Source organism: Bradyrhizobium macuxiense (assembly GCF_007993935.1).
Taxonomy (GTDB): domain Bacteria; phylum Pseudomonadota; class Alphaproteobacteria; order Rhizobiales; family Xanthobacteraceae; genus Bradyrhizobium; species Bradyrhizobium macuxiense_A.
In genome coordinates, this window is sequence record NZ_VITY01000003.1 from 112320 (window position 1) to 167879 (window position 55560).

A 55560-nucleotide genomic window follows, 5' to 3' on the forward strand; every position below is an offset into this window, starting at 1 on the left:
ACCGAGGCGCCAGAACAGGCGGTCGCGCTCCTTCTCGGGCCACGCGCTGCGCGCGCAGACCGCGAGCTTCCTGAGCAATTCCGTGTCGCGTCCGTTGGCATCGACTCCGGCATCCGAAGCGGTCAGCGGCGGTGCATCGCCGTCGATGCGGCGATACCCGTCGTTGATCTTGGACACCACGACGCTATCGAACAGCTTTTCGGCATTCGCGTGGGTGACCGGCGATGGGGTCTTGGTTCCATCCCTGAGCGACGTGCCGCGACGGCCATATCTGAAATTGACCAGGTAGCGTGCGTCGTTGTCGGCGCGTTCCAGATCGACCAGATCGACTTCATAGAGCTTGTCGGATCTGCCTTCCTTCATCCAGAGGCGAACGGAGCGAACGACGTGCATTGACCACCCTGGGATGTCCGGGGTGGATTACATCGCAAGCCGTGCGCGCCGCGTCAATGGGGCGACTGGTGCGGCGGAATATAACGATGCGCCGGCCGTACCGGCTCGCGCCGGTTTGTGACGTGGGCTCACGGTCAATGCGGTCCTGTAACACCTGTCGGGTAGAGTAGCGGATGCATGGCCTTGCTGGTATGGCGCTGCCGACCGGAGGCGGCCACGTCTCCGATCGCGCCGCCGCGAGCCTGCCCACCCGGAGCATCCGATGATCCTTGCTAGCTACGTCTACCGTGCCGTCTCCAACTTCGTGTTCCTGGGGCTGGTCTATTTCACGCTGAACCTGCTGGAGAAATACGAGCAGCGCGCGACGGTCGCGATCCTGGTCCTGGTCTATGCGGTGATGCATGCACTGTCCGGCCTGCGCTCGTTCTATTTCTTCCAGCGCATCGAGCGTCTCGAAGGTGAAACACGGCGGCTCGCCGCAGCGGCCGGCGAGGGGCCGAATGCGAGCGCCTCGCGTAAGCAGATCGTCGCCGATGTCACCGAGCTCAGGCATGCCGGCGAGATCAAATCCTATATCGACATCTTCTTCCTGGCGCTGGTGATCCTGCTCTGCGTCGCCAAGATCGTGGCCAGCTAGAGCGCGCGCTAGTCCGGCACGCGCTTGCCGGCGGCCGAGGCCTCGGCGCGCGGGGTTCGCTTGGCGACGTGGACTGCGGCGTTGCTTGCAGCCGGCGGCGCGACATGCAGGGGTGCGCCGCGGCCTCTGCCATGCGCCGCAGCGGGGATCTGATGTGCGGCCTGCTTCGGATGCCTGGCCTGGCGCGCCGATATCGCCTGCGCGCGCGGTGCGCCGGCGGCCGGACCAGCCGCGCGCTGTGCGAGGCGGCGACTCGCCGCGAGCAGGGTCAGGTCCAGCGCTTCGGGAACGCGAAAGACGTCGGCTGCCGGTATCGGCAAGGTCGAGACCGGCGCGAGCTGCGCGACCTGCGGCTGCGGCCACAGCGTGCGGACGGGCACACCGACGCGTGCGCGCTGCGCGTGGTCGAGAACGTCCGCATCACGCCAATCCAGATCGGCAAACACGGGTGCCGGCAAGGTCCGCGTCGCGGTGAAGACGAAGTTCGGAATTCTCGGCCAGCGCGTGGTCGCCACGGTCTCGGTCGGCGGATGCATGAACCATTGCTGCGGCTGGGTCGGTGTGGCCGGACGGTCGGCGGTCGCGGGCACGACGTGGACGATGCGGTAGCCGCGCTCCCTGAGCGTGTTGAGGATGCGCGGCAGCGCCGCGACTGTGCGCGGCTGGATGTCGTGCAGCAGCAGGATGCCCTTGTGCTTGGCCTCGATGCGCTGGATCGCGAGGTCGTAGACCCGCTGCGGCGAGATGTGGCGCCAGTCGTCGGCCGGGAAGTCGGCGCTCCAGACCTGGATGCCCTGCGACGCCAGATAGGCTTCGGGGATCTCGGCACGCATCAGGCCGGGAATCCGGAAGAACGGCGCGAGCTTGCTCTTGTCGCCATTGAGCGCCGCGAGCGTCGAGGCGATGCCGTCGTCGACCTCCTGCCGCACCTTCTCGAGCGGCATCTTGTTCATCGTGAGCGGATGGTTCTGGCTGTGCGTGCCGACGGTATGCCCGGCGGCGATCAGCTTGCGCACGCCCTCCGGATTGAACCGGGCCTGGGAGCCGATGGTAAAGAAGGTCGCCTTGACGCACTGGCTGGCGAGAATGGCCAGCACCTGGTTGCTGTATTTCGGCAGCGGTCCGTCGTCGAAGGTCAGCACCACCTCGTGGTCGGCGAGCGGCAGCGTTTCCGGATATTGCATGGTGCCGATCCGCGGGTGCTCCCTGGGATCGACGACGAGGGTCCGCGAGGTGCCGAGCGCGTTGGGATTACCCGGGCAATCCGCGGCAAGGGCGGCCTGCGGCGTCATGAAGCAACAGCCCAGAAGTGCCGCGCCGATCACGGTCCGCGACCGCTTCCGGATCATCACCAGGACGTTTGCAATCATCGAATCTCGGCCGCATTCCAAACGCACTGACGAATCCTTAAGGGCGGCCCCATGAATGCCGCCTTAACGGTCTGTAATCCACCTTGGGTGCCGGGTTCAATGTGTCCGGTCAGACACGGTCTTCATCGCCGCCGGGACGATGTGGACGATGCGATAATTGTGCTCCTGCAGGTACCTTAGAAAGGCGGGCAGCATCTCGGCTGTACGCATTTGCGGGTCATGTAGCAGGATAATTCCCTTGCGATGGCCTTCGAGCCGCCCGGTGAGCAGCTTGAGTTCCTCATCGGGGGTCATCTTGTTCCAATCGCTGGCCCAGAAATCGGCTCCGAACACCGCGATACCGCGCTTTTCCAGTCGCTCGAGTAGAGCTGGCGTCGACTCGAAATAGGGGAACCGGAAGAACGGTGTACTCGGGACCGTGCTCGCGGTTCCGCGCAAGGCCATCTGGACCGCTTCGATCCCTCGGTTGATGTTCGCTTCGGCCTGATCCAGCGGCATCTTGTTGAGATGCGGATGGTCCCAGCTGTGGTAGCCGACGGTGTGGCCGAGGCGCGCGATCTTGCGCACCATGTCGGGGTGATCGGCCGCATTGCGGCCGACTATGAAGAAGGTGGCCTGCACGCATTCGGCGGCCAGCGCCGTCAGCACCTTGTCGGTGACCCCGGGTGTCGGCCCGTCGTCGAAGGTCAGCACGACCTCGCCATCCCTGAGCGGCAGGGTCTGCGGAAAGCTCTTCAGCCCGACGCGCGGATAGGTCGCAGGATCGACCTCGAGCACACGTGAGGTGCCGAGCGCATCCTTGCGTGTGCACTCGGCGGCCTTCGCCGCGTTGGTCAGCGCGCAAGGTGCGAGCGCGATCAGCGCCGCGACAACGTTCAGGATCGGTCGCGGTGCGCTCGACATCTTTCTCATTGCACAGGGCCCCACCGATTAGGTAATCCGTTCCGCACTCATCCAATCAGTTTTTCCCCTCCTGTCAAACCGGCGAAACACGGCATGGCCGAGAATTTCGACGTTGCCGAACCCGCCGAGGCCGACCCGCTGGCCCAGATGCCGATGCGGGACGAGGAGGGCCAGCTGCGCCCCGAATTCGTCGCTGGCATCACCCGGGCGATCCATGCCGCCGACCGGCCGCTGCTGTGCGAGGTGGTGGCGGAACTGCACGAGGCCGATCTCGGCGACCTGATCGCGGCGCTGGAGCCGGACGACCGCGTGACCCTGGTCGAGATCACCGGCACGGACTTCGACTTCTCGGCGCTCAATGAGGTCGATGAGACGGTCCGCGAAGAGATCCTCGAGGAACTCGCGCCGGAGACGGTGGCCGAGGGCGTCCGCGAGCTCGAATCCGACGACGCCGTCGAGCTGCTGCAAAGCCTCGACGAGGAGGACCAGGAACAGATCCTGGAGAAACTGCCGGCGGCCGAGCGTGCCGAGATCGAGCGCAGCCTGCTGTATCCGGAGAATTCCGCCGGCCGGCGGATGCAGACCGCGTTCATTGCGGTGCCGCTGGATTGGAACGTCGGGCAGGTGATCGATTACATGCGCGACACGCCCGATCTGCCGGATCGATTCTACGAGATCTATGTGGTCGACGCCGAAAGGCACTGGCTGGGCGCAGTTTCGCTGGACGTGCTGCTGCGCGCGCGCCGCCCGGTTCCAATCAAGGACCTGATCGACGAGGACCGCCGCCGGGTCTCCGCTCTGGAGGACCAGGAAGAGGTCGCGCGGATGTTCGGCAAGTACAATCTTGTCGCCGCTCCCGTGGTCGATACCATCGACCGGCTGGTCGGCGTCATCACCATCGACGACGTCGTCGACATGATCGAGGAGGAGGCCGACGAGGACTTGAAGGCGCTCGGCGGCGTGACCCATCCCGAAGAGCTGTCCGACACGGTCTGGACCATTGCCCGCGGCCGCTTCAACTGGCTCTTGGTCAATCTCGCGACCGCGTTCCTGGCCTCATCGGTGCTCGGCCTGTTCGAGGGACAGCTCGAGAAGATGGTGGCGCTCGCGGTGCTGGCGCCTATCGTGGCGAGCCAGGGCGGCAACGCCGCGACGCAGACCATGACGGTCGCGGTGCGCGCGCTCGCCACCCGCGAGCTTGGTGCTTTCAACGCGATGCGCGTGGTGCTGCGCGAGACCATGGTCGGGCTCGTCAACGGCATCGCCTTTGCCGTCATCACCGGCATCGCCGCGGTGGCCTGGTTCAAGATCCCGGGCCTTGGCATCGTGATCGGGCTTGCAATCATCTGCAACCTGGTCGCCGGCGCGCTCGGCGGCATTCTGATTCCGATGGTGCTGGAACGGGTGCGCGCCGACCCCGCGGTCGCCTCCGGCACCTTCGTCACGACCGTGACCGACGTGGTCGGCTTCTTCTCGTTCCTCGGCATCGCCACGCTGTGGTTCGGGCTGAAATAGAGCATGATCCGAAAAAGTGCGAAGCGGTTTTTCGAAAAAGATCATGCTGCGAGGCGCGTCGGCGGGACCGTTTATCGTTAATCGCGCCTTAACGGGGTTGGCGGATGATGCTCCTATCTCCAAGGGGCCATCACGGGGGCCATCATGCAGCGGTTGCGGCTCAAGGCGGACGGACGGATCGTCGAATTGCGCGACGGGCAGGAAATCCCGCTCGTGCCGGCACACCCGGCCGAGGCGGCGATGCACCCTGTAGCCGCGCGACCCGCGGTGCGCGATCTGCGCCGCCGCGCCCAGCTGACCCAGCTCGAATTCGCCGCCAAGCTCGGCGTGCCGGTCGAGACCATTCGCAACTGGGAGCAGGGCAAGCGTGCCCCGCGCGGACCTGCCCGCGCGCTGCTCGCCGTGATCGCGCATTCACCGGAAACGGTGTTCGCCGCGCTGTCGAGCGAGCCGACCGCGGCTTGAGCGGGTCGGGCGTTCTTCGCCATCATTGTTAGCCAATAGATCGCGCCAACGCGCCACATTCACCGCCGTCGTCCTGGCGAAAGCCAGGATCCATAACCACCGCACGGCGATGCAGGGGACAGCGGCCCCAGCGTCGCGCAACAATCCGCAGTTGGGGTAATGGGTCCTGGCTTTCGCCAGGACGACAATGGGGATTGTTGGCGTCAAGCGGGCGGTGTCATCACCCGCGAAAGCGATTTCCGGGTGAGCTAGCGCTCCCGGCACAGCATCACGGGGCTTGCCAGGAAAGCCGTTTGGCCGCTTTAATCGAGGGATTGCAGCACGTTATTTTTTGAACCGTGGATTTCCAATGAACGCCATCGAGCAGATCATTGCCGGCTACGTGTCATTGAAGAATCGTCAAGCGCTGGAAGAGCTCAGGGACCATCGCCAACGGCTGTTGGACGGTGTTCGAGCACACAGCGTCCCGGGCTTCAGGCCGACGGTCGTGAATGACACGCTCCGCGAGGAGATCGAACTCATCGAGGCGGCATTGGCTCGCTTCGACGAGGACGCTTAGCCCACGACGGGGACGCCGTCACCTGCTGCGGTCGCCGACCTTCATCCGTCGAACCGTATCGATGAAGGCCACCGTTGAGCGCGGTCGCTGGAGCCGCAGCGCCGGGCCTAGTCACTGAAAAAATCCCGGCGCGGGCAGGCGAGCTGGCGCCCAATTCCTTGCCATGACCTGATCAATATCGAAGCAGAATAATATATAATATATAGAGATATCAATATGATGTAATAAATTGTATGCAGAATGCAAAATGTGCTTGTCGCGCCGGCCTCCTTGAAGCAGACTTTGCGCGGGGCAGGAGGCCAACGACCTTCGATGACGAGGGCGCGCGAGGGGCAAGAACAATCTGCCGGCAGAGGAGCGTGCAATGAGCGAGCAGGTGTCCACCATCGCAATGGCAGATGCGGCAAAGCCCAGCGGCGTGCGCTGGAAGATCTTCCTGCTGATGCTGTTCCTGATCTCGATCAACTATATCGATCGTGCGTCGCTGTCGGTCGCGATGCCCGTCATCGCCAAGGAGTTCGACATCGATCCGGCGATGCAGGGCCTGATCCTGAGCTCGTTCTTCTGGACCTACGCGCTGATGCAGGTGCCGGGCGGCATGCTCGCCGACCGCTTCAAGCCGCGCATCGTGATCGCGCTTGCGACATTGTTCTGGGGCTTCTTCCAGGCGCTCGCGGCGCTGTCCACCAGCTGGATGCTGCTGCTGATGACCCGGCTCGGGCTCGGCGCGTCGGAAGCGCCGATCTATCCGGCCGGCGGCAAGCTCAACGCGATCTGGATGACGCAGACCGAGCGCGGCCGCGGCGCGACGCTGCTCGACGGCGGTGCGCCGCTTGGCGCTGCGCTCGGCTCGATCGTGATCGCCTGGCTGATGGCGGCGTTCAGCTCCTGGCGCGTCGCCTTCGTCGTCGCCGGCATCGGCACCATGCTGTGCGGGCTGTGGGCCTGGTACTACATCCGCAACGTGCCGCGCGAGCATCCGTCGGTGAATGAAGCCGAGGCGCGCTATCTCGAGGAGGCGCATGCGATCGAGGATGCGGCGACGCCGCCCTCGTCAGGCGCAAGCGGGATCGCCTATTTCCGCTTCCGCTCGGTGTGGTGCATGTGCCTCGGCTGGATGTTCTTCAACACCACGTTCTACGGGCTCTTGACCTGGATGCCGACCTATCTGTTCAAGGTGCACGGCTTCGACATCAAGGCGCTTGGCGGCGCCTCGTTCATCATCTTCTTCGCGGGCTTCGTCGGCGAACTGGTCGGCGGCTGGATCGGCGATGGCTGGCGCGCGCGGGGTGGGGCGCCCAACACCGTGTTCCGCACGCTGTTCGGCATCGCCGCGATCATGGCGACCGTGTCGATCTTCCTCGTCGCCTACGTCACCAATGCGGTTGCGGTCGTGGTGCTGCTGTCGACGACGCTGTTCTTCCTGCGCTGGTGCGGCATGTACTGGGCGATCCCCTCGGCGCTGGCGGGTCGCGGCAAGTCCGGCTTCCTCGGCGGCTGCATGAATCTCGGCGGCAACATCGCCGGCATCACGACGCCGTTGATCGTCGGCTTCATCGTGCAGGCCACCGGCTCCTACTTCCTGGCCCTGATGTATTTCGCCGCCGCGGGCATTGCGCTGTTGATCTGCTCGACTCTGATCGACTACAGCCGCAAGCTTCCGGTCTAGAATCGAAGTGCGGCCGAGCCCGTGAAGGGTTCGGCCGGTTGATGAGGCCTCGCGAATGACACGTTCCGTCCGGCTCGGCATGCTGACGCCGTCGTCGAATACCGCACTCGAGCCGATCACCTGCGCGATGCTGGCAGGGGTCGACGGGGTCACGGCGCATTTCTCGCGCTTCAAGGTGACGGAGATCGCGCTGTCCGAGCAGGCGCTGCGCCAGTTCGACGCCAGCGAGATTCTTCGTGCGGCGGAGTTGCTGGCCCATGCCAAGGTCGACGTGATCGCCTGGAACGGCACCTCGGCAAGCTGGCTCGGCTTCGATCGCGACGAGAGCCTGTGCGAGCAGATCACGGCGGCGACAGGGATCAAGGCCTGCACTACGGTGCTGGCCTATCGCGACCTGCTGCGGCGGATCGGCGCCAGGCGCATCGGGCTGGTGACGCCGTATCGCCGGGATGTGCAGGACAAGATCATCGCCAACTGGAATTCGGAAGGGCTGCACTGCTTCGCCGAGCGGCATCTGTCGTTGCAGGATAATTTCTCCTTTGCCGGGGTTAGCGAGGCCGAGATTGCAGGGATGATTGAGGAAGTGGCGCGCGAGGGCTGCGATGCCACCGTCGTGCTCTGCACCAACATGCGCGGCGCGGGCGCGGCCGAACGGCTGGAGCGCGGATTTGGCGTGCCGGTGCTCGATTCGATCGCGGTGACGCTGTGGGCGTGCCTTACAGCGGTCGGCTGTGATCCGTCGCGCGTGCATGGCTGGGGCGGCCTGTTCACGAATCCCGATCTGCGCGCAGCGAGCGCGATCTCCGATCAAGACAATAAAGGCGTGCAGTGACTGAGTCCAAGAGCGAAACCAAGCCGACCAGACGTCGCAAGGAGCCCAAGCGAGCGATGACGGCGCTGCAGCGGCGCCGTCTGCGCGTGCCGCGGGTCGGGCTGCACGAGCAGGCGGCTACGCGGCTGCGCACCATGATCGTGCGCGGCGAGCTGGCGCCGGGGCAATCGCTGGGCGAGGCTGATTTGTCCGATGCGCTCGGCATTTCGCGCACCCCGTTGCGCGAGGCGCTGAAGCAATTGGCGAACGAGGGCCTGGTCGAGCTCAGGCTCAACCACAGCGCCGTGATCACGCCGTTCCGCCGCGCCGAGCTCGCCGAATTGTTCGAGGCCGTCAGCGGCATCGAGCGCTGCGCTGCCGAGCTCGCCGCGCTCCGCATGGAGGACGCCGATTTCGAACGGCTCGAGGCGCTGCAGGACAAGATCGAATGGCATCACGGCCGCGGCGAGCTGCGCGACTATTTCCAGGCCAATCAGCAGATCCATTCGGCGATCGTCGGCTTCGCCCGCAACGCGGTGCTGAAGGCGACCCATGAGGCGCTGTTGGCGCGGGCCGAGCGCGCGCGCTTCTTCGCACTCTCGGTGCTCGGGCGCTGGGATGAATCGGTGCGCGAGCATCAGGATATCCTGGCCGCACTCAGACGCCGCGATGCGGCGCTCGCCGGGCAGATCCTGGCCCACCACGTGCGCCGCACCGGCGAGATCGTCGCCGAGACGCTGGATGGCAAGGCAGATGAGGCTGGAGTGCCGGACGCGCCCGCCAAGCCGCGCGGCCGCAAGGCGAGGACGATTGCGTCATGAAGATCCTGCTGCTCAATCCCAACACGACGGCGGATGTGACGGATCTGCTCCACGCCGCCGGCAGCAAGGTCGCCTCGGCCGGTACCGAACTCGTGCCGGTCACTGCCACGCGCGGCGTGCCGTATATCGCGACCCGCGCCGAGGCGCAGATCGGCGGCGCGATTGCGCTGGAGATGCTGGCCGAGGCCGGTCCCATCGATGCCGCCATCATCGCCGCGTTCGGCGATCCCGGCCTGTTCGGCGCGCGCGAGCTGTTCGCGTTTCCGGTCGTCGGATTGGCCGAGGCCGCCATGCTCACCGCCTGCATGCTCGGCCGGCGGTTTGCGATTGTGACCTTCGCCGGCGCGCTGGCGCCCTGGTACGAGGAATGTGTCGCCATGCATGGGCTGAGCGGACGCTGCGCCGGCATCCGCACGCTCGACGGCAGCTTCCAGTCGATCTCCGACGTCCAGGCTGAGAAGGAGGACCTCCTGGTCGCGCTCGCCAACCAGGCGGTCGCGCAGGACGCTGCCGACGTCGTTATTCTGTCCGGCGCGCCGCTCGCCGGGCTCGCGGCAAAGGTGCGCGACCGTATTCCGGTGCCCGTGGTCGATCCGGTCGCCGCGGCCATGCGCCAGGCGGAGACGCTTGCCGTGCTCAAGCCGCGCAAGGCGATCGCCGGTACCTTCCGCCGTCCCGATCCGAAGCCGACGATCGGGCTGGCCGAGCCGCTTGCCGCCATCATCGAACATCGCTCACCGAAAGAGGGGACAAACTGATGTCCTTCGACACCATCATCCGCGGCGGCACCGTGGTCACGGCTGCCGACACCTTTGCCTGTGACGTCGGAATCCGCGACGGCAAGATCGCGGCGCTCGGTCGCGATCTCGGCACGGCAACCACCATCATCGACGCCACCGACCGGCTGGTGCTGCCCGGCGGCATCGACAGCCATGTCCATTTCGCCCAGCCGTCGGGCGACGGCATCGTGATGGCCGATGGCTTTGCCTCAGGCACCCGTTCGGCGGCGTTCGGCGGCAACACCACCGTGCTGCCGTTCTGTCTGCAGGAGAAGGGCCAGACGCTGCGCGAGGCGCTCAAGCATTACCATTCGCTGGCCGAAGGCGAATGCCATGTCGACGTCGCCTTCCATCTCATCGTCACCGATCCGACCGAGCATGTGCTGGGCCAGGAGCTGCCGGCGCTGGTCGAGGACGGCTACACCTCGCTCAAGGTCTTCATGACCTATGAGGGGCTGGCGCTGTCGGATCGCGAGCTGCTCGAGACCATGTCGGTCGCGCGCGAGACCGGCGCGATGTTGATGGTGCATGCGGAAAACTTCGACGCCATCCGCTTCCTGACCGATCGGCTGGAACGTGCCGGCAACACCGCGCCGCGCTTCCACGCCACCTCGCGGCCGATCCCGGTCGAGCGCGAGGCTACGCATCGCGCGATCTCGCTGTCGGAGCTCGTCGATGTGCCGATCATGATCGTGCACGTCTCGAACCGCGAGGCGATGGACGAAATCCGGCGCGCGCAGCAGCGCGGCCTGCGGGTGATGGGCGAGACCTGTCCGCAGTATCTGATGCTGACCGAGAAGGATCTCGACCAGCTCAATATGGAGGGCGCAAAGTATGTCTGCTCGCCGCCGCCGCGCGACCTCGCCAGCCAGCAGGCCTGCTGGGAGGGCCTGCAGCAGAAAGTATTTTCGGTGTTCTCGTCGGACCATTGCCCATTCCGCTACGACGACCCACAAGGCAAGCTCGCGCCGAAGGGGCGCACCAGCTTCCGCTGGGTGCCGAACGGGATTCCCGGCGTCGCGACCCGGCTGCCGATCCTGTTCTCCGAGGGCGTGGTGAAGGGGCGTATCGACCTCAACAGCTTCGTCGCCTTCAGCGCCACCAACCACGCCAAGATCTACGGCCTCTATCCGCGCAAGGGCACGATCGCGGTCGGCTCGGATGCCGACATCGCGCTGTGGGACCCCAAGCGCAAGGTGACGATCCGCCACGAGCTGATCCACGACGGCTCCGACTACACGCCCTATGAAGGGCTTGAAGTGACCGGCTGGCCGGTGCTGACCATGGTGCGCGGCAAGGTGGTCGTCGACGACGGCACCCTTGTCGGCAGCAAGGAGCACGGCACATATTTGCCGCGCTCGAAACCGCCGGGAGCCGCGACCATCCCGTAACACCCAAAGCAAGAAGGCAGGAGACCACCATGCCCTACGCGACATCAGACGACGGCGTGCGGCTCTATTTCGAAGAGACCGGATCCGGTCATCCGGTGATCCTGGTCCATGAATTCGCCGGCGACCTGCGCAGCTACGAGCCGCAGATGCGGCATTTCGGCAAGCGCTTCCGCACCATCGCCTACAATGCCCGTGGCTTTCCGCCATCTGATGTGCCGGAGCAAGTCTCGTCCTATTCGCAGGCGCGCGCTGCCGACGACATCCTGGCCGTGCTCGATCACATCGGCGCGCCGAAGGCGCATATCATCGGCCTCTCGATGGGCGGGTTTGCGACCTTGCATTTCGGGTTGCGCCACCCGGCGCGGGCGCTGTCGCTGTGCATCGGCGGCTGCGGCTATGGCGCCGAGCTCGACAAGCGCGAGACGTTTCGCGCCGAGGCCGATGTGATCGCGGGCATGATCCGTAAGGAGGGCATGCCGGCCTTCGCCGAGCGCTATGCCTATGGGCCGACGCGCGTGCAGTACGAGAACAAGGACCCGCGCGGCCATGCCGAATTCAAGCGCATGCTGGCCGAGCATTCGGCGGTGGGATCGGCCAACACCCAGCAGGGCGTGCAGAAGGAGCGTCCGTCGCTCTACACGCTGGTCGACGAGATGAAGCGGATCAATGTGCCGACGCTGATCATCACCGGCGACGAGGATTGGCCGTGCCTTCTGCCGGGCATCCTGATGAAGCAGAGCATCCCGTCGGCTGCACTCGCGGTGATGCCGAACTGCGGCCACGCCATCAACATCGAGGAGCCTGACGAATACAACCGCATCGTCGGCGATTTCCTGTCCCAGGTCGAAAGCGGCCGCTGGCCGCAGCGTGATCCTCGCGCGGTGAGTGCCTCGATCACCGGGATGAAGGACTAGCGCGCGTACTCATCGTCAGCGGCTTGCGTGAGAAGGCGAGGGGCTCCATTGCCCCTTGCCCAAATGCTCGTGCGCGATCGGCCAACCGGATTGTTGCTTGCGGCACTCTGGTGCTTCATCCATTTCCGCCAATTTCTTCGCGCACTCCGCCATGTCGGATCGTCGCCACGCAATACGCGCGAGAGCGGATCGATTCGTGACGCGCGTGCGTCATAGCGATCAATCCAATATCGCAGGCAAGCGCTGCAACCGACGCGTGAATCGAAGCGCGCGATGATGAATCAACGCGCGATGATGAATCGTTGTGACGATGTGTTGCTCGCACAAAACTTACACGGCGCTGTCATCGGCGATGGATAACTTGTCGCAGGTCGACGTCACAAATCTGTAAAATCAAGGGGCACTACGGTGAAAGCCAAATTTCTTTCGACGGTCGGAGTCTGTCTGGTTGCTGCCGCTGCAATTGCATGCAGCGCCGCCGCTCAGGACGACAGGGATCACGATCATCGTCATCCGCACGACATCCACACCGCAACGCCGATCAAGCATCTCGTCGTCATCTTCAACGAGAACCGCTCGTTCGATCATTATTTCGCGACCTATCCGAATGCAGCCAACCCGACCGGCTCGATTCCGTTCACTGCGAAGCCGCATACGCCGAAGGTCAACAACCTCGCTAACGCCAATCTGCTGACCAACAACCCGAACCTCAATCCGGCCAACGGTACCGGCGCGACGAATCCGTTCCGCCTCGATCGCACCCAGGCGAACACGCGCTCGCAGAACCACGCCTACACGCCCGAGCAGCAGGCGGTCGACAACGGCAACGAAGACCTGTTTCCGAAGTTCACGGGTCGCGGCACCGCCGGCGGCGTCGGCGCCTTCGGCACCAACGGCCAGGTGATGGGCTATTTCGACGGTAACACCGTCACCGCGTTCTGGAATTACGCCCAGAACTTCGCGATGAGCGACAACAACTGGACCGACACTTTCGGTCCGTCGACGCCCGGCGCGCTCGAGGTGGTCTCCGGCCAGACCAACGGTGCGCAGAACATCGTCGGCACGTCGTCGTCGATCGCCGACGGCCAGGGCGGCCTGACGCTGATCGGTGACACCGATCCTGCATATGACTCCTGCTCGAGCACGACCAGCCAGGTCCTGATGACCAGCAAGAACATCGGCGACCTGCTCAACGCCGAGCAGATCAGCTGGGGCAGCTTCATGGGCGGGTTCGATCTGACGCTCAAGAACAGCAACGGCACCACCAATTGTGGCCGCAGCACCTTCTCGAGCAACGTCAACGGCACCATCGTGGACTACATCCCGCACCACGCCTGGTTCCAGTACTACAAGTCGACGGCCAACCCGACCCATGCGCGGCCGAGCTCGGTCAACGCGATCGGCCACACCTACGTTCCCGGCAGCAAGACGGTCGATCCGGCCAATCATGCCTACGATCTCGAGGATTTCTACGCCTCGGTGAAGGCCGGCAACTTCCCGGCCGTCTCCTACATCAAGATGCCGGCCTATCAGGACGGTCATCCCGGCAACTCCGATCCGCTCGACGAGCAGGCGGGCAATGTCGAGCTGATCAACTTCCTGGAGACGCAGAAGGAGTGGCGCGAGACCGCGGTCATCATCACCTATGACGACTCCGACGGCTGGTACGACCACCAGTACATCGCGCCGACCAGCGCCTCGTATGATCCGACCGCCGACCAGGTCAACGGTCCCGGCCAGTGCGGCCGCGGTGTCGGCAAGCAGACCCAGCCGAACGGCCTCAACGGCCAGCCGGTGAACGGCCGCTGCGGTCCCGGCACGCGCACGCCGTTCATCGTGATCTCGCCCTTCGCCAAGAAGAACTTCGTCAGCCACACCCGCATCTCGCAGGCGTCGGTCGTGCGCTTCATCGAAGACAACTGGCTGCACGGCCAGCGTCTCGGCGGCGGCTCGTTCGACGACGGCGTCGAACCGATCACGGACCTGTTCGATTTCGATCACGGTCACGATCGTGACGATGACGACCGGCAGAACAAGCTGTTCCTCGATCCGACGGCGGGCACGGTGGTCGTCAGCGCTGACGATCATCACCATCACTAACGCGCTGGGATAACTGGACGTCATATGAACGGCCGCATGTTGTGGCTTCTCGGCGCCGGCCTGCTCTGCATGGCCGGCGCCGTTGCGGCAGTCGAGACGCAAGGGCTTCCGGGCACAAATCCGAATCCGGTGCAGCTCAGGCGTCCGCCTGTGGCTCCGCTGTCCGGAATGGCGCAGCTCGGCCAGAAGATCTTCTTCGACGCGTCGCTGTCGTCCTCGGGCGCGTTGTCGTGCGCATCCTGTCACAGTCCGGACCACGCCTACGGTCCGCCCAATGATGCGGCGGTCATGCTCGGCGGGCCCGCGCAGTCCCGGCAAGGGACACGCGCCGTGCCGGGCCTGACCTATCTGGAGCGGCAACCGAATTTCAGCATCGGGCCCGAGAAGGACGAGGACGACAACGTCGTCGACTTCGCGCAACTGGCGGCGGCGGGCCAACGGGCCGCACGCGCCAAGAAGGTTGCGACCGGGACCGCCGCGTCGGCGGTCAACATCGTGCCGCAGGGCGGACTGTTCTGGGACGGCCGCGCCGATACGCTGCAGGACCAGGCGATCTTCCCGCTGCTCGATCCCAACGAGATGGACGGCGGCAGCATCGAGGTGGTGGCGCAGAAGCTGCGCCAGGCGAGCTACGCGCCGCGTTTCGCCGAATTATTCGGCGCCGGTGTCTTCGACAATACGCGGCTGCTGGTCGCGGAGGCGATGTTCGCGGTCGCGCGCTATCAGGTCGAGGAGCCGAGCTTCCATCCCTACACCAGCAAGTTCGACTACTGGCTGGAAGGCAAGACGCGGCTCAGCGAGAGCGAGATGCGCGGCCTGCAATTGTTCAACGATCCGGACAAGGCCAATTGCGCCGGCTGCCACACCTCGGCGCCGACCCGCGACGGCCTGCCGCCGCTGTTCACCGACCATCAGTATGAGGCGCTCGGCGCGCCACGCAACGCCGCGCTCGGCAGCAATCGCGATCCCAACTATTTCGATCTCGGGGTCTGCGGCCCGTATCGCACCGACATTGCCGAGCAGACGCAATATTGCGGAATGTTTCTGACGCCGACCTTGCGCAACACGGCAAAGCGCCGGGTATTCTTCCACAACGGCGTCTTCACCAGCCTCGAGCAGGTGCTCGATTTCTATAATTTCCGCGATACCAATCCGGACAAGGTGTATCCCCGCGCAGCCGACGGAAGGTTAAGGAAGTACGACGACCTGCCGGAAAAATATCACGGCAATGTCGACTTCAGCGATCCGCCGTTCGAGCGCCATTTGGGCGATACGCCTGCGATGACGGCGCAGGATGAAGCCGACATCATCGCCTTCCTGAAGACGTTGACCGACGGCTACCAGCCGGAGCGGTGAGCGGTCGCCACCGTCCCTCGTGGAACCGATACGTGAGTTGGCAGCTCTTCGTCAGGCGCGCATAATGGGCGGATGCATGTCGTCGAAGGCAACGGCGCAAGAATCCCCGTCATCGGGCTCGGCACATGGGAGCTGCGCGGGCGAACCTGCGCCCGCATCGTCGAGCAGGCACTGCGCCTGGGTTACCGGCACATCGACACCGCGCAGATCTATGACAATGAGCGCGAGGTCGGCGAGGGGCTGCGCGCCTCCGGCATCAAGCGCAACGATGTGTTCGTGACCACCAAGGTCTGGACCACGCATTTCATGGCGAAGGATCTCGAACGTTCCGCCAAGGAGAGCCTGGCGCGGCTGCGTTTGACCGAGGTCGATCTGTTGCTGCTGCACTGGCCCAATCCGCACGTGCCGCTTGCTGAGACGCTCGGCGCGCTGGCGCGGGTCAAGCAGGCCGGACTGGCGCGGCATATCGGGCTCTCGAACTTCGACGTGGCGCAGATCGAGGAGGCGGTTGCGGCGTGTTCCGAACCGCTCGCCTGCGATCAGGTCGAGTACCATCCCTATCTCGGCCAGGCCGATGTGATCGAGGCCTGTGCACGCCATGGCATGGCGTTCGTCGCCTACAGCCCGATCGCGAAGGGGCGCGTCAAGGGCGACCGCGCGCTGGCGCGGATCGGCGACCGCTATCGCAAGACGGCTGCCCAGATCTGCCTGCGCTGGCTGGTGCAACAGAATGTCTCGGCGATCCCGCGCACCTCAAAGCTCGAGCGGCTCCAGGAAAATATCGACATCTTCGATTTCGAGCTGTCGGATGAGGATATGCGCGAGATTACGGCGATGGGGAGCGCGGCCGCGCGCTGATGGCCCATCGGATCCTGGCCTGAGCATGGCGTCGCGGAAAATGGCTGGGCAGCGGTCCGGATCGTGCTATTGCCCGCTGGCTGATCGCGGTTTTGGATCGCGAATGGGGGATTGAGGCAGGTGGGTTCCAGCCGGTATTGTAGCCGGCGGGGAGACGACACCGATGTGATCGAGCGGGATGAAGTTTCGGCCAAACGCGGATATGATGGCGTCGGTGTTCGTGCACCTGATGCTGCTCGCGCTGATTTTCCTTTATTCGGAGGTTCATCAGTTCGATCCCGTCGCCGCTGATACGGTGCCGGTCGAGATCGTGACGCCGCAGGAGGTCGCCAAGGCGGAGATCGAGCCTGATCCGGTGCCGAGCCCGTCGCCGACGCCCGAGTTGCAGTTGCCGTCACTCGACAAGCCGGTGGACTCAGCCAAGCCCGAACCAACTGCTCAAGCACAAGCGCCGCAGAAGCAGCAGTCCGCGCCGCAGCCGGCGCAGAAGCAGGCGACACCGGCGCCCAAGCCCAGCCCGGCGCCGCAACATGCCGCGGCCGAGCAGCAGCCCGCGCCGCCTGCACCCCAGACGCCGCCGATGCCCCAGCCGATGCCGCAGCAACAGGCGGCGGCGTCACCGCCTGCCTATACGCAGCCGGAGCCGGACCTGTCCGTCAAATACAATGTCATGCTTGGACTGCCGCCGGACATCTCCGTGAAGCCGCCGGCCGAGGCGCCGTCCGGCCCAGGTCCCGGCAAGGATAATTTCGACGCCGCGGCCACCGAGCAGGCCGACGTCGGCTCCAGCGTCGTCGCCGAATTCCGCCGCCATCTGAAGACCTGCATGAAGCTTCCGGCGACACTGAGCACGAGCGATGACGTCAAGATCAAGCTTCGGGTGTTCATGAAGCCCGACGGCAAGCTCGCCGCATCGCCTTTGCTGATCGAAGCCACCGCATCGGAAAAGGGGCCGCTGCTGCTCAAGAGCGCGACCGATGCGCTGCAAACCTGCCAGCCCTATGCGATGCTGCCGCGGGATCGCTACGGCGAATGGAAGGTGCTCGACCTCGACTTCACGCCGCGCGATTTTGCGTCGTAGGGCGGGCGTCCTTGCGAGCGAAGCGAAGCAATCCATGCTTCCGCGAAACGGATAGATGGATTGCTTCGTCGCTTCGCTCCTCGCAATGACGGGCGGCTTGTTCAGCTTCCCATCGCCTGCCAGGCGTTGGAGGCGAACTGCCGGCGCCAGATCACGATCACGACCGCGGCGGTGGTGATGAACAGCACCCACGGACTGACGAACCAGCCGAGATAGCCGAGCGCGAAGAAGAACGCGCGCTGACCGCGGTTGAAGTGCCGGCCTGCGGTCTCGAACAGTCGCGTGGTGCGGATGACGTGCGCCTCCGCCTCGGGCGTATCGCGCTCGCCGGCCGGCGGCATCGCGCCGAACAGGATCGCGACATAGTTGAATAGGCGATAGGCCCACGCGAATTTGAAGAAGGTGTAGATGAAGATCAGGATCAGCCCGATGCACTTGACCTCCCACAGAGCCGGCGAGGGCGTCAGGTTGACCGGCAGCGCGCCGAGCACCGCGAGCGCGTCGTTGGTGGCGCGCAACAGCGCCAGCGCGCCGCCGATCGCGATCAGGCTGGTGGAGGCGAAGAACGCGGTGCCGTTCTGCAGGCTGGCCATGATCTGCATGTCGACCATCCGCGCGTCGCGGTGGAGCAGGTTCCGCACCCAGATCTCGCGATAGACATGCATCCGCGCCGACAGGCTGTCGCGCCCATAGGCGGTGTGCTCCAGCGTGATGGCATAGACCAGCCATTCCAGCGCAAAGAAGCTGACCGCTAGGATGTCGACCCAATAGCCGGTCATGGTGCCTTCCTTCGTGAACGCGCGGCTGCCAATCCGCGCCGCCTTGCATCCCGCGTCATGTACAGGTTGAACGCGTGCAATGCACTATGGCAAACTGCGCGGGCAACAGGATTCCTCGGACATGCTCAAGCTCGTCATCGGCAACAAGAACTATTCGTCATGGTCGATGCGGCCCTGGCTGGCGCTGCGCGCCAACAACATCCCGTTCGAAGAGGTCTTCATTCCGCTCTACACGGACCAGGCCGACAAGGACCGCATCCTCTCGTTCAGCAAGGCCGGCAAGGTGCCGACACTGATCGATGGTGACGTCACGGTGTGGGATTCGCTGGCGATCATCGAATATCTCGCCGAGAAATTCCCCGACGCGAAGCTGTGGCCTGCGGATCGCGCCGTGCGCGCCCATGCCCGCGCGATCTCGGCCGAGATGCATTCCGGCTTCGTGCCGCTGCGCAGCGAATGCGGCATGAACCTGCACCGGCCGATCCGCGCCGTCGCGCTGTCGGACGATGCGAGGGCCAATGTGACGCGGATCGAGGAGATCTGGGCCGATTGCCACGCGCGCTATGGCAAGCAGGGGCCGTTCCTGTTCGGGGCATTCTCGGCGGCGGATGCGATGTACGCGCCCGTGGTGCATCGCTTCCGCACCTACGCGATCCCGGTGAAGCCCGAGGCGAAGCACTATGTCGACGCCATGATGCAGTTGCCGGCATTCCAGGAATGGACCCGGGACGGCCTGGCCGAGACGCTGCGGATCGCGCGATTCGAGGACGTCTGACGGTCGCAGCACTGCCGAATTGTGACAGCCGCCGCAAAGATCGCGGCTTGACGCCGCGCGGCCGAGGGCGTCGAATCCGACAGGCTGGTTTCGCAAGTCGTGAAAGGACTTAGACCATGGGCATTCTCGATTCCCTGGAGAATTCGCCGGAGCTGAAGGGCATGCTTGGCCAGCTCGGCGCGGCCGTGATCCCCGTCGTGCTCGGCGAGGTGATGGGCAATGGCGGGCAGGGCGGCTTGTCCGCGATCGTGGCCAAGCTCGAGCAGGCCGGCCTCGGCGAGCAGGTCAAATCCTGGATCGGCACCGGCCAGAACCTGCCGATCACGGCCGAGCAGCTCCAGCAGGTGCTGGGCAGCGACACGGTCAAGCAGCTCGCCGCCAGGTTCAACATCCCCGTCGACCAGCTGTCCCAGGTGCTGGCCCAGCAGCTTCCGGGCGCGGTCGATAGCGCGAGCCCGAACGGCAAGCTGCCGCATACCGCCTGAGCCGGTGGAACCGGGTTCCCGCCGAGGCCCGGCGGGGAATTTCCGGCTGGCACGTAAATTGCTGTCTATCACCCTGAAAAACCTGCAAAAATAGCGCGTTCGCCATGCCCCAATCTTGCTGGATTTGGGGCAGGGCGATGTGCTAGCTTGCCGCAGGGTTCTCAAAATGCCGGCCAGAGCTATCGGGACTGTCAGCTCGGCCAGCAATCTCTAAAAAAATGGAGAGGGCGTTGAAGCATAAGTACTCGATTGGCGAGATCGTCTATTTCACGGCCAGCAACGTGGCGCGCCCCGCTGCGAGCGGCACCTATGAGGTGATCCGCCTGCTGCCGACCGAGGGGGACGACTGCCAGTACCGCATCAAGAGCTCGACTGAAGCTTTCGAACGGGTGGCCAAGGAGAGCCAGCTCGCGCTGTCCTGAACGAGTTGTGCGCAAGCCGGCGGCTGGAGCGGGTTTCCCGCCGCCGCCGTCAAAAGGCCCTGTTCGCGGATCCATTGTGCTGAAGGTTGGACGTCGAGGTGGCGACGTTGGCCGTCGCCGATTGTGCTTACGCTGCGTTGAGGGACATCGCGCATGAATTGGGCTTCCTCGCTGGACCAGATCTGGCGCTTACCGACCTTCCCGATGTGGCTGACGCTGGCCGCCGCGGGGTTCTTTGGGATCGTTGTTCTGGTCACGCTGCTGCGCGCGGAAAAATCCGTCGCCAACGGCGCACTGACCGTCATCACGCTGCTGTCGATCGCGGTCGCGGTCGCCGCGACGATCCGCGGCTTCGGGCCTGGCGGGCAGGCGGCGGCGTCAAGCGAGACACGCACCGCGCAATTGACCAGCCAGACGGTGCCGGCGCTGGCCTGCGTCGACGACCTCGCCGGAGACGCCGTTCTCAATGCCTGCGAAAAGGTGCTGTTCGGGTCGTCCGATACGGCCGCGGCGGCGGTCAGCTACGCGGCGGCGCAGATCTCGCGCCTGACCGCGCTCGGCGACCTCGCAACCGCGGAGCGCAATTCGACCACCGAGTTGCAGGCGCTGCGCCGCGCCATCGAGCACGACCGGTATGGCTTGGTGGCTTATGCGCTGATGGCGCGCGACCACTGCACGCCGACGGCGTGCCCCGCATTCCGTTCGCTCGGCGACAACCATCAGATCGTCGCCAACATGAACGACCGGACCTACGAGAACCTCATCACGCGCTACGCCGCGTCCTGGAACGCGCCGGCTGGCGCCGCGCCGTCTGCCGCCGGGCTGGTCGCGGCGCTGCCGCCGTCGATGCCCACCGGCAAGCCGACCAATGCGGAGTTTCCGAGCTCGGCGGACACTCCACCGATTAGCATCATGACGCCCGTGCCGGCGAAGCCCGCAGCGGCACCGCCGCCGGCCGCGCGCGCTGCCGCCGCGTCGCCCGCTGCCCCGAAGCGGCCGCCTGCCGCGAAGCGTCCGGTCCAGATCGCGCCGGCTGCTGCTGCGCCGGCGGCGCCGCCGCCCGCCGCGGCGAGTGCGCCGGCGGCCGCGAGCCAGGACTAGGCGTGGGCCCGCGCGTGATGACGGCGGCCTGAGCCGCCGTCATCGCATTGTTCCTCGCGGTAATCCCGATATCCACTGCCGCTTTGATCGCTCCCTTTCCAAAGCGCGCGCCGGCCGCTACATCCGCCGTATGCCGCTTCATCTCATCAAGCTCGCCGTCGGTTGCGACTCGGTCAAGGAACTCAAGGGCTGGGTCGCCGAACGGATGGCGACCGCCAAGAAAAAGGGCCTGCCGCTCCGTCACGTCCACATCACGCGGATGACGCCGAAGCGCGAGGAGGAGATCCTCGCCGGCGGATCGCTGTACTGGGTGATCCGCGGCGAGATCGCGGCGCGCGAGAAGATCGTCGCGATCGAGCCGTTCCGCGACAAGGACGGCATCGGGCGCTGCCGCATCGTGATGCAGCCCAAGGTGATCGCCGTCTCGCCGCGGCCGATGCGGCCGTTCCAGGGTTGGCGCTACCTGACCGCGGACTCCGCGCCCGCCGATCTCACCAAGTCGAGCGCGGCCAGCGTGGCGTCGATGCCGGAGCCGATGCGCCGCGAGCTGCGCGACCTCGGATTGCTCTGAGCAATTACTGAGTGACGAGATGCAGCCGGCTCCATTCGGACGCCGGGATCTCGACATAACGGCCGCCCCCGGCATTGCTGACGGCGACGTCGAGCAGTTCGTGATCGATCCCCATCTCGCCGAGGTAGCGGCGGAACTGGTCTGTGAAGATCGAGGTCAGGCTCTCACGATGCTCGGCCGAGACGTTGGGCGCGAGCCGGTTGTGGATCGCCATGCCGCTCAGCACCACGTGGCTGCCCGTCGGCAGGCTGCGATGCACTCCGCCCGCCAGTACCAGCACGCAGGCGAGATCGCAGGCCGTGCCCGACGGCTTCTCCTTCGCGTCCAGCGGGCCGCCGGGCCGCTTGAGCGCAAAGCATTCCTCCTCGGATTTTCCGCTGCACGCCTCGACCTCGGTCGCCGCGACCACGGCATCGATGCTGCGATCGCGCAGGATGCGGCCGAGGCTGGCGGCGACATTGAGGTTGGAGTTCCCCTTGATGTTGATCACCACCGGGAGCTTGCGGCCGTTCTGCCGGTCGAGGATCGCGAGCAGGCGCTTGTAGGTGTCCCACTGCACGGAGCCTTCGGCCGCGATCCAGTCCGAGCAGCCCGGACCACAGGAATCCGGCGCGCCATGCGCAACATAGAAGATCATCGCACCGGGCGCCGAATTGACGCCGCCGACCGGCGGCCTGGTCTGCGCCTGCGCCAGCCCAGCGGCCAATAGCGCGATGCCGAGAACAATGCCTTGCCTGAAGTAACTGACCATTCCGATCGCCTCTAAAAGTCGCGATCATCCCTGCGCCGCGGCCGCCGCGCAAGCGAACGGCATCACACTTTCCGAAGCCTTACACGGCGATGTTGTCGATCAGGCGCGTGCTGCCGAGCCTGGCCGCGACCAGCATCCGCATCGGGCCGTCCTTCAGCGATCCGATCGGCGCCAGGGTGGCGGCGTGGCGGACCTCGAGATAGTCGAGCACGAAGCCGGCCTTGGTGATCTCAGCGGCGCCGGCCGCCATTGCGGTTGCGCTGTCCTCGCCGGCGCGCAGGCGGCCTGCCGCTTGCTTCATCACGCGGTTGAGCTCGGGGGCCGCGCGTCGTTCTTCCGGCGAAAGGTAGACGTTGCGCGAGGACATCGCGAGGCCGTCGCGTTCGCGCACCGTCTTGGACCCGATCACCTTGACGCCGAGGTCGAGGTCCGCGGCCATCTGGGTCACGACCCGGAGCTGCTGAAAGTCCTTCTCGCCGAAGATCGCAACGTCGGGCCGGACCTGGGTGAACAGCTTGCCGACCACCGTGGCGACGCCGCCAAAGAAATGCGGCCGGAAGCGATCCTCGAGCCCGGCGGTCGCCGGTCCCTCCGGCACGATTCGGGTGGCGAAGCCGTCCGGGTACATCGCCTTCACCTCGGGGTGCCAGATCAGGTCGACGCCCTCGGCGGCAAGCTTGGCGACGTCTTCCTTCCAGGTGCGCGGATACGAACCGAAATCTTCCGTCGGCGCAAACTGGGTCGGGTTGACGAAGATCGAAACAACGACCCGCTTGGCGCGGCGCTTGGCGAGCCGCACCAGCGACACATGGCCGTCATGGAGCGCACCCATGGTCGGGACCAGCGCGACGGTCGCCTTCTTGGCGCGCAGGGTGTCGACGGCGCGACGCAGGGCAGGGACGGTACGGACAACGGTGGGATTTCTCGGCATCTGGTCTCGACTCGTGGGGCAATCCGGGTGGGATGTTTGGTGTTCGGCAGGTAGCGCAGCTTACCAAGTCCGAACCGCTGTCGGCAAACCGCCGTACAAGCATTACCCGATCTCGAATGCGCATGGATCGCAGGCCTCGTGCCGCCGATCGACGCAGCCGGCTTGCTCGTTCGATTCATCATTAAGGTCGGCTGCAATTGATTTCCTCTCGCAGTGATGCATTTCACTTGACCGCAGCCGTGCTCGATTTGAAGATCATTGCGGGGATTGAATCATGTTGGTGCAGGCTAGTCAGGGTCAATCCGGCTCCGCACATGTCGTGGTGCTCGGCAACGAGAAGGGTGGTTCGGGCAAGTCGACCACCGCCCTGCATATCGCCGTTGCGCTCCTGAAGGCCGGACAGCGCGTCGCCACCATCGATCTCGACTGCCGCCAGCAAAGCTTCACCCGCTACATCAGCAATCGCCAGGGCTGGGCGCGGCGCTCCGGGCTCGATCTCGAACTGCCCGCACATCATTGCATCAAGTACGGCGAGACGATGCAGATCGAGGAAAACGAGAACGCCGAGTTCCAGCAGTTCATGGCCGCCGTGAGCGCGGTGGAACGTGCCTATGATTTCATCGTCATCGATACCCCCGGCTCGGACAGCTACCTGATGCGGCTCGCGCATTCGATGGCCGACACGCTGGTGACGCCGATCAACGACAGCTTCCTCGATTTCGACGTGCTGGGCACCGTCGATCCCGCGACCTATTCGGTGATCGGCGAGAGCCATTACGCGGAGATGGTGCGCGACGTCAGACGCAAGCGCCGCCAGCTCGACGGCGCATCGACCGACTGGATCGTGGTGCGCAACCGGCTGTCGATGCTCGGCTCGCGCAACAAGCAGCTGGTCGCCGACGGCTTGAAGCAGCTGTCGCTCCGGCTCGGGTTCCGGGCGGTCGACGGCTTTGCCGAGCGGGTGGTCTATCGCGAATTCTTCCCGCGCGGGCTGACGGCGCTCGACGAGATCGACGAGGCGACGCTCGGCACTCGCCCGAACCTCGGCCACGTCACCGCCCGCGAGGAGGTGATGAGCCTGCTGCGCCAGCTCAAGCTGCCGCTCGACGAACGCGGCCGCCGCCGCGCCGCCAACCGGGCCGAATGGTTCAGCCAGGTCGACAAGCCGCTCGAAGTCGACGACATCATCGGCAGCTAGCGATCGTGAATTGATAGGGTCCGCTTCCAGGTCGCTCGCTCGCGCGGGAGGCGGGTGGCCAAAATATCGAAAACAACCCCATGCAAAGCAGCCGGTGGTGGCCAGCGTTCGACCAGGCGACTTGACACGTCGGGCAACTCACCGGTATTTTTCCAATATTCCGAAATTGTGCGCGTGGGCTCGCCCCAGGGGGTATGGCATGGGCATGGGGCATTTGCATGCTTCCGTGACCGACGTTTCCACGTCGTCATGCCGGTAGCCATAGTGGACAGGACCCGCGCTGATCAGCGTAGGTCGCGACGACACGGGATACGCAGCCGGAGCCAAGGCCGTGAATGCCGGCGCCGGCAGGCGGGCCGGCCCTTGATGCACGGAACGCTTCCCCTGTAAGCCTTCGCTCAGCAATGCCGGATGGAGCGATCCCGATCGTGAGCAGCAGTGCCTTGACGGCGATCGAGCTGGGGTGTCGGGGCGCCGTCGTCGGCTTGTCGCTGCTGATCGCGGCCGTGCTGCTGCGCGACCGCCGGGACACGGCGGCGCGCCTCGGCGCCGCGCTGGTGGTCGCGGTGGCGGCCTCCGCGATCTCGGATGCGCCGGGATTTCCTCGGCCGTGGCCGTATTGGGCCCTGATCCTGCTGGCGTTGTCCAGCAGCGGGGCGGTCCTGTTCTGGCTCTGGGCGCGCGCGACCTTCGATGATGATTTCGCGCTGCGGCCCTGGCACGGCGCCGTGGTGGCCGCCGTCGTCGGCACGCAATTGTTCGACGTCTGGCCGACACGCGGAGAGCGCAGAGGCGATCTCGATCAAACCCTGGCAATTATCTATGTCGGCCTCGCTGTCCTGGCTGCGGCGCAGACGCTCGCGACATGGCGGGCGGACCTGATGGCGGGACGGCGGCGATTGCGGGTCCTCGTTCTGCTCGGCGCGGTAGCCTGGAGCGGCGCGGTTTTCTTCCACAAGGCTTGGCCGGCCTCGGTTGCCGGTTTCTCCACCTGGAGTATCGTCAGCCCAGTTGTGATTTGGGTGCTGCTGGGGGTTACCGCATGGAGCCGGTTTCAGGCGGTCGAAATGCAGCAAGCCTCCGGCGCGCTGCCAGCCGCGGGTCACATTCCGGGCAATGACGCGCCGCCTGCACGGGAGGACAAGCCGCTCGCGGTCGACCCGGAACTGCTGCGTCGGTTGCAGCAACTGATGACCGTGGAGCGCGCCTATCGGCGCGAGGGATTGACCATTGGCTCGCTGTCCGCCGAGCTCGGCGTTCAGGAGTACCGGCTGCGGCAGTTGATCAATGAAGGCTTGGGCTATCGCAATTTCAATGCCTTCCTCAATCACTACCGGATCGAGGATGCCAGCGCTGCGCTGGCCGATCCCGCGCAAAAGCAGGTGCCGGTGCTGACCATCGCGATGGACGCCGGCTTCCAGTCGATCGGCCCATTCAACCGCGCCTTCAAGGCTGCCACCGACCTGACGCCGACCGAATTCAGGCGGCTGGCGCTGGCCAAGGTGGCTTCCGATCCGGGCAAAACGGACCACGGCCCAGACATCGGCCAGCCGGACTGAGGAATCGGCCAGTCGAATTCTGAACCCGGCAAGAGCGCTTTGAGAATATCGGCCAGAGTGCGGGTTGTGATCACGGAGTTCTCGGGATGAAACGCCTCGCATCGATCGGAACGGCTCTCGTCGTACTTTGCCTGTGGGGGCCGGCACGTGCCGATCAACTCCCGACATCAGCCGACGCAAAAAGTCTCGGATTTTCGGCGGCTGGTCTGGCACGGATCGCACCGTGGTATCAGGCGCGCTTCGATGCCTTCCCGCCGTCCGAAGGCCTGGTCCCTGGCGCCGTAGTCGCCATCGCCAAGGGCGGCCAGCTCGCATATCTGCAAGCCATCGGCTTCCAGGACCGCGCCAAGACGGTCCCGATGAAGATGAACTCGATCTTCTGGATCGCCTCGATGACCAAGCCGGTGACCAGCGTCGCGGCGATGATCCTGGTTGACGATGGCAAGCTCGAGCTCGACGCGCCGGTCGCGCGGTACCTTCCCGAAATCGGCAAGATGCCGGTTGGGACATTCGACCCGGCGACTGGGCAGGCTGGGCTCACTTTGCAAAAACGCCCGATGACGGTCCGGGACTTGCTGCGCCATACCTCCGGCGTGATCGCTCCGGAACTGGATTTTGCGTTTCCTGAACGGGGCCTCGCGGACGCAACCACCGAGTCCGCATTGCGCGCGATCCACATGATCTACGACTGGAAAGTCGTGTACCGGCGTGAGAAGACGTTGGCGGATTTCGTATCGAGCCTGGCCGACCTGCCGCTCGTCCATCAGCCCGGCGAGGTCCATGAATATGGCTGGAGCTCCGACGTGCTGGCCCGGGTTGTCGAGGTGGCGTCCGGTCAGCCACTCGACCAGTTCATGCAGACCCGTATCTTTGCGCCGTTGCATATGGTCGACACCGGCTTCTTCGTCCCGAAAGAAAAGCTCGACCGTCTCGTCGACTCCCCGATGCCGGAGCGACCGCCGATCTGGGACGTCACGACGCCCGCAAGGCTGTTTTCCGGTGCCGGTGGCCTGGTGTCGACCGCACCCGACTATCTCCGCTTTTGCCAGATGGTTCTGAACGGCGGCGAGCTCGATGGCGTGCGCGTGCTCACTGCGCAGGCCGTGAAGCAGATGACGACCAATGCGCTGCCAGCGGATGTTCGCATCTTTGGGGGCAACGAGGTTGGCGCCCGTGCAGGCACAACCTTCGGCCTCGGCTTCGGCATCCGCACCAGTCCGATCGCGAGCTGGATTCCGGGAGCGCCCGGAAGCTTCGGCTGGGCGGGGAGCTGGGGCACGTATTTCTGGGTCGATCCGGCGGAGCAGTTGATCGGCGTCGAAATGATCCAGGCGACGCCCGGCAGCAAGGCGCGGGCCGCGCTGGCGTCCTCGGGGATCAATCATCTGACCTATGGCGCGCTGGCGGCAGCCGCGCCGTCTGCAGAGGCGCCGCCGGCGGTGCCCGCGATGACGAGCGCCGAAGCGCTCGCTGACTATGTCGGCACCTACGACTTCGCCGGCACGGTGAGTTCGCGTGACAGGCAGGGCGTTGCCGACGGCAAGAACGGATGGCTGGGGATCGAGGCGTTCGTCGCCATGGAGCAGGACGGCCTGAGGATCAACAGGCCGGACCCGGGCAGTCCCGCGACCAAGGCCGGCGTCGCTACCGGTGACCTCGTCACCGAACTTGACGGTGCGTCCCTCAAGGGCCTGGCGCTCGCCGATGTGCTGTCGCGGCTGCGCGGGCCGGCCAACACCACGCTCAAGATCAAGATCGTCCACAGAGGACAAGACGGCGCAAGCGATCTCACATTGGTGCGAGCCGCCCGGCGTGCAAATACCGTCCAGCTTCAGGTCCGCGTCGTCCAAGACAGGCTTGTCGCGGAAGCTGTGGGCATGTGGCCCATCCTCGCATTCGAGAAGAGCAAGGCCGTGCCGCTGGTGGCGGCATCGAACAGCGAATTCAGTGTGGCCGACGACGGTCACACCCGGATCGCATTCGTCAGGGACCCGGTTGGCAAGGTCTCCGGGCTCGTCCTCGACCCCGGGCCTTGGGAGTTGAAAGCCGCGATGATCGCGGCGGGGCCGAAATAGCGTATTCGCCTCAGGATCCGGCGCCACTGATGCTTCAGGTCGCCGGGCTGAATCGGCAGCGCCGCTATCGGTTCGGCTCCAGCACGGTCATCTTGAACGGCCCGCTATTGGCGGCGGCGTGCGCGACCGCGTCATTGGCGTGATCGAGATCGAAGGTCGTGACCTCGAACTGATCGAGCCGCAACAGCCCGGCGCGGGCCAGGTTGACGAGGCCGAATGCGGCCTCCGGCGGATACATCCAGACGCCGTGAATGCTGATGCATTGGCGCATGATCCAGGGGTAGGGCAGGTCGAGCCCCGGTCCGCCCTGCATGCCGACGCCGCCCATCAGCACGACGCGGCCATAGGAACGCACCGTCATGATCGCGGCGCGGACGGTTGGCGTCGTCACCGACGGCGGCATCAGGTCGAGCACGAGGTCGATCGGACCGGGCGCGGCACGCCGCATGCGCTCGCGATCGTCGTCCTCGTTGCCGCCAAGCGTTACGGTGCGCACGCGCGGGCCAAAGCATCGGACCAGATCGGACAGCACCTTTTCGTTGCGGCCGGGGGCGACCACGCAGGCGGCGCCCATCGCGAGTGCGACGGCAACGGCGGCACTGCCGAAATTGCCGGTGGCGCCGTTCACCAGCACGGTCTCGCCCGGTTGCAGGCGCGCAGCCAGGAATCCACCATAGGGCACGAGGCAGGTGCCTAGCGCGCACCATGACGGCGCGTCGGCCGGATCGATCGCGCCGATCCGCTTGGCGTTCTCGGTCGGCACCAGCGTCTGCTCCGCAAACGTGCCGTGACGGAAGTGTCGCTGCAGGCGCAGCCCGCCTTCGCCGCGCGCGCTCCAGCCCTGCAACGTAATGTCCGGCGAGATGCTGTCGTCGCGCGAGCGGAAGGTCGGATCGCAGTACACCCAATCGCCGGCGGCGAGGTGGGTTGCGTCGGGTCCGACCGCGCGAACCCGTCCGATCGCGCCGAGACCCGGAACGGCCGGCAACTCGAGCAGGTAGCGACGCTCGCCGCTGAACACCTCATTGGTATAGGACAGCACGCGTGTCGCGGCGACGTCGACGAGGACTTCACCCGTTCCCATCACCGGTGCGGGGACCTCCTCGATCACGAGCGGAGAGCCGAACGACTTTAGAACTGCTGCTTTCATCTGATCTCATCCCTTGCTGAGATCGGCATCATCCCGCGCTCCGTTGCGGCCAGGAAGACCTGGTATTATCCTAGGATTGTCAGTCCTACTCAGGAGCCCGGTGATGGCCACTGCGCGGCAAAGCGAACTTGGCGATTTCCTGCGATCGCGGCGGCAGAAGCTGACGCCCAAGCTCACCGGCGCTCAGGCCGGACGGCGGCGCCGAACGCCCGGTCTGCGCCGCGAGGAGGTGGCCGAGCTCGCCGGCATTGGGGTCGACTGGTACGTCCGCCTCGAGCAGGGTCGCTCCGTCAGCCCGTCCGCCACCACGATCGACGCGCTGGCGCGGGCGCTGCGTCTCAGCAAGGCCGAGCACGCCCATCTGCGGGCGCTTGCAAAGGATGGCGACCGTCGACCATTTGCGGCCGAGACCGTGCCGCCTGCGATCCGGCGCGTCGTCGAAAGCCTCAACCAGCCGGCCTATGTCACGGGGCGGCGGTGGGACGTGCTGGCTTGGAACGCTGCCGCGGAAGAGGTCTTCGCGTTCGGCCGCATGCTTGAGGACGAGCGCAATACGCTGCTCTTCGTGCTGACCAACCCCAAGAGCCGGCAGCTGTTCGGCGCAAGCTGGACCGAGGAGGCGCGGCGCATCGTGACCCAGTTCCGCCGGACGCACGACCTCTGGGCCGGCGATCCGGCCTTCCTCGATCTGCAGGCGCGGCTCCGCGCAGGCTGTCCGGAGTTCGACGGCTGGTGGGGGACCCACGACGTCAGCCTCAGCGTCGCCGGAACAAAGGTGCTCAAACACCCCAAGCGCGGCCGGCTGACCTTTGAATACGCCACCTTCCAGGCCAATGACGATCCGGGCCTAAAACTGATCATCTATACCGAAATCGGTTGAAATCCGTGGTTTTCCGGTAATTTTTGTCACAGAGCGGCCAAAAAGCCGGAACAAAGGTGCCGGAATCCGGTTTCCCCTCAACGTCAATCCAAGGTACGAGCGCGGCTCGAACGCGACCTTGGGAACTCACGTCAAAGGGGTAAGAGGAGAGTGCGAGCCGTCGCGTTGGTAGTGTGCACCTGCACAAACTATAGGTGCAACGCACAACGTTATGCCACGGAAGCCACAATATTTGGACTTCCTGTCACGGCGCTGTGACATATATTCTCAAAAGGAGGCCGAAGAGCCTCCGGCCAAAATCGCCCTGTCAAGGCGGGCACCTCGAGGACGTCATGAAGCGTGGAATTCTCGTTCTGCTTTCGCTCTCCGTGGTGATCACGGGTGCGTATTTCACCGCGAGCAAGTGGGCGATCCGTCACGAAACTCTCATGTTCAAGGATCCGACGCGCGATGAGCGGCCGGTCGCGGTCGATGTTGCGGTGCGCTTCGACAAGGAGATGCAGGCCGACGCAGGCATGATCAAGCTTCCGGTTGCGATCCTCAATCATGGCAATACCGTCAAATTCACCGAATATTCCTTCCTCGCGAACGTGTTCGCGGCGCGCGGCTATCTGACCATCAGCATTCAGAACGACCTGCCGTCGGATGGACCGATGGTGACCAAGGTCGGCGAGCTCTATGTCGGCCGTCTGCCGCAGTATCAGCGCGGCATCACCAACATCAAATTCGCCATCGAGGAGATGAAGAAGCGTCAGCCGAACGCGGACTACAGCAAGCTGACGATGGTCGGCCATTCCAATGGCGGCGACATCGCGATGTATTTCGCCAAGCAGTATCCGGACGAGATCAAGAAGGTCGTGACGCTGGACAATCTGCGGGTGCCGTTCATGACCGACGGCAAATTCAAGATTCTGTCGTTCCGTTCGCATGATCAGCACTTCAAGCCCGATCCCGGCGTGGTGCCGGACGAGGAGGAGTGCGAGAAGGCCGGCATCACCGTCGTGAACACCAACTTCCAGCACAACGACATGCGCGACACCGGACCCGAGAAGGCCAAGGACTCGATCCAGGCCATGCTCGATAAATTCCTGGCCGACACCGATAGCGCTGTCGGGCCGGTCGACACGCGCAACGCGCCGCCGAAGATCCTGGAGCCCGGCCCGGTCTCGCTCTACGTGCCGGTCGAGAAGCCGCCCCAGACCTTCGGCGAGAAGCTCAAGAAGTCGCTCTCGCTGACCAAGACCGAGACCAAGAAGGATCCGTCGGTCACGAACTGACACGCTGCCCGGGATCCGATCCGGGCAGGCGGGCTCGTCACGTTGACCAATCCGATGCCGCGGCCCACATAGTGTTTGCTGTACGAGGCAAGCGCTGATGGCTGGCAAGACGATCAAACCGACATCCGGAAGCGAGGTGCGCCCGGCCAATGCGCCTGACGTGCCGACGTCGAGCTCGAACGATATCGCCGCGTTCGTGGCGAAGGCGCGGGCGATGTCGCCGCATCGCGCCGGCGCGCGCGGCAGGCTGGTGTTCGCGCTCGACGCCACGATGAGCCGGCAGCCGACATGGGACCTGGCGTGCACGCTGCAGGCGGACATGTTCCGCGAGGCCGGCGCGCTCGGCAGCCTCGACATTCGCCTCGTCTATTATCGCGGCTTCAACGAGTGCCGTGCCTCGGGCTGGATCTCCGACAGCGCGCAGCTCGCGCGGCTGATGAGCAAGATCGACTGCCAGGGCGGCAATACCCAGATCGGCAAGGTGCTGTCGGAGACCCGCCGCGAGGCGGTTGCGGCAGGGGTGCGCGCGCTGGTGTTCGTGGGCGATGCGATGGAGGAGAGCGCCGACGCGCTGTGCGCAAGCGCCGGTGAGCTCGGCCTGCTCAAGGTGCCGGTGTTCATGTTCCAGGAGGGTGCGGACGCCACCGCCGAGCAGACGTTTCGCGAGATCGCGCGGCTGACCGGCGGCGCCTGGTGCAGGTTCGATCCCGGCGCGGCTGCGCAGCTCCGCGAACTGCTGCGTGCCGCCGCGGCCTATGCTGCCGGCGGCCGTGAGGCGCTGCTGCAGCTGGCGAAGACCACGAGCGGCGCCGCCAAGCTGATCGGCCAGATGAAATAGGCCCTGCCGTGTCAGGTTTTGCCTGACGTTGCGGCTTTTGCAATCGTGCCGAGCAGCGTCGACATGTTGGCCGTGACCTGCTTGGTCGTTTCGGCGACGCCGTGCCGTTCTGCGAGCCAGGCCGGATCGTTGTAGGAGAGCCAGCAGTCGCCGGCGTCGTCCTGCCAGACCAGCGCCTTGAGCGGCAGGTCGATCCCGATCGTCTGCGCGGCCTGCATCAAGGGCGTGCCGCCCTTCGCATTGCCAAAGACGAAGAGCTCGGTCGGACGGAGCGTGAGGCCGGCGCTCGCGGCGCCCGCAGCATGATCGATCTGCGCAAACAAGGTCAGCCCGCTGGCCTGAAGTTCGGCCTTGAGCCGGTCGGCAGTCTCGTTTGGCCCGACATTGCTGCGAAGGCTGATCAGTCCGTCAATCGCCATCAGGTTTGCTCCAGCGCGGTTGCCGCAAGCTACTCAATCGCAGCGGGCGGCGCCACGCGGAGGCGCTTCACGCTCCGGTGAGACGAAGCTTCGCATGCTTTTTGCCGCCGGGCCGCTTATATTCCGCGCATGCCAACCCTGATCGCCGGCGTCGTCGCCGTTGTCGTCCTTTATTCAGCGCTGCAGATGTTTCGTGCGGCCAATCCCGCCGTGCTTGCGCGTGCGATCAAGATCGGCGGCGGAGTGCTCGCGCTGGCGGTCGCGGCCTTTACCGGCGTGCGGGGCGAACTGGCGGTGGCCATCCCGCTCGGCATCTTCGGCGCCGGACTGCTCGGCTGGTCGCCGTTCGGGAACACCGGGTTTCCCAATTTCGGCGGCATGTTCGGCGGTTCGCGCAGCCCCGGACAAAGCTCGCGGGTGCGCTCGCACTATCTCGACATGAGCCTCGATCACGGCAGCGGCGTGCTCACCGGGCAGATCGTGGCGGGACCGCAGGCCGGCCGCATGCTCGACGAGTTCGACCTGGCGCAACTGCTGGCGATGGTGCCGAGCTTCGATGCCGAGAGCGTCGCGCTACTTGAAAGCTATCTGGACCGCCGCTTTCCCGCCTGGCGTCAGGACGCACAGGGCGACCGGGCAGGGCGGCAGGGCCGTGCGGCGGCGGGCGGCAAAATGACGAACGAGGAGGCCTATCAGATCCTTGGCCTGCAGCCGGGGGCGTCGCGCGACGACATCAGCCGGGCTCACCGCACCCTGATGAAGAAACTGCATCCCGACCAGGGGGGCTCGACGTATCTCGCTGCCCGTGTGAACGAGGCCAAGGATACTCTGCTTCGCACGCATCTCTAACTCCGGCTACGCCACTGACGCCACAGCCGAGAGCTGCCTTCCGCTTCTGATTGATGCCCCGCCTGGCCCGCCGCTGTCCGGCGTGGCCGATCGTTCTTTCGGGAAAACTTAACCGTAAAATCTTGACGAGAAGTTTTCATAACGGCGCCGCGCGCATCGGGCCGGCGTTCGTGTCGGCCATGCAACATCGCCGACAAAGCAAAAGGGCCGGCGCTTGCGGCGCCGGCCCTTTGCGATCAGCAGATGCATGGTCCGGAAAAGTGCGAAGCGGTTTTCCGATTAGACCATGCTCAGATAAGAAAGCTGAAGCGCGCTTCAGCGTCGATCAGTTGCGAACGGTGATGCAGGAGATTTCCGCACGCTTCAGCGTCTTGCACGCCGCTTCGGCCTGGTCGCGCTCGAGACCGGCAAAGCGGGCGCGGTAGAGCTTGCGGTTGTCCTTGGCGACGACTTCGGTGAACGGGTCCGCCTTGCTGAGCAGGCCGCGGGCCGAGCTGCGCGCGAGGTCGATGCGCTTGTTGGCCTCGCCCTCGGATTCCAGCGCGCCGACCTGGATGATCCAGCCGGAATGCGCGGCGCCCGGCTTGACGGTGCTGATCTGCGGGGCGGCTTGGAGGCTGCGGGTCGGTTCGATCGAAGCCACGGCCTGCGGGGCCGGGGCGGCGGCGGGTGCATGCACCGACGAAGCCGGCAGCACGCCGAGGATGCCGTTGCCGGTGCCGAAATTGGCCGGCTGCGGCGGCATCTCGGGCCTCGAGGTCTCGGCAGCCCGCGCCATCATCGCGTTGGAGGTCTCGGGGATATCGCCGCGCGATGGGATGGTGTTGGTGATCGGCGGCGCGGACTGTGCCGGGCCGGCGGCGGCGAGCTTGATCTGGCCGGCCTTGACCTGGACGGTCTTGACCTTGACCGGCTTCATCGGCTCAGCCGAGCCCGGGATCGCGGCGAGCTGCTGGGTCTGGATCACGCCTGAGGTCAGCGGCGCCGGTTCGGGCTTGGCCTGCGGCTCCGGCTTTGCCGGGGGCGGCGGCAGGGCGGCTGCGGCGGCGGCCATCAGCGAAGGCTTGCTGGCCGGGCGCGGCGCCGGCAGCGGAGCGGGGGCGGGCTCGGACGCGGCAACCGGCGAGCTATCCGCCTGGCGCGCATCGTCGGCCTCGGCGACCTGGACATTGGCGTCGGCCGGGTTGCGCTCGGTGATCGCAGCGACGGTGCGGTTCGTGGCGCCCTTGCCGATGTTCTCGGCCAGCAGGTTGCGCATGATGGCGTCGCGGGAGCCGCCGCTGCGGCCGCCGAGCACCACGCCGACCAGGAAGCGATTGCCCCGGTGGATCGAGGTCACGAGGTTGAAGCCGGAGGCGCGGGTGTAGCCGGTCTTGATGCCGTCGACGCCCTCGACGCTGCCGAGCAGATGATTGTGGCCGGTGATGGTGTGGCCGCGGAAATTGAACGCCGTCGTCGAGAAGTAGCGATAATAGCGCGGGAAGCGGTCCTGGATGGCGCGGCCGAGTGTCGACTGATCGCGCGCCGTGGTGACCTGCTCGTCGTTGGGCAGGCCGGAGGCGTTGCGATAGACCGTCCGGCTCATGCCGAGCGCGCGGGCCTTGCGGGTCATCATGCGGGCGAAGTCGTCTTCGCTGCCGCCGATCGCCTCGGCGATCACGACTGCCGCGTCATTGGCGGAGCGGGTGACCAGACCCTTGATGGCGTCTTCGACCTTTATGGTCTGGCCGGGCCGCAGGCCGAGCTTGGTCGGGTCCTGCTCGGACGCATGCTCGGAAACCGGCATCTCGGTGTCGAGCTTCATCTTTCCGGAATCGAGGCGCTCGAACAGCAGATAAAGCGTCATGATCTTGGTCAGCGAGGCGGGGTGCCGCAGGCCGTCGGGACTGTTTGCCGTCAGTACCGAGCCGGTGTTGCCGTCGACGATGATCGTCGCGAATTGCGGGCTGTAGCTTTCGCGCGCTTCCTCGCTGTGGTGGTGGCGGGCGGTGTGGCGCCGGTGGCGGCGCGCCTCGGCGCTATCGCTGGTGATCAGGATCGCCGTCGTGACGGTCACGAGCCCGAGAACGCCAACTCGCAGCGCCCGCGAGGAAGCCAAGGTTGTTCGAAGCATCTACTTCCCCGTCCCAATTTCTATCTAGATCACTGGCTCGTGAGGCGAAATTGTGCCCGGCGGCCGTCGATCCTTGCCTGCGCAACAGACCATCTCGGGCAGAACCATCGGCCCTCGTGGCGGCTCAGGTCGCTCTTCTAGCTAAGGTGTTGTTCACAAACAGCTTTCAAGGCTGCCCGTCGGAAGGCGAACAAAGTCCGGGAATCAGGTTAGGCGGACCGAGTTTCCAAAAGATTAAGCAACCGTTGCGTAGTCCCCCGGGGTTTAGCGCAAATGCCGGGGATTCGCTGTGTGATTGTGCGTTGCACAATATTCGTTGACTTTATTGTGCGATGCGGTATTCTAATCAAGTCAGGGGGCCGGGAGCTTCCCGGCAATGGGAATTTGCGCCTTCAAGTCTGGGAAAAGGAATTCCAATCCATGGTCAAGATCGAAGACATTCAGAACTACGGCAAAGAGCATTTCGAGTCGGTCACTGCGTCTGCGAACAACCTGCAGAGCGGCGTCCAGGCGATCGCCACCGCTTACGGCGACTACGCCAAGAAGTCGTTCGAGGACACCAAGTCGTTCGTCGAGAAGCTGTCGGGCGTGAAGTCGCTGGACAAGGCGCTCGAGGCGCAGACCGAATACCTGCGCTCCTCCTACGAGACCTTCGTTGCGGAATCGCAGAAGATCGCCGGCCTGTACAGCGACTGCGCCAAGCAGACCTTCAAGCCCTATGAAGGCCTGGTCTCCAAGTTCGCGCCCGCTCAGTAAGCGCCGCCGACCAAAACAAACGAAAAGCCCGGCCGTCGCGGCCGGGCTTTTTTGTTGGGCGGGAGGCGGGCGGTTATTTCGCCAGCCGCAGCTTGCTGAGGGCCGTGCCGATCGTGTTGAAGGTCGTCAGGATCTGGGTCGAGCTGGTCAGCATGAAGAACTTGTCGGGGCTGCTGGCGCAGTTCTTCAGCACCGTCGAGGTCGGATCGGCGGGCGTGCTGGTGTTCACCTGGATGGTGTAGATCGTGTACGCCGGGTTTCCACCGGAATCCCTCGCGTTCTGCAGATTCTGGCACTGCAAGGCCTGCCTTACGTCGATCGGATTGCCCGAGGCCTGCGAGCTGCCGTCACCGTAGTCGGGCCAGCGGTCCTCGGTGTTCAAACCGTCAGACAGGATGATGATGACCCGGTTGTAGGTGGTGTTGGAATCCTCCGCCGGCGCGTTCAGCGGACCGCCCACCAGCAGCGACTGCCACGCCCAGGCGATGCCAACCGACTGGTCTGTGCCGCCGGTCGGCTGCATGGCGTTGACGGCGTTCTTCAGCGCGGTCCAGTCGTAGCTCAGCGGAATCAGCGGCTCGAGCTGCGGCGAGGCGCTGCTGCTGCAGTAATACGAGCTGTTCTCGTAATACTCGTTGGCCGGGAACAGCGTGGTGACGTCGGATGTATTCGGCAGCACGCCGGTCGCATCGTTCGGCTGGCTGCGGTCGGTGACGCAGCCCGTCCAGTTGCTGATCGGATTGGTGGACGCAAGCAGCCAGTTGTTTGCCACCGTCGGGGTCTGATTGGTGGAGGTCCACTTGTTGTTGGTCCAGCCCACCACGGCGCCGACGCGCGGCTGCCCCAGATTGTGAACGAGGTCCAACGGGCCCGGCTGGGTCCAGTCGTGGGTGTACAGATTGCCGGAGCAGGACGTGACGCCGCCCGTGGTGGTGCAGCTGCAGCCGGTGACGTTGCTGCCGGACGAATTCTTCGGGCAGGAGCAGGACGACGAACCCGTGCAGAACACGCCGGTGCCGGCCGGTGTGCTGACCCAGCAGCCGTTGTAACGGGTGTGAGAGTTGTAGTCGACGCTCGGGCAGATGTAGCCCGAGTAGGTCCCGCTCGACGGGATGTAGTTCGCGTTGGACGTGCTGGTCGGGCTGGTGTTGCAGGTGAAGCCGCCATTGCTGTTGGTCCACGGGCAGCGCGCGGTGGGTCCCACCGCATGCCAGTTCATCGGCAGGGACGCCTGCGTGCTGCCGTTGTTGGGCTGGGTGGTCGGCGGATTGAGCCAGTCGGTCCAGTCGATCCAGTTCTGGCCGGAATAGTTGGTGCCGACGTTGACGACCTTGGCGAACGGAATGACGGAGACGTAGACGTCGCCGTTGTTCTTGCTCAGCGCGCTGAGCTGGTCGATCAGGCCGCCGGATCCGGCCACCGCGTTTCGCAGGGCGGTAATCTTGCCGTTATCCTGCATCGATCCCGTGTTGTCGAGGGCGAGGGCGACGCGCATCTTGACGTTGCCCCAGGTGGTGGTGGTCGAGCTGCTGAAATTCAGCTTCGGAAAACCGGCAAGCTGCATGAAGTCGGATTTGACGAAGCCGGACCCGCTCAGCAGGATGGTCGCCGCCGCGCTCGAGGTCGGGGTCGTATAGGTGGCCGTGACCGCAATGCCCTGGCCGTCCTTGTTGGTGTAGAGGCCATTGAAATAGGCCGTGGCCTTGCTCGGGATCTGCGCCGCCGTGATGTTGCCCATGGTCAGGTCCTTGGACAGCATCAGCGCGGTGGAATCGAGCGCCGCCTGCATCGAGGACCGGGCGCTGTTGGCGCGGGTATAGTCGATCGCGGCCCCCACGAAGGCGACAATCGGCAGAATCGCGAGCGTGAAGATAATAGCGACATTGCCGTCCCTTGCCCTGGAAAACCGGCGGACAGCGGCGCGGCCGCGATTGAAAATGGCTGAGCCCAGCATGACACTCTCATCGAAATTATTGATGGCGCCATCATCTCTACGCGCGCGGCTAAACAGATGGTGAATCGAGCCAGGGAAACCTGGCAACTGGTACCGGTGGGGCCCAAAAGCAGGGCAAAACCGCGCGCCATCCTCAATGCCGTCTGAATTGGATGCCCCGATCCTTTGTCAAATCAGGCAGAAATGATTAACCTTCCGAGGGTTGCCGCGCCGGGAATCGGACCGGTGGGCTACGGCGGGTCTGCGCTTGCGGCAGGGCGTCGCGAGGCCCATATTCGGGAGGACGATCCGGCCGCCGGATCGGACCGGGAGCGGCAATCTGGAAAGCTTGCTGGGGGTTCCGCGATCAGCCTTGCGGCAATCGCGACCAGCTTCCAATCGCCATCCGGTTTCCCGCCGGTCTCCCTTGGGGAATTCGAACGCCTGAACCATGTTGCGATCCACGTTGATAGTCCCGATCTCCGAGCCGGTTTCGTCCATGCCGGCGGTGCCCGCCGCGCCGGTGCCGAAAATGAGCAATGACGACAACCGCAATGGCGCGGGCAACGGTCCGTCGACCTCGGTCATCACCAAGGTCAAGCCGAAGACCAAGCGCCCGAACCTGTATCGCGTCCTGATCCTGAACGACGACTACACGCCGATGGAGTTCGTCGTTCACGTGCTGGAACGATTCTTCAACAAGGACGCCGAGGCCGCGACCACGATCATGCTGCACGTTCACCATCACGGGATCGGTGAGTGCGGCGTGTTTACCTATGAGATCGCCGAGACCAAAGTGACACAAGTCATGGACTTCGCGCGCAAGCATCAGCATCCACTGCAATGCGTGATGGAAAAGAAGTAATCGGCGGGAACGAGTGACCTGCCGCGGGGAGCGGAACGGGTCTTGCATCGCGTTTTGTGACGGTGGTGAACCGCGTTCCCGTATGACCACGGGCGCGGCCGGGCGACGTTCGAGCGCCCGAAATTTAGAAGAAAACCATCACCGCGGGACCGGTCTTTCGCCACGATCCGTCGTAACTATATCAATGGCGATCACGAAGGTTGTTATTGCCTGACCCGGTAATGGCGATCATGATGGCCGGGGGCCATAGAGGACGCGAATGCCAACTTTTTCTCAAAGCCTTGAACAATCGCTGCACCGTGCATTGGCGATCGCGAACGAGCGTCACCATCAGTACGCAACGCTCGAACATCTGCTGCTGTCGCTGATCGATGACTCGGATGCGGCGGCGGTGATGCGGGCCTGCAGCGTCGATCTCGACAAGCTGAGGACGAGCCTCGTCAATTATCTCGAGACCGAATTCGAAAACCTGGTGACGGACGGCGCGGATGACGCGAAGCCGACCGCCGGGTTCCAGCGCGTGATCCAGCGCGCGGTGATTCACGTCCAGTCGTCCGGTCGCGAGGAGGTGACCGGCGCCAATGTCCTGATCGCGATCTTCGCCGAGCGCGAGAGCCACGCTGCGTACTTCCTGCAGGAGCAGGACATGACGCGCTACGACGCCGTCAACTACATCAGCCACGGCATCGCCAAGCGGCCCGGCGTCTCCGAGGCGCGGCCGGTGCGCGGCGTCGACGAGGAGACCGAGACCAAGGGCAACGAGGACGCCAAGAAGAAGGGCGAGGCGCTCGAGACCTATTGCGTCAACCTCAACAAGAAGGCGCGCGACGGCAAGATCGACCCGGTGATCGGCCGCAATGCCGAGATCAACCGTGCGATCCAGGTGCTGTGCCGCCGCCAGAAGAACAACCCGCTGTTCGTCGGCGAAGCCGGCGTCGGCAAGACCGCGATCGCCGAAGGCCTCGCCAAGCGCATCGTCGACAGCGATGTGCCCGACGTGCTGGCAGCCGCGACCGTGTTCTCGCTCGACATGGGCACGCTGCTCGCGGGCACCCGCTACCGCGGCGATTTCGAGGAGCGGCTGAAGCAGGTCCTGAAGGAGCTGGAGGCGCATCCCAACGCCATACTGTTCATCGACGAGATCCACACCGTGATCGGCGCCGGCGCCACCTCCGGCGGCGCGATGGACGCCTCCAATCTGCTCAAGCCCGCGCTGGCTTCGGGCACGATCCGCTGCATGGGCTCGACCACCTACAAGGAATATCGTCAGCACTTCGAGAAGGACCGCGCGCTGGTGCGGCGCTTCCAGAAGATCGACGTCAACGAGCCGACGGTGGAAGACGCCATCGCGATCCTCAAGGGCCTGAAGCCCTATTTCGAGGATTACCATCGGCTGAAATACACCAATGAGGCGATCGAGGCGGCGGTGCAGCTCTCCTCGCGCTACATCCACGACCGCAAGCTGCCCGACAAGGCGATCGACGTGATCGACGAGTCCGGCGCGGCGCAGATGCTGGTCGCCGAGAGCAAGCGCAAGAAGACGATCGGCATCAAGGAGATCGAGACCACGATCGCGACCATGGCGCGGATCCCGCCCAAGAGCGTGTCGAAGGATGATGCCGAGGTGCTGAAGCATCTCGAGCAGACCCTGAAGCGCACGGTGTTCGGTCAGGACAAGGCGATCGAGTCGCTGGCGGCGTCGATCAAGCTGGCGCGTGCCGGCTTGCGCGAGCCGGAGAAGCCGATCGGCAGCTATTTGTTCTCGGGTCCGACCGGCGTCGGCAAGACCGAGGTGGCCAAGCAACTCGCGGCGTCGCTCGGTGTCGAGCTGCTGCGCTTCGACATGTCCGAATACATGGAGCGGCACACCGTGTCGCGCCTGATCGGCGCGCCTCCCGGTTATGTCGGCTTCGATCAGGGCGGCCTGCTCACCGATGGCGTGGACCAGCATCCGCATTGCGTCGTGCTGCTCGACGAAATCGAGAAGGCGCATCCGGATCTGTACAACGTGCTGCTGCAGATCATGGACCATGGCCGGCTCACCGACCACAATGGCAAGCAGGTCAATTTCCGCAACGTGATCCTGATCATGACCACGAATGCGGGCGCGGCCGACCTTGCACGGCAGGCCTTCGGCTTCACCCGCTCGAAGCGGGAAGGCGACGATCACGAGGCGATCAACCGGCAGTTCGCGCCTGAGTTCCGCAACCGGCTGGATGCGATCGTCTCGTTCGCTCACCTCAATGCCGAGGTGATCGGCATGGTGGTCGAGAAGTTCGTGCTTCAGCTCGAGGCGCAACTCGCCGACCGCGACGTCACGATCGAGCTGTCCGAGCCCGCCAAGGCCTGGCTGATCGAGCACGGCTATGACGAGCAGATGGGCGCACGTCCGATGGCGCGTATCATCCAGGAGCACATCAAGAAGCCACTCGCGGATGAAGTTCTGTTCGGCCACCTCAAGGGCGGCGGACATGTCCGCGTCGTTCTGGTCAAGGACGAGGTGGCTGCCAAGGACAAGATCGGATTCGAATATGTCGAGGGCCCGGTCACCCCGAAGCCCGAGAACCTGCCGCCGCGCAAGCGCAAGCCGCCGAAGGGCGGCCCGAACAACGGTGGCGGAGGCGGCACCAAGGGACCGGTCTCGAAGGGCCCGATGGTGAAGGCCTGAGGCGCGCGCAAGTGATCAAATGAAAAGGCCGGCTCACAGCCGGCCTTTTTGTTTGCGATCGTACGGCCGGAGCATAACGGCAGCTAGTTGAGCCGGGGGCTTAAGCTCCCTCATAGTCGGACAGCAACTTTGCAAGCAGTTCAAGTTCGTCAGGAGATTTTTCGGTCGGATCATTGATGACGTTCTGAAGCAAATAGAACTCGGTATCGTTCTTGATCCGCCCTCGCTTGAGGATATTGGCGTAACCTCGCGAGTATCGTTTGCGCAATTCGGAGAGCGTGATGATCCCGCGGCTGATCAGCTCGGCATCCAAATTCGCAACTTCGGCTGGATCAAAAGACGACGAACGTTCCACGCAGTCATTGATCGCTTGACGCAGTCGCTGGAAAGCCATTCGAGGACTTCTGTTTTCCATGGCCTCCAAGACAGCCAGAGGCTGCTCCTCCGATGGCAGACTCTCCGTCGGCATGTATCGTTCAACATAGAACGAAAAGAAATTCTTGAGCTGCGCATACTCGCTTCGATTGAAGTTCCGCATCGCTGCTTACCTTGTGGCTCGCTACCAAGCTCGAACTAGCGGGGAAGGGCAGATCGGGGGACTGTCGCGCCCCATCGCATTCCGGATTGTTGCCCGACGGATCGCGCCTCACTCGCCCTTCAAGCGCTGCCCCTCTTGAACCCGCACCCGCTCGGCGCCGCGGCTGCCGGCGGAGGACAGCCGCAGCGTGCTGAGGGCGGCGCCTGCGACGGCAAAGCCGACGGCGACCATCAGCGAGATCCTTGTGCCGTCGGCCGGATAGCGCGCCAGCAGCATCGCCACCAGCGCGGCGCCGATGGTCTGTCCGAGCAGGCGCGCGGTGCCCAGCATGCCGCTGGCGCCGCCCGAGCGCTCGCGCGGGGCGGCGGCGATCATGGTGCGGTTGTTCGGGGTCTGGAACAGGCCGAAGCCGACGCCGGCGAGCGCCATGCGCCAGATCACGTCGATCGGCGCCGCGTTGGCCGGCATCAGCGCGAGCGAGCCCAGACCTATCGCGAAGATCAGCAGGCCGATGCCGCCGAGCAGGCCGGCCGGGTAGCGCTCGACCAGCCATCCGGCGAGTGGGGCGGCGAAGGCGACCGCGATCGGCCACGGCGTGATCAACAGGCCGATCTGCACAGCGGAATATCCGAAATGGTTCTCCAGATAGAACGGCATCGCGACGAAGGCCAGCATCTGGCCGCAGAACGAGGCGATCGAGGTGCCGATCGACAGCGCGAAGATCGGAATCCGCAACAGGTCGACCGGCAGCAGCGGCGAGGGCAGATGCTGCTGGCGCCGGTACAGCAAATGCGAGGCGACCGCGGCGACCGCGAATTCCAATGCGCAGACATACAGCGCCTCGCCATGGCCGGCACTGTCGATCGCGCTGATGCCGAACCCGAATGCGATCGCGCTCATCGCAGCGCTCTGCCAGTCGAAGGCGTGAACCGCGGGTCTCGTGTGCGGCAGGAACCGCCAGCCCAGCGCCAGCGTCACGATGCCGAGCGGGACGTTGATGGCGAACAGATAGGGCCAGGTTCCGACCGCCAGGATGAACGAAGCGATGGTCGGGCCGACCGCGGCCGAGATCGCGACCACCAGCGCGTTGACGCCGATGCCGCGGCCGAGCTGCGAATGCGGATAGATGAAGCGGACGAGGGCGGTATTCACGCTGAGGATACCGGCGGCGCCGAACCCTTGCAGGATGCGAGCGATCGTCAGCAGCGGCAGCGTATGCGACAGCGCGCAGAACAGCGATGCCAGCGTGAACAGCAGCAATCCCGCGAGATAGACGCGGCGATAGCCGATGATCTCGCCGAGCGAGGCGAGCGGCAGCAGCGAGATGGTGATCGCCAGCTGATAGCCGTTGACGATCCAGATCGAGAATGCCGGGCTGGCGTTGAGATCCCGGGCAATGGTCGGCAGCGCGACATTGGCGATAGAGCCGTCGACGACGGCCATTACCAGGCCGAGCGCGATCGTGAGAATGGCCCAGTTGCGCTGCGGCTGCGGCAGCCCGTCGGGATGCTCAATAATCGCGGACGACATGTCGTGAGGTTGCTCTCGGTTCCAGCTTGGCGGGCTTACCGGATGCTGGATTAACCTCGCCTTTGCAACCCCCGAAATGTCCGCCCCGGGTGCACCGAAACGAGGCCGGGGAACGCGACGGCTCAACCCTGGCCGAGCAGTTCCTTGATGCGCCGCTGAAGCTGCCGCTTCTTGATCTCGCTGCGGCGGACCCGCTCATCGAGGTCGCTCACCGGCGTGTCCGAGGTCATGATCCGGAAAGCGAGGCCGACCCTGTTGGCCTGGCGCCAGATCAGGCGCGCCAGGAACGAGCGGCCCTTGCGCGCGATGTTAAGATTCATCTCTTCAGGCAAACGGGCGGCGTTACCGAATTCAACGCAGGCACCGCCTTCGCTGATGTTGCGGACGACGCAATCCATCGTCGAGCCACGTTCATTGATCTCCGCAACCGCACCGTAAAACACCTTGTCGCGTGGGGTCTGGCGCCGGTCCTGCATGGGAAATCCTCCTCAAATGAACGGCACAACTGTACCGGTCCGGACCTGCGAAAAGAAGGGTACGAGCGGAACCCGTTGCAGTTAGTGTAAATTGTTTGCACCTGTGAAGGCCCGGATTCCCCGCTATTTTGCGCCGCAAAGCGCCTCCGGAGCCTCGTTCTGACGGGGGTTTCTTAACGCGAACCGGTACCCGCTTCGCTCGAAAACGCGGTATTATGGCGCAAACGCCACAAGCCCTTACGCCTCTGGCTTAAATGGCATGTAGAACACTCCCCATGACTCACAGACGCCGCCGAAGGCTTTCATTTGTTCCGATAAGTCGGCTTGGGTCCGGATAACGAATTCATAGGTGACGTGCGCATTGATTCTAAGCTGCACGTACTGGTGTTCGTCATAGATTTCGACGTCCCGACACTTTGACCGAAGGAGCTGGATAGCTTCAGCGGGCGGTGGCCATGCCTGAAAGTCGATATTGAAATCGATTTCGTGGGGCAGAGAAAAATCAAATCCGCGCTTCGCCATGCTGCGAAGCACGTCCCCATCTGAATTGCGCGGCCAATCCGGGACCATCGCGATTTTGAACATTTGCCAGTCCTCGCGCTGGACTTAAATCTCCTCCAATACTACCTGTTCGAGTTCTAGGGCTGCAACACACGCAAGAAAGAATATTGCGGTAAAAGACCCGCGCTTGCTCATCGTGCTCGCCATCAACTTGTCGGATGAAGCGGTACTCTTCAGTTCGGCAGTCGGCTGTGCCGCCACTCGCGCGGCGACAGGCCGTAATGGTCGCGGAACACGCGGCCGAAATGCGAGAGATCGTTAAAGCCCCAGGCGAACGCGATCTCGCTGATGTGGCGATGCGCGTGTGCCGGCGAGGCGAGGTCGCGCTTGCAGCGCTCCAGCCGTTGCGCAAGCACGAAGCGCTGGAACGAGGTGTCCTCGTCGGCGAGCAGGCTGTTGACATAGCGCGGCGAGATGCCGACCGCTGCGGCGGTTTCGGTGAGGCCAAGCTCAGGGTTCGGCAGATGTGCCAGGATGTGCGCCTTCAGCCGGTAGAGCAGGGCGGAGCGGTGGGTCGAGGCCTGTAGCGCCACGCCGCCGATGCGCTCGCTGATCGCCATCGCAAGCAAGTCCGCGGCCTGATCGGCGAGGCGGATCGCGCTGTCCGGATCGAGCCTGTCGGCGATATCAGCGAGTCCCGAGATGAACTGCCAGGCGAGCCGCTGCACCGGGCGATCGGACGTGAACGTCGTCGCCGTCAGACCCTGGGTGCCGGCAAAGCGCCGGTGCAGCATTGCGCGCGGCACCTGGAAGATGGTCTGCGTGAAGTCGTCGTTGAAGCGCAGCTCATAGGGCCGCGTGGTGTCGTAGAATGCGAACTCGCCGGGCTGGATCACGGTCTCGCGGCCGTCCTGCACCACGCCGCCCGAGCCGCTCCGGCCGAGCGCGAACAGAACGAAATCCTCGCTGGCACGCGCGATCCGCGACGGCGTGCGCAGCACGCGCTGCCGGCTCGACGATACGACGGAGCACTTCGCCGGACCGAGCTGCGTGCTGGTGATGGCGCCGTGGAAAGCGGAGCCGAGGTCGGACTTGCAATCCAGCTGCACGAATACGTCGCAGACGATGTCCTGCCAGAGCGCCAGGCGCCGATGCGTGGGCGCATTGTCCGTGGTGAACAGGGCCGGCATGATTTCCTCCCTTCACGAGTGCAAACGCTGGCCACGCAAGCAAGCAAGCTCCGTACCGGCGACGGCTGCGGGAATCTCCTCCGCAGTCGAATTTTCCTTCCGTCCTGGTCGAACGGCGGTCCCGGTCCCGGGGCAGCATGATGTCAGAAGCGGCCGCGGCCGATCAAGACCGAACCGGCCGGAGCGGCCGGCTGCGAGGAGGACATCATGGGTATCGAACATCCGAAATATCGCGTTGCGGTGGTGCAGGCGGCGCCGGCCTGGCTGGATCTCGACGCCTCCATTGCCAAGAGTATTGCCCTGATCGAGGAGGCCGCCGCCAAGGGGGCAAAGCTGATCGCATTCCCCGAGGCCTTCATCCCCGGCTATCCTTGGTACATCTGGCTGGATTCGCCGGCCTGGGCGATCGGGCGCGGCTTCGTGCAGCGCTATTTCGATAACTCGCTGAGCTACGACAGTCCGCAGGCCGAGCAGCTGCGGCTCGCGGTGAAGAAGGCCGGCATGACCGCGGTGCTCGGCCTGTCCGAACGTGATGGCGGCAGCCTCTATCTCGCGCAATGGCTGATCGGCCCCGACGGCGAGACCATCGCGAAGCGACGCAAGCTGCGGCCGACCCATGCCGAGCGCACCGTCTATGGCGAGGGCGACGGCAGCGATCTTGCGGTGCATGACCGCCCCGGCATCGGCCGCCTCGGCGCGCTGTGCTGCTGGGAGCATCTGCAGCCGCTGTCGAAATACGCGATGTATGCCCAGAACGAGCAGGTGCATGTCGCGGCCTGGCCGAGCTTCTCGCTGTACGATCCGTTTGCGCCGGCGCTCGGCTGGGAGGTCAACAACGCGGCCTCGCGCGTCTATGCGGTCGAGGGCTCGTGCTTCGTGCTGGCGCCCTGCGCCACGGTCTCGCAGGCGATGGTCGACGAAATGTGCGATCGCGAGGACAAGCACGCACTGCTGCATGTCGGTGGCGGACACGCCGCGATCTATGGGCCCGACGGCAGCTCGATCGCCGAGAAGCTGCCGCCCGATCAGGAGGGGCTGCTGCTCGCCGATATCGATCTCGGCGCAATCGGGATCGCCAAGAACGCCGCCGATCCGGCCGGGCACTATTCTCGGCCCGACGTCACCCGCCTGCTGCTGAACAAGAAGCCCTCGAAGCGGGTCGAGCATTTCGCGCTGCCGCTCGACAGTTTCGAGGAAATCGACGCGGCCGCGAGCTGAACGCATCAACTGGAGGTGACTGCCATGGAATCCGCGATTCCTCCTCATTTGCAGACAGCGCGCTCCCGTCATCGTCGTGTGCCTGACGACTACGCGCCGCCATATCCGTCCTTCGTCGCGCGCCACAAGCCCGCGGTCGCGAGCGTGATCATGGCCTATTTCGGCGTGCAGTTTCGTGGCGAGCCGACCGCCGCCGCGACTGGGGCTCTGGCGCAGATCGCAAAGCGCTTCGCCGGCGAGAACGGTCCGACCCATTGGGACCGCGCGCAATATGTCGACCAGGCCGGCTTCACCAATGTCGTCTCGGTCGCCTATTGGGACGATGCCGGGCGTTTCGACGCTTGGTTCGGCGATGCGCGCGAAGCCTGGACCTGCAGCACCGCCAGCGATGGCGTCGGCCGTTTCATCGAGGTGCTGCGGCCGCATGTTGCGCGCTACGAGACGCTGTTCTCCTCGCTCGGCCGCCCGGAAGGCGTCGCGGTGCTTGCCGACGGTATGAGCGGCGAGGTGCAGGAGCACGCCTATTGGGGCGGCATGCGCGACCGCATCCCGCTGTCGCAGACCGACGCGATGACGCCGGGCGGTGAGCCGCACATCATCCGCGATGGCGCGCGCATCCGCGTGGTCGCGCATGACAATCTCTGCCTGATCCGCTCCGGTCAGGACTGGAGCGACACCGAGACGTCGGAACGCAAGATGTATCTCGACGATGTCGAGCCGGTGCTGCGCGAGGGCATGGATTTCCTGCGCGACGACGGCGTGCCGATCGGCTGCTACGCCAACCGCTACATGCGCGTGGTCGATGCGGACGGAAGGCTGACGGAAAAATCCTACGGCCAGAGCTGGTGGAAGAGCCTCGCGGCATTGGAGCGCTGGGCGGAATCGCATCCGACCCATGTCCGGATCTTCGGCGCGGCGATGAAGTATCTGTCGACCTTGGGGCCGTCAGCGAAACTCAGGCTGTATCACGAGGTCACGGTCGCCGCCGCCGACGAGCAGTTCTTCGAGTATCTCGGCTGCCACGAACGGACCGGCATGCTGAATGCGGTGCAGCTCGCGGCGGCGCCATCGAGCTAAGGGCGCAGCCGGCCGCCATGCGTCGTGATGGCCTGCGCCAGCTCCACGGCCGGGCCGCGCTTGGTCCGCCGTGCGGTGCGGACCACGAACTCGACGCTGCCGAGCGGCGGCAGACCTGACGCCGGCATCGCTTCCAATCCATCCGGGATCAGGCCCTGTGCCTGCGGCGTGATGCCGAGACCGGCGAGCGCCGCGGCGCGCAGCCCGCTGAGGCTGCCGCTGGAGCAGACGATGCGCCACGGCCGTCCGAACCGCTCCATGGCCTCCAGCACGACGCTGCGGCTGACGCTCGGCGGCGCGTAGAGGATCAGGGGCAATGGCTGCTCGGGATCGAGCCGCATGCCTGGTGCGCCGGTCCACACCAGGCGGTCCTGCCACACCAGCTGTCCCGGCGCGTCGCCGGGCCGGCGTTTGCCGAGCACGAGGTCGAGCTCGCCGGCGTCGAGCTGCTGGTACAGCACGGCGCTGAGGCCGATGGTCAGCTCGAGATCGACCTGCGGATGGCGGCGGACGAAGTCGCGCAGCAGATCGGGCAGGCGGGAGCTCGCAAAATCCTCCGCGGCGCCGAACCGGACCTTGCCGCGCACCTGCGAGCCCGCGAAGTAATCGCGGGCGCGCGCGTTGGCCTCGAGGATCGGGCGCGCGAAGCCGGTCATCGCCTCGCCGTCGGCGGTGAGCACCACCGAATGGGTGTCGCGCACGAACAGGCGGCGGCCGGCGGCGGCCTCGAGCTTGCGGATGTGCTGGCTCACCGTCGACTGCTTCAGGCCGAGCCGGCGGCCGGCCTCGGTGAAGTTCTGCGTCTGCACCACCGTGAGGAAGGTCTCTAACTGGGCCGGGTCGAGCATCGCGGCGATCCATCATTACATAACGTAATGATGATAACATCGGTAAGCGCAGTTCACAATCAGCCTCGCAGGGGGCACCTTTCGGCCAAGGAAAGGAACCTGCCATGACCATCAGCCGTCTCCGATCATTCGTGCCTGTCGACCCCTACGTCGCCGCCATCGTCGGGATGGTCGGCCTCGCCACGCTGCTGCCGCTGCACGGGCAGGGCACCGTGATCGGCGGTTACGCCACCGATGCCGCGATCGCGCTGCTGTTCTTCCTGCACGGCGCCCGGCTGTCGACGACGGAGGCGCTGGTCGGCGCCCGGCACTGGAAGCTGCACCTCGTGATCTTCCTGTCGACCTTTGCCCTGTTCCCGCTGCTCGGGCTCGCGGCGCATGCGTTGGCGCCGCATCTCTTGACGCCGGCACTGTGGGCGGGCGTGATCCTGATCTGCATCCTGCCGTCGACGGTGCAGTCCTCGGTCGCCTTCACCTCGATCGCGCACGGCAACGTGTCGGCGGCGCTGTGCTCGGCGACCGCCTCCAACCTGCTCGGCATCGTCGCGACGCCGCTGCTGGCGGGCGTGCTGCTCTCCAGCCATGGCGGGTTCTCCGGCAATGCCGCGCTCGACATCGTCGTGCAGCTCCTGCTGCCGTTCGTGGCGGGGCAATTGTCGCGGCCGCTGATCGGAAGCTGGGTCGCGCGGCACCATGCGATGCTCGGCCTGGTCGATCGCGGCTCGATCCTCCTGATCGTCTACACCGCGTTCAGCGACGGTGTCAGTCACGGCATCTGGCACCAGGTCAACGCGACGCAGATGGCGATCGTGCTCGGCCTCGACGCGCTGCTGCTGGCGATCGTGCTGCTGATCACCAATTTCGGCAGCCAGCTGCTCGGCTTTTCGCGCGCCGACCGCATCGCGATCATGTTCTGCGGATCGAAGAAGAGCCTGGCGAGCGGGTTGCCGATGGCGAGCGTGCTGCTTGCCGGCCAATCCGTCGGGCTGATCGTGCTGCCGCTGATGCTGTTCCACCAGATCCAGCTGATGACCTGCGCCGCGTTGGCGCGCCGTTATGCGGGGGCCAGCGAAGCGAATTCTGGCGACGCCGTCCCTGCGCTTGTCGAAGCGCACTGAGTAGAGGCATTTTCACCTCCGCTGTCGTCCCCCGGCTCGACCGGGGGACCCAGTACGCCGCGGCGTCTCCGTCTTCACAACCGTCTCTGGAATACTGGATCGCCCGGTCGAGCCAGGCGATGACACCGTGAGTTGGGCGGGCGATCGTGCTTAGCTTTCGGCCCGACGCTACGCGACGCGCAGCCCCTTTGCGATTTCCTTCTGCGCGTCGAACTCACGGCGCAGTCTTGCCAGCTCCTCGGCACTCAGGGCGTCGGCGTTGCTGTAATCGCGCTTCCAGGACGCATCCTCGCTCCAGCGCAGCGGCGACTGCACGGTGGTCTGCGGTCCGGGCGCGGACTCCAGCACGCGCAGCGCGAGCTCCAGCGTGAGGGCCTGCGAGGCGACATCATGTGGTTTGCCGGCGGAATTGCCCAGCGGGAAATCGGAGAACAGGAAGCGCGGCACCGCGGCGTGCTCGACGATATCCTTGGCGCAGCCCATCACGACGGTCGGGATGCTGTTGGCCTCGAGATGCCGCGCCACCAGGCTGACGGTCTGGTGGCAGACCGGGCAGTTCGGCACCAGCACCACGGCGTCGACCTTGTCGTCGCGGCAGCGCTTGAGGATTTCGGGCGCGTCGGTCTCGATGGTGACGCGGTGGCTGCGATTGGTCGGGGCGCCGAAAAAGCGCGGCGCGACTTCACCGATTGCGCCAGAAGCGGCGAGGCGCTTGAGTTGCGCCAGCGGGAACCAGGTGCCGCTGTCGGTCGCCGCAGTGTGGGTGCGGTCATAGGCGATGTGCGAAATCCGCAAATCGTGCTGCTGCGAGGTGTCGCCGTCATAGACCGAGTAGAATTTGGCCCCGCCATTGTATTTCGCGCCGGGACCCTGGTCGCCTCTGGCGGGATCGAACGGCGCCGCCGTCGTGATGATGGTAATGCGGGACTGGTTCAGCGGCTTCTTCAGGGGCTGGAACGGGGCGGAGGTGTAATGCGCCCAGCGGTAGGGGGTGGTGTAGCCGATCGCCGCGTAATAATCGCGGGTCCGCTTCATGTAGCCGATCGGGGCGTCGTCGTCGGGGGCAAAGCCGAGTTGATCGTCCGTAGCTGCGGCCATTTTGCGCTCCCTTTTGCGCGCCATCATTTCAGTCCATAGCTAGACCACGAGCTTGCGGTGTCAAGCCGCGCCAGCGCGGGAACAGATTTGCCATGCGAACAGGTCTTTGCACCGCATTGGTCCTGCTTGTGTTGCTGGTGCCGACGCTCGGCGCCGGCGCGGAGGACGCGCCTGCCGCAGCCCCGGCGCCGTCGCCGCCAAGCGCCGAGCAGCCCGCAACGCCGCCCGCGGACAAGCCGGCGGCGCCCGCCGAAAAACCCGCGGAGGTGCCGGCCGAGCCGCCTGCGCCTCCGCCGACAGGGCAGGTCGCTCCATCGGCCGAGAAACCTGCGGCCACAGCCGACAAGCCGGCGGATGACGCGCGCGAGAGCGACACCCGCGAGGCGATGTGCCTGATGATCGAGTCGGCGGCGCGGGCCAACGATCTGCCGCTCGAATTCTTCGCGCGCGTGATCTGGCAGGAGAGCCGCTTCCAGGCCGATGCGATCGGCCCGATCACCCGCAGCGGCCAGCGCGCGCAGGGCATCGCGCAGTTCATGCCGGGCACGGCAAACGAGCGCGGGCTGCTTGATCCCTTCAATCCGGTGCAGGCGCTGCCGAAGTCGGCCGAATTCCTCAGCGAGCTGCGCAACCAGTTCGGCAATCTCGGCCTCGCGGCCGCCGCCTACAATGCCGGCCCGCGCCGGGTGCAGGACTGGCTCGCCGGCACCGGATCGATGCCGCAGGAGACCCGCAACTACGTCTCCGCGATCACCGGCTCCAGCGTCGACGACTGGGCCGCTGCTGCTCGCAACAATGGCAAGATGCCGGAGCGTCCGCCGGCAAAGAGCTGCCGCGAGCTGATGGCGCTGTTGAAGCGCGCGCCCAACCCGTTCGTCGCGGGTCTCGAGCAGCACATCACGCTGTCGGCCGCGAAGGTGTGGGGCGTACAGCTCGCCGCCGGCTTCAGCCGCGACAAGGCGCTCGCGATGTATGCCCGCGCGATGAAGCGGCTGTCGAACGTGATCGGCGATCAGGATCCGAGCCTGCTCGGCTCGCGGCTGCGCAGCCGGGGCAGCGCGACGTTCTACCAGGTGCGCATCGGCGCCGACACGCGCCCCGAAGCCGACGGCCTCTGCAACCGCATCCGCAAGGCGGGCGGGGCATGCTTCGTGCTGAAGAATAGAGCGTGATCTCTCCGCGTCATTGCGAGCGAAGCGAAGCAATCCATCGCTCCATGCGCGGATAGATGGATTGCTTCGTCGCTTCGCTCCTCGCAATGACGAGCGGGGATTTATCGCCGTCGCATACCGGCCCTGTGCGCTCCCTTGCTTGACCCGCTGAGCACCGCGCCCTAAGCCGCCGATATTGCAAAACCATCCGGCTTCCCGTGGCGCTTCCTCCGCTCGATTCTCCGCAATGGCAGACCTCGTTCCGCGCCTTCATGTGGGGCGCGCGGTCGATCGGCGCGACCGTGCTCACCCTGGTGCTGTTTGCGACCTATCTCGGGATCGGCGCGCTGGCGCATGATAGCGGCTTCTCGCTGGGCTGGACCCTGGCGAGCACGGCATTCGTCTGGGCCGGGCCCGCGCAGATCATCGTGATCACGACGCTCGGCTCCGGCGCCACCGTGCTGCAATCGGCGATCGCGGTCACCGTGAGCGCGATCAGGCTGTTTCCGATGGTGGTCTCGGTGTTGCCGTTGATGCGCACCGAACAGACCAAGCGGCGGCATCTGATCCTGGTGGCGCATCTCACCGCCGTGACGCTGTGGGTCGAATGCTACCGCTTCCTGCCGCAGGTGCCGCGTATCAGGCGGATCGCCTTCATCCACGGGCTCGGCTTGGGGCTGGTCTCGGTCTGCCTGGTCGCCAACACGATCGGCTACACGCTCGCGGCCAACCTGACGCCGCTGCTCGCCGCCGGCATGCTGATGCTGACGCCGCTCGCCTTCCTGTTCTCCACCGCGCGCAACTGCCGCGAGCTCGCCGACGTCATCGCGCTGCTGCTCGGGCTCTTGCTGTTCCCGCTGGCGGCACTGCTCAACAGCGGCATCGATATCCTGATCAGCGGCGTTGTGGCCGGAACGATCGCCTATGGCGTGCACCGGGCGCGGGCGGGCGTCGTGAGGGTGCGCGCATGAGCAGTTTCATCGGCGACTGGCACGCGCTCGCGATCCTGTTCGTCGCAGGCGTCATCCCCAATCAGATCTGGCGCATGCTCGGCCTGTGGTTCGGCGGCGGCATCGACGAGAATTCTGAGCTGCTCGTCTGGGTGAGGGCGGTCGCCACCGCGATCCTCGCCGGGATCATCGCGCAGATCGTGGTGCAGCCGCCGGGGGCGCTCGCCAGCGTGCCGGACTGGCTGCGTTACGGCGCTGTCGCTGCGGGCTTTGCCGCGTTCATGCTGGCGCGGAAATCGATCTTCGCCGGCGTGATCGTGGGCGAAGTCGTGATGATCGCGGGCAAATACTGGCTCGGCTGATTGCGGCGAGCGCATTATCCGCTACTCTCGTTCCCCAAGAAGAAAACAACGGGGAAACGGCATGCAGCGGCGCGCATTATCGCAGTTCATTGTTGCTCTGACGGCGCTGCTGGTGGCGGCGTTGCCGGCGCAGGGCGCGGATTATCCGATGCGTCCGATCAAGCTCGTGGTGCCCTATGCCGCGGGCGGGCCGACCGATGTGCTCGGCCGCCTCGTCGGCGAATATCTCGGGCGCGATCTCAAGCAGGTGGTCGTGGTCGAGAACAAGGCCGGTGCGCAGGGTGCGATCGGCGCCGAGGCCGTGGCGCGTTCCGATCCCGACGGCTATACGCTGTTCGTGACGGCGGCCTCGATCTTCGTGCTCAATCCGCTGCTCTACAAGAAGCTGCCTTACGATCCGGTCAGGGACTTTCGCCTGCTGTCGGTCATCACGGACGCGCCGATGATCATGGAGGTGAATCCCTCGGTACCGGCAAAGACGATCGCGGAGTTCGTCGCCTACGCCAAGAAGAATCCCGGCAAACTCAATTTCGGATCGGCCGGCACCGGCGGCACGGTTCATCTCGCCGGCGAGATGTTCAAGCAGATGGCCGGCGTCGAGATGACCCACGTGCCGTACAAGGGCGCCGGACCCGCGCTACAGGATTTGCTGTCCGGCAATATCCAGCTGATGTTCGACACGCTCGGCACCGCGCTGCCGCCGGTCAGATCAGGCATGCTGCGTGCACTCGGCGTCAGCTCGACCGAGCGCATCCCCGATTTGCCCGACCTGCCGACGATTGCGGAGAGCGGATACCCTGATTATGCGGTCAGCGTCTGGTATGGTATTGCAGCGCCGTCGAAGGTGCCTGACGAGATCGCCAGCAAGATCAAGGCGAGCCTCGACCGGGCCTTGAATGACGAGGCGTTCCGCGCTTCGCTGGTCAAGATCGGCTTTCCGCCGTTGCGCGCGAAGAGCCAAGCCGAGATCGACAAGTTCGTGGACACCGACCGCGCGCGGTGGGCTGATGTGGTCAAAGCGCTGAACATATCGTTGGACTGACACATGGTACGAGAAATGGAATTGCGCCAGGGCGAGGTCGCTGTCGACATGCCGGCGCCGCGCGATGCTGCCCTGGTCTTCATCGGCCGCATCCGCACGCCCTGGACCTCGCGGCTGGCGACGCCGCGGCAGGGGCGGCATGACGGCCCGGTGTGCCGGCTCGAGATCTTCGAGCCCTGGGTCGCCGCGATCAAGGGCGTCGATTTCTACTCGAATCTCGAAGTGCTGTACTGGCTGCACCAGTCGCGTCGCGACATCGTGCTGCAAAGCCCGAAGAACAACGGCAACACCCGCGGCACGTTTTCGCTGCGCTCGCCGGTGCGCCCGAACCCGATCGGCACCTCGATCGTCAAGCTGGTCGGCGTCGAGGGCAACGTCATCCTGGTGCGCGGCCTCGACTGCCTCGACGAGACGCCGCTGATCGACGTCAAGCCCGATCGCTGC

Annotated in this window: 55 protein-coding genes (2 of these 55 running past the window's edge); 37 read left to right on the top strand and 18 right to left on the bottom strand. The window is 65.1% G+C overall.

Annotation, left to right across the window (positions count from 1 at the left end; all coding sequences use genetic code 11):
* On the bottom strand, positions 1-393 hold the start of the coding sequence (locus FBZ93_RS08400; RefSeq protein WP_146985473.1) for a hypothetical protein. It extends 2766 nt beyond the left edge of the window; the window shows 393 of its 3159 coding nt (coding positions 1-393); it begins with the start codon at positions 391-393; its stop codon lies off the left edge, out of view.
* Positions 394-655: 262 nt separating this feature from the next.
* Here FBZ93_RS08400 and FBZ93_RS08405 point away from each other — a divergent pair, with 262 nt between their 5' ends.
* Complete coding sequence (locus FBZ93_RS08405) at positions 656-1030, top strand: hypothetical protein (RefSeq protein WP_146985474.1); 375 nt, start codon at positions 656-658, stop codon at positions 1028-1030.
* An 8-nt stretch (positions 1031-1038) separates the two neighbouring features.
* Here FBZ93_RS08405 and FBZ93_RS08410 read toward each other — a convergent pair whose 3' ends face one another.
* Together FBZ93_RS08410 and FBZ93_RS08415 are read right to left on the bottom strand one after the other, a co-directional pair.
* A complete protein-coding gene (locus FBZ93_RS08410; protein WP_146985475.1) occupies positions 1039-2400 on the bottom strand; it encodes a polysaccharide deacetylase family protein in 1362 nt (453 codons plus the stop codon).
* 96 nt (positions 2401-2496) lie between these two features.
* Positions 2497-3312, bottom strand: coding sequence for a polysaccharide deacetylase family protein (locus FBZ93_RS08415; RefSeq protein ID WP_146985476.1), 816 nt, complete (start codon positions 3310-3312; stop codon positions 2497-2499).
* Between the two features lie 84 nt (positions 3313-3396).
* Here FBZ93_RS08415 and mgtE point away from each other — a divergent pair, with 84 nt between their 5' ends.
* From mgtE to FBZ93_RS08480, 13 genes are all read left to right on the top strand, one after another.
* Positions 3397-4818 carry a magnesium transporter gene (gene mgtE / locus FBZ93_RS08420; protein WP_146985477.1) on the top strand — a complete coding sequence of 474 codons (1422 nt, stop codon included), beginning with the start codon at positions 3397-3399 and terminating at the stop codon, positions 4816-4818.
* Positions 4819-4962: 144 nt separating this feature from the next.
* A complete protein-coding gene (locus FBZ93_RS08425; protein ID WP_146985478.1) occupies positions 4963-5283 on the top strand; it encodes a helix-turn-helix domain-containing protein in 321 nt (106 codons plus the stop codon).
* A gap of 349 nt (positions 5284-5632) precedes the next feature.
* Entirely contained in the window at positions 5633-5842 is a 210-nt protein-coding gene (locus FBZ93_RS08430; protein WP_146985479.1) for a hypothetical protein, read from the top strand.
* A gap of 364 nt (positions 5843-6206) precedes the next feature.
* Entirely contained in the window at positions 6207-7511 is a 1305-nt protein-coding gene (locus FBZ93_RS08435) for an MFS transporter (RefSeq protein ID WP_050421684.1), read from the top strand.
* Positions 7512-7566: 55 nt separating this feature from the next.
* Positions 7567-8343 carry a maleate cis-trans isomerase family protein gene (locus FBZ93_RS08440; protein WP_146985480.1) on the top strand — a complete coding sequence of 259 codons (777 nt, stop codon included), beginning with the start codon at positions 7567-7569 and terminating at the stop codon, positions 8341-8343.
* On the top strand, positions 8340-9143 hold the full coding sequence (locus tag FBZ93_RS08445) for a GntR family transcriptional regulator (protein ID WP_146985481.1): 804 nt from the start codon (positions 8340-8342) through the stop codon (positions 9141-9143). Before FBZ93_RS08440 ends, FBZ93_RS08445 begins: the two co-directional genes overlap by 4 nt.
* A complete protein-coding gene (locus FBZ93_RS08450) occupies positions 9140-9901 on the top strand; it encodes an aspartate/glutamate racemase family protein (protein ID WP_146985482.1) in 762 nt (253 codons plus the stop codon). The genes FBZ93_RS08445 and FBZ93_RS08450 overlap by 4 nt, the downstream gene beginning before the upstream one ends.
* Positions 9901-11313, top strand: a complete 1413-nt coding sequence (gene hydA, locus FBZ93_RS08455; RefSeq protein ID WP_208763980.1) for a dihydropyrimidinase — start codon at positions 9901-9903, stop codon at positions 11311-11313. Before FBZ93_RS08450 ends, hydA begins: the two co-directional genes overlap by 1 nt.
* A gap of 29 nt (positions 11314-11342) precedes the next feature.
* Positions 11343-12227 carry an alpha/beta fold hydrolase gene (locus FBZ93_RS08460; protein WP_146985484.1) on the top strand — a complete coding sequence of 295 codons (885 nt, stop codon included), beginning with the start codon at positions 11343-11345 and terminating at the stop codon, positions 12225-12227.
* Positions 12228-12635: 408 nt separating this feature from the next.
* Positions 12636-14327: a phospholipase C gene (locus FBZ93_RS08465; protein WP_146985485.1), complete on the top strand. Its 1692-nt coding sequence runs from the start codon at positions 12636-12638 to the stop codon at positions 14325-14327.
* 36 nt (positions 14328-14363) lie between these two features.
* Positions 14364-15683 carry a cytochrome-c peroxidase gene (locus FBZ93_RS08470; RefSeq protein ID WP_246667413.1) on the top strand — a complete coding sequence of 440 codons (1320 nt, stop codon included), beginning with the start codon at positions 14364-14366 and terminating at the stop codon, positions 15681-15683.
* Positions 15684-15755: 72 nt separating this feature from the next.
* Positions 15756-16541: an aldo/keto reductase gene (locus FBZ93_RS08475; protein WP_146985487.1), complete on the top strand. Its 786-nt coding sequence runs from the start codon at positions 15756-15758 to the stop codon at positions 16539-16541.
* A gap of 178 nt (positions 16542-16719) precedes the next feature.
* Entirely contained in the window at positions 16720-17622 is a 903-nt protein-coding gene (locus FBZ93_RS08480; RefSeq protein WP_146985488.1) for a hypothetical protein, read from the top strand.
* Between the two features lie 101 nt (positions 17623-17723).
* Here the strand turns inward: FBZ93_RS08480 and FBZ93_RS08485 are convergent, their stop codons facing one another.
* Positions 17724-18401: a DUF599 domain-containing protein gene (locus FBZ93_RS08485; RefSeq protein WP_146985489.1), complete on the bottom strand. Its 678-nt coding sequence runs from the start codon at positions 18399-18401 to the stop codon at positions 17724-17726.
* A 121-nt stretch (positions 18402-18522) separates the two neighbouring features.
* On the opposite strand from FBZ93_RS08485, the gene FBZ93_RS08490 reads away from it, so the two are divergent.
* From FBZ93_RS08490 to FBZ93_RS08510, 5 genes are all read left to right on the top strand, one after another.
* Positions 18523-19176, top strand: a complete 654-nt coding sequence (locus tag FBZ93_RS08490) for a glutathione S-transferase family protein (RefSeq protein WP_167528970.1) — start codon at positions 18523-18525, stop codon at positions 19174-19176.
* A gap of 116 nt (positions 19177-19292) precedes the next feature.
* Positions 19293-19661, top strand: a complete 369-nt coding sequence (locus tag FBZ93_RS08495) for a YidB family protein (protein WP_050421692.1) — start codon at positions 19293-19295, stop codon at positions 19659-19661.
* A gap of 218 nt (positions 19662-19879) precedes the next feature.
* Complete coding sequence (locus tag FBZ93_RS08500) at positions 19880-20083, top strand: hypothetical protein (protein ID WP_094194249.1); 204 nt, start codon at positions 19880-19882, stop codon at positions 20081-20083.
* Positions 20084-20236: 153 nt separating this feature from the next.
* Positions 20237-21184, top strand: coding sequence for a hypothetical protein (locus FBZ93_RS08505; protein WP_146985491.1), 948 nt, complete (start codon positions 20237-20239; stop codon positions 21182-21184).
* A gap of 130 nt (positions 21185-21314) precedes the next feature.
* Positions 21315-21755 (top strand): DUF1489 family protein, encoded by a 441-nt coding sequence (locus tag FBZ93_RS08510; protein WP_146985492.1) that lies wholly within the window; start codon positions 21315-21317, stop codon positions 21753-21755.
* A gap of 4 nt (positions 21756-21759) precedes the next feature.
* On the opposite strand, the gene FBZ93_RS08515 is transcribed toward FBZ93_RS08510, so the two are convergent.
* Together FBZ93_RS08515 and panC are read right to left on the bottom strand one after the other, a co-directional pair.
* Positions 21760-22506 carry a hypothetical protein gene (locus FBZ93_RS08515; protein WP_146985493.1) on the bottom strand — a complete coding sequence of 249 codons (747 nt, stop codon included), beginning with the start codon at positions 22504-22506 and terminating at the stop codon, positions 21760-21762.
* A 79-nt stretch (positions 22507-22585) separates the two neighbouring features.
* Positions 22586-23437, bottom strand: a complete 852-nt coding sequence (gene panC, locus FBZ93_RS08520) for a pantoate--beta-alanine ligase (RefSeq protein ID WP_146985494.1) — start codon at positions 23435-23437, stop codon at positions 22586-22588.
* A 274-nt stretch (positions 23438-23711) separates the two neighbouring features.
* On the opposite strand from panC, the gene FBZ93_RS08525 reads away from it, so the two are divergent.
* The 3 genes from FBZ93_RS08525 to FBZ93_RS08535 all read left to right on the top strand — a co-directional run bounded on the left by FBZ93_RS08525 (position 23712) and on the right by FBZ93_RS08535 (position 28269).
* The gene (locus FBZ93_RS08525) at positions 23712-24635 is read left to right on the top strand and encodes a division plane positioning ATPase MipZ (RefSeq protein ID WP_146985495.1); all 924 of its coding nucleotides are present in this window, start codon (positions 23712-23714) and stop codon (positions 24633-24635) included.
* Positions 24636-25063: 428 nt separating this feature from the next.
* On the top strand, positions 25064-26194 hold the full coding sequence (locus FBZ93_RS08530; protein ID WP_167528971.1) for an AraC family transcriptional regulator: 1131 nt from the start codon (positions 25064-25066) through the stop codon (positions 26192-26194).
* 86 nt (positions 26195-26280) lie between these two features.
* Complete coding sequence (locus FBZ93_RS08535; protein ID WP_146985497.1) at positions 26281-28269, top strand: serine hydrolase; 1989 nt, start codon at positions 26281-26283, stop codon at positions 28267-28269.
* A 64-nt stretch (positions 28270-28333) separates the two neighbouring features.
* On the opposite strand, the gene FBZ93_RS08540 is transcribed toward FBZ93_RS08535, so the two are convergent.
* Entirely contained in the window at positions 28334-29419 is a 1086-nt protein-coding gene (locus FBZ93_RS08540) for an alcohol dehydrogenase catalytic domain-containing protein (protein ID WP_146985498.1), read from the bottom strand.
* A gap of 103 nt (positions 29420-29522) precedes the next feature.
* Between FBZ93_RS08540 and FBZ93_RS08545 the strand changes: the two genes are divergently transcribed.
* From FBZ93_RS08545 to FBZ93_RS08555, 3 genes are all read left to right on the top strand, one after another.
* Positions 29523-30299 carry a helix-turn-helix transcriptional regulator gene (locus FBZ93_RS08545; RefSeq protein WP_146985499.1) on the top strand — a complete coding sequence of 259 codons (777 nt, stop codon included), beginning with the start codon at positions 29523-29525 and terminating at the stop codon, positions 30297-30299.
* Between the two features lie 332 nt (positions 30300-30631).
* A complete protein-coding gene (locus FBZ93_RS08550) occupies positions 30632-31576 on the top strand; it encodes an alpha/beta hydrolase family protein (RefSeq protein WP_146985500.1) in 945 nt (314 codons plus the stop codon).
* A 97-nt stretch (positions 31577-31673) separates the two neighbouring features.
* Entirely contained in the window at positions 31674-32414 is a 741-nt protein-coding gene (locus FBZ93_RS08555; protein WP_146985501.1) for a VWA domain-containing protein, read from the top strand.
* Positions 32415-32425: 11 nt separating this feature from the next.
* On the opposite strand, the gene FBZ93_RS08560 is transcribed toward FBZ93_RS08555, so the two are convergent.
* Positions 32426-32833 (bottom strand): DUF302 domain-containing protein, encoded by a 408-nt coding sequence (locus FBZ93_RS08560; protein ID WP_146985502.1) that lies wholly within the window; start codon positions 32831-32833, stop codon positions 32426-32428.
* A gap of 129 nt (positions 32834-32962) precedes the next feature.
* On the opposite strand from FBZ93_RS08560, the gene FBZ93_RS08565 reads away from it, so the two are divergent.
* On the top strand, positions 32963-33682 hold the full coding sequence (locus FBZ93_RS08565; RefSeq protein WP_146985503.1) for a DnaJ domain-containing protein: 720 nt from the start codon (positions 32963-32965) through the stop codon (positions 33680-33682).
* Between the two features lie 325 nt (positions 33683-34007).
* Here the strand turns inward: FBZ93_RS08565 and FBZ93_RS08570 are convergent, their stop codons facing one another.
* Positions 34008-35795, bottom strand: coding sequence for a D-alanyl-D-alanine carboxypeptidase (locus FBZ93_RS08570; protein ID WP_146985504.1), 1788 nt, complete (start codon positions 35793-35795; stop codon positions 34008-34010).
* A 420-nt stretch (positions 35796-36215) separates the two neighbouring features.
* Between FBZ93_RS08570 and FBZ93_RS08575 the strand changes: the two genes are divergently transcribed.
* Entirely contained in the window at positions 36216-36551 is a 336-nt protein-coding gene (locus tag FBZ93_RS08575; RefSeq protein ID WP_021078275.1) for a phasin family protein, read from the top strand.
* Between the two features lie 73 nt (positions 36552-36624).
* Here the strand turns inward: FBZ93_RS08575 and FBZ93_RS08580 are convergent, their stop codons facing one another.
* Together FBZ93_RS08580 and FBZ93_RS08585 are read right to left on the bottom strand one after the other, a co-directional pair.
* The gene (locus tag FBZ93_RS08580; protein WP_146985505.1) at positions 36625-38505 is read right to left on the bottom strand and encodes a TadE/TadG family type IV pilus assembly protein; all 1881 of its coding nucleotides are present in this window, start codon (positions 38503-38505) and stop codon (positions 36625-36627) included.
* Positions 38506-38673: 168 nt separating this feature from the next.
* Positions 38674-39024: a hypothetical protein gene (locus FBZ93_RS08585; RefSeq protein WP_146985506.1), complete on the bottom strand. Its 351-nt coding sequence runs from the start codon at positions 39022-39024 to the stop codon at positions 38674-38676.
* On the opposite strand from FBZ93_RS08585, the gene clpS reads away from it, so the two are divergent.
* Positions 39017-39349, top strand: coding sequence for an ATP-dependent Clp protease adapter ClpS (gene clpS / locus FBZ93_RS08590; RefSeq protein WP_146985507.1), 333 nt, complete (start codon positions 39017-39019; stop codon positions 39347-39349). The genes FBZ93_RS08585 and clpS overlap by 8 nt on opposite strands.
* A gap of 259 nt (positions 39350-39608) precedes the next feature.
* A complete protein-coding gene (gene clpA / locus FBZ93_RS08595; protein WP_146985508.1) occupies positions 39609-42017 on the top strand; it encodes an ATP-dependent Clp protease ATP-binding subunit ClpA in 2409 nt (802 codons plus the stop codon).
* A 100-nt stretch (positions 42018-42117) separates the two neighbouring features.
* Here clpA and FBZ93_RS08600 read toward each other — a convergent pair whose 3' ends face one another.
* The 5 genes from FBZ93_RS08600 to FBZ93_RS08620 all read right to left on the bottom strand — a co-directional run bounded on the left by FBZ93_RS08600 (position 42118) and on the right by FBZ93_RS08620 (position 46252).
* Positions 42118-42555: a hypothetical protein gene (locus FBZ93_RS08600; RefSeq protein WP_146985509.1), complete on the bottom strand. Its 438-nt coding sequence runs from the start codon at positions 42553-42555 to the stop codon at positions 42118-42120.
* A 108-nt stretch (positions 42556-42663) separates the two neighbouring features.
* Positions 42664-44085, bottom strand: coding sequence for an MFS transporter (locus FBZ93_RS08605; protein ID WP_146985510.1), 1422 nt, complete (start codon positions 44083-44085; stop codon positions 42664-42666).
* 122 nt (positions 44086-44207) lie between these two features.
* Positions 44208-44561, bottom strand: a complete 354-nt coding sequence (locus FBZ93_RS08610) for a PilZ domain-containing protein (RefSeq protein ID WP_146985511.1) — start codon at positions 44559-44561, stop codon at positions 44208-44210.
* 237 nt (positions 44562-44798) lie between these two features.
* Entirely contained in the window at positions 44799-45146 is a 348-nt protein-coding gene (locus FBZ93_RS08615) for a ribonuclease E inhibitor RraB (protein WP_146985512.1), read from the bottom strand.
* Positions 45147-45295: 149 nt separating this feature from the next.
* Positions 45296-46252 (bottom strand): helix-turn-helix domain-containing protein, encoded by a 957-nt coding sequence (locus FBZ93_RS08620; protein ID WP_146985513.1) that lies wholly within the window; start codon positions 46250-46252, stop codon positions 45296-45298.
* 207 nt (positions 46253-46459) lie between these two features.
* Between FBZ93_RS08620 and FBZ93_RS08625 the strand changes: the two genes are divergently transcribed.
* Positions 46460-47470, top strand: coding sequence for a carbon-nitrogen hydrolase family protein (locus FBZ93_RS08625; RefSeq protein ID WP_146985514.1), 1011 nt, complete (start codon positions 46460-46462; stop codon positions 47468-47470).
* 24 nt (positions 47471-47494) lie between these two features.
* Complete coding sequence (locus FBZ93_RS08630) at positions 47495-48547, top strand: phenylacetaldoxime dehydratase family protein (RefSeq protein ID WP_146985515.1); 1053 nt, start codon at positions 47495-47497, stop codon at positions 48545-48547.
* Here FBZ93_RS08630 and FBZ93_RS08635 read toward each other — a convergent pair.
* The gene (locus FBZ93_RS08635; RefSeq protein ID WP_146985516.1) at positions 48544-49395 is read right to left on the bottom strand and encodes a LysR substrate-binding domain-containing protein; all 852 of its coding nucleotides are present in this window, start codon (positions 49393-49395) and stop codon (positions 48544-48546) included. The two genes, FBZ93_RS08630 and FBZ93_RS08635, sit on opposite strands and share 4 nt — an antisense overlap.
* A gap of 104 nt (positions 49396-49499) precedes the next feature.
* Between FBZ93_RS08635 and FBZ93_RS08640 the strand changes: the two genes are divergently transcribed.
* Positions 49500-50513 carry a bile acid:sodium symporter family protein gene (locus tag FBZ93_RS08640; RefSeq protein WP_146985517.1) on the top strand — a complete coding sequence of 338 codons (1014 nt, stop codon included), beginning with the start codon at positions 49500-49502 and terminating at the stop codon, positions 50511-50513.
* A 168-nt stretch (positions 50514-50681) separates the two neighbouring features.
* Here FBZ93_RS08640 and FBZ93_RS08645 read toward each other — a convergent pair whose 3' ends face one another.
* On the bottom strand, positions 50682-51611 hold the full coding sequence (locus FBZ93_RS08645; protein WP_146985518.1) for a glycine/sarcosine/betaine reductase selenoprotein B family protein: 930 nt from the start codon (positions 51609-51611) through the stop codon (positions 50682-50684).
* 92 nt (positions 51612-51703) lie between these two features.
* On the opposite strand from FBZ93_RS08645, the gene FBZ93_RS08650 reads away from it, so the two are divergent.
* The 5 genes from FBZ93_RS08650 to tsaA form a co-directional block, all read left to right on the top strand.
* Complete coding sequence (locus FBZ93_RS08650) at positions 51704-52783, top strand: lytic transglycosylase domain-containing protein (protein WP_246667414.1); 1080 nt, start codon at positions 51704-51706, stop codon at positions 52781-52783.
* A 197-nt stretch (positions 52784-52980) separates the two neighbouring features.
* Positions 52981-53733: an AzlC family ABC transporter permease gene (locus tag FBZ93_RS08655; RefSeq protein ID WP_146985519.1), complete on the top strand. Its 753-nt coding sequence runs from the start codon at positions 52981-52983 to the stop codon at positions 53731-53733.
* On the top strand, positions 53730-54074 hold the full coding sequence (locus tag FBZ93_RS08660) for an AzlD domain-containing protein (protein WP_146985520.1): 345 nt from the start codon (positions 53730-53732) through the stop codon (positions 54072-54074). The genes FBZ93_RS08655 and FBZ93_RS08660 overlap by 4 nt, the downstream gene beginning before the upstream one ends.
* Positions 54075-54135: 61 nt before the next feature.
* Positions 54136-55116 carry a Bug family tripartite tricarboxylate transporter substrate binding protein gene (locus FBZ93_RS08665; protein WP_246667415.1) on the top strand — a complete coding sequence of 327 codons (981 nt, stop codon included), beginning with the start codon at positions 54136-54138 and terminating at the stop codon, positions 55114-55116.
* A 3-nt stretch (positions 55117-55119) separates the two neighbouring features.
* A protein-coding gene (tsaA, locus tag FBZ93_RS08670; RefSeq protein ID WP_146985521.1) for a tRNA (N6-threonylcarbamoyladenosine(37)-N6)-methyltransferase TrmO crosses the window boundary here: on the top strand, positions 55120-55560 show its 5' portion. 51 nt of this gene lie beyond the right edge of the window; the window shows 441 of its 492 coding nt (coding positions 1-441); the start codon lies at positions 55120-55122; its stop codon lies off the right edge, out of view.

Coding starts and splice junctions, on each gene's coding strand:
- FBZ93_RS08405 (WP_146985474.1), top strand. CDS start 656: ATGATCCTTGCTAGCTACGTCTACCGTGCCGTCTCCAACTTCGTGTTC.
- FBZ93_RS08410 (WP_146985475.1), bottom strand. CDS start 2,400: ATGATTGCAAACGTCCTGGTGATGATCCGGAAGCGGTCGCGGACCGTG.
- FBZ93_RS08415 (WP_146985476.1), bottom strand. CDS start 3,312: ATGAGAAAGATGTCGAGCGCACCGCGACCGATCCTGAACGTTGTCGCG.
- mgtE (WP_146985477.1), top strand. CDS start 3,397: ATGGCCGAGAATTTCGACGTTGCCGAACCCGCCGAGGCCGACCCGCTG.
- FBZ93_RS08425 (WP_146985478.1), top strand. CDS start 4,963: ATGCAGCGGTTGCGGCTCAAGGCGGACGGACGGATCGTCGAATTGCGC.
- FBZ93_RS08430 (WP_146985479.1), top strand. CDS start 5,633: ATGAACGCCATCGAGCAGATCATTGCCGGCTACGTGTCATTGAAGAAT.
- FBZ93_RS08435 (WP_050421684.1), top strand. CDS start 6,207: ATGAGCGAGCAGGTGTCCACCATCGCAATGGCAGATGCGGCAAAGCCC.
- FBZ93_RS08440 (WP_146985480.1), top strand. CDS start 7,567: ATGACACGTTCCGTCCGGCTCGGCATGCTGACGCCGTCGTCGAATACC.
- FBZ93_RS08450 (WP_146985482.1), top strand. CDS start 9,140: ATGAAGATCCTGCTGCTCAATCCCAACACGACGGCGGATGTGACGGAT.
- hydA (WP_208763980.1), top strand. CDS start 9,901: ATGTCCTTCGACACCATCATCCGCGGCGGCACCGTGGTCACGGCTGCC.
- FBZ93_RS08460 (WP_146985484.1), top strand. CDS start 11,343: ATGCCCTACGCGACATCAGACGACGGCGTGCGGCTCTATTTCGAAGAG.
- FBZ93_RS08470 (WP_246667413.1), top strand. CDS start 14,364: ATGTTGTGGCTTCTCGGCGCCGGCCTGCTCTGCATGGCCGGCGCCGTT.
- FBZ93_RS08475 (WP_146985487.1), top strand. CDS start 15,756: ATGCATGTCGTCGAAGGCAACGGCGCAAGAATCCCCGTCATCGGGCTC.
- FBZ93_RS08480 (WP_146985488.1), top strand. CDS start 16,720: ATGAAGTTTCGGCCAAACGCGGATATGATGGCGTCGGTGTTCGTGCAC.
- FBZ93_RS08485 (WP_146985489.1), bottom strand. CDS start 18,401: ATGACCGGCTATTGGGTCGACATCCTAGCGGTCAGCTTCTTTGCGCTG.
- FBZ93_RS08490 (WP_167528970.1), top strand. CDS start 18,523: ATGCTCAAGCTCGTCATCGGCAACAAGAACTATTCGTCATGGTCGATG.
- FBZ93_RS08495 (WP_050421692.1), top strand. CDS start 19,293: ATGGGCATTCTCGATTCCCTGGAGAATTCGCCGGAGCTGAAGGGCATG.
- FBZ93_RS08500 (WP_094194249.1), top strand. CDS start 19,880: ATGGAGAGGGCGTTGAAGCATAAGTACTCGATTGGCGAGATCGTCTAT.
- FBZ93_RS08505 (WP_146985491.1), top strand. CDS start 20,237: ATGAATTGGGCTTCCTCGCTGGACCAGATCTGGCGCTTACCGACCTTC.
- FBZ93_RS08510 (WP_146985492.1), top strand. CDS start 21,315: ATGCCGCTTCATCTCATCAAGCTCGCCGTCGGTTGCGACTCGGTCAAG.
- FBZ93_RS08515 (WP_146985493.1), bottom strand. CDS start 22,506: ATGGTCAGTTACTTCAGGCAAGGCATTGTTCTCGGCATCGCGCTATTG.
- panC (WP_146985494.1), bottom strand. CDS start 23,437: ATGCCGAGAAATCCCACCGTTGTCCGTACCGTCCCTGCCCTGCGTCGC.
- FBZ93_RS08525 (WP_146985495.1), top strand. CDS start 23,712: ATGTTGGTGCAGGCTAGTCAGGGTCAATCCGGCTCCGCACATGTCGTG.
- FBZ93_RS08535 (WP_146985497.1), top strand. CDS start 26,281: ATGAAACGCCTCGCATCGATCGGAACGGCTCTCGTCGTACTTTGCCTG.
- FBZ93_RS08540 (WP_146985498.1), bottom strand. CDS start 29,419: ATGAAAGCAGCAGTTCTAAAGTCGTTCGGCTCTCCGCTCGTGATCGAG.
- FBZ93_RS08545 (WP_146985499.1), top strand. CDS start 29,523: ATGGCCACTGCGCGGCAAAGCGAACTTGGCGATTTCCTGCGATCGCGG.
- FBZ93_RS08550 (WP_146985500.1), top strand. CDS start 30,632: ATGAAGCGTGGAATTCTCGTTCTGCTTTCGCTCTCCGTGGTGATCACG.
- FBZ93_RS08555 (WP_146985501.1), top strand. CDS start 31,674: ATGGCTGGCAAGACGATCAAACCGACATCCGGAAGCGAGGTGCGCCCG.
- FBZ93_RS08560 (WP_146985502.1), bottom strand. CDS start 32,833: ATGGCGATTGACGGACTGATCAGCCTTCGCAGCAATGTCGGGCCAAAC.
- FBZ93_RS08565 (WP_146985503.1), top strand. CDS start 32,963: ATGCCAACCCTGATCGCCGGCGTCGTCGCCGTTGTCGTCCTTTATTCA.
- FBZ93_RS08570 (WP_146985504.1), bottom strand. CDS start 35,795: ATGCTTCGAACAACCTTGGCTTCCTCGCGGGCGCTGCGAGTTGGCGTT.
- FBZ93_RS08575 (WP_021078275.1), top strand. CDS start 36,216: ATGGTCAAGATCGAAGACATTCAGAACTACGGCAAAGAGCATTTCGAG.
- FBZ93_RS08580 (WP_146985505.1), bottom strand. CDS start 38,505: ATGCTGGGCTCAGCCATTTTCAATCGCGGCCGCGCCGCTGTCCGCCGG.
- clpS (WP_146985507.1), top strand. CDS start 39,017: ATGAGCAATGACGACAACCGCAATGGCGCGGGCAACGGTCCGTCGACC.
- clpA (WP_146985508.1), top strand. CDS start 39,609: ATGCCAACTTTTTCTCAAAGCCTTGAACAATCGCTGCACCGTGCATTG.
- FBZ93_RS08600 (WP_146985509.1), bottom strand. CDS start 42,555: ATGCGGAACTTCAATCGAAGCGAGTATGCGCAGCTCAAGAATTTCTTT.
- FBZ93_RS08605 (WP_146985510.1), bottom strand. CDS start 44,085: ATGTCGTCCGCGATTATTGAGCATCCCGACGGGCTGCCGCAGCCGCAG.
- FBZ93_RS08610 (WP_146985511.1), bottom strand. CDS start 44,561: ATGCAGGACCGGCGCCAGACCCCACGCGACAAGGTGTTTTACGGTGCG.
- FBZ93_RS08615 (WP_146985512.1), bottom strand. CDS start 45,146: ATGTTCAAAATCGCGATGGTCCCGGATTGGCCGCGCAATTCAGATGGG.
- FBZ93_RS08620 (WP_146985513.1), bottom strand. CDS start 46,252: ATGCCGGCCCTGTTCACCACGGACAATGCGCCCACGCATCGGCGCCTG.
- FBZ93_RS08625 (WP_146985514.1), top strand. CDS start 46,460: ATGGGTATCGAACATCCGAAATATCGCGTTGCGGTGGTGCAGGCGGCG.
- FBZ93_RS08630 (WP_146985515.1), top strand. CDS start 47,495: ATGGAATCCGCGATTCCTCCTCATTTGCAGACAGCGCGCTCCCGTCAT.
- FBZ93_RS08635 (WP_146985516.1), bottom strand. CDS start 49,395: ATGCTCGACCCGGCCCAGTTAGAGACCTTCCTCACGGTGGTGCAGACG.
- FBZ93_RS08640 (WP_146985517.1), top strand. CDS start 49,500: ATGACCATCAGCCGTCTCCGATCATTCGTGCCTGTCGACCCCTACGTC.
- FBZ93_RS08645 (WP_146985518.1), bottom strand. CDS start 51,611: ATGGCCGCAGCTACGGACGATCAACTCGGCTTTGCCCCCGACGACGAC.
- FBZ93_RS08650 (WP_246667414.1), top strand. CDS start 51,704: ATGCGAACAGGTCTTTGCACCGCATTGGTCCTGCTTGTGTTGCTGGTG.
- FBZ93_RS08660 (WP_146985520.1), top strand. CDS start 53,730: ATGAGCAGTTTCATCGGCGACTGGCACGCGCTCGCGATCCTGTTCGTC.
- FBZ93_RS08665 (WP_246667415.1), top strand. CDS start 54,136: ATGCAGCGGCGCGCATTATCGCAGTTCATTGTTGCTCTGACGGCGCTG.